The following is a 56,450-nucleotide window of genomic DNA, read 5'->3' on the forward strand; positions in this document are numbered from 1 at the left end:
CCGGGCAACCTCCGCCGCGAGTTCTTGCCGAGCGCTCTTCTCGGCAAGCTGTCTGAGCGCCGGAGGTTGCCCGGGCCGGCGCGGAGCCGGACGCTCTACGTGAAGCGATGCTCGATCTCGGCGAAGAGCTCGTCGACGGCGTCGGCCTCGTCGACGGTGCGGATCTTCTCGCCGGACGCGAAGAGCACGGCCCTGCCGCGCCCGCCGGCAAGGCCGATGTCGGCGCCCCTGGCCTCGCCGGGCCCGTTCACCACGCAGCCCATGACGGCGACGGTGATGGGGGCGCGCACGCCCGCGAGGCGCCGCTCCACCTCGGCGGCCACGCCCATGAGGTCCCACTGGCAGCGGCCGCACGTGGGGCAGCTCACGAGCTCGGGGCGCAGGCGGCGCAGCCCCACGGCCGAGAGCAGGTCCCAGGCCACGTCGACCTCCTCGACGGGGTCGGCGGTGAGCGAGAGGCGCATCGTGTCGCCGATGCCCTCCATGAGCAGCGCGCCGATCGCGGCGGCGTTCTTGACGGTCCCCTGGCGGGCGGTGCCCGCCTCGGTGACGCCGATGTGGAGCGGAACGTCCGGCAGCTCGCGCGAGAGGGCACGGTTGACCTCGACGGTCGTCGGCACGCCGTGCGCCTTGGCGGACAGGACGATGTCGGAGAAGCCGCGTGCGCGGAAGTGCTCGACGAACGAGGTCGCCGACCCCACGAGCTTCTCGACGTGCGTGAGGTCCTCGCGCTCGGCAAAGGCCGGGTCGAGCGAGCCGGCGTTCACGCCGATGCGGATGGGGATGCCGGCCGCGCCCGCCTCGTCGATGACGGCGTCGACGCGCTCCCAGCTGCCGATGTTGCCGGGATTCACGCGCAGGGCCGCCGCCCCGCGACGGCACGCCTCGATGGCGAGCGTGTGGTCGAAGTGGATGTCGGCGACGACGGGAAGAGGCGAGGCGGCGCAGATCTCGGAGAGGCCGTCGAGCGCCGCCGACGAGGGCACCGCCACGCGTATGATCTCGCAGCCGGCCTCGGCGAGCCGCGCGATCTGCGCGAGCGTGGCGGCCGCGTCGGCCGTGTCGGTCGTGCACATGGACTGCACGGACACGGGCGCTCCGCCTCCCACCCGCACGTCCCCCACCATGACGGGGCGCGTGAGCTCGCGCGCCGGACGGTTCTTCTCGCTCATAGTGCCGCACCTACCCAATCACAAAGCGGACGATGTCGTTTCTCAGCACGACGACGAAGACGAAGACGATGAACGCGAGCCCGAGGTAGCTGAGGGCGCTCTGGGCGCGCAGGGAGAGCGGCCGGCGGATGACGAGCTGGATGACCTCGATGAGGATCTTGCCGCCGTCGAAGGGCGGGATGGGCAGGAGGTTCATGAAGCCGAGCGACATGGAGACCGCCGCGGCGACGAGCGCGAGCTCGTAGGCGCCCGACGAGGCCGCCTCGGAGGTCATGACGGCGATGCCCACGACCGAGGAGGACTGGTCGAGCACCTCCATCGTGTGCTGGGGCTGGATGAGCTGCGCGACGTAGCTCGCGACCTGGCCCGTGTAGGCGAGCGTGGCCTGGGCGGCCTCGGGCAGGCTCGGGTGATAGGTCGCCACGCTCGACGTGACACCCAGAAGCTCGCAGGCCTGGCCGTCGGGGAGGTCGACGAGGGCCGTCGCCTCGGCGCCGTCGCGGACGTAGGTGAGCTCGAAGTCCTCTCCCGCGTCGAGATAGGGGCGCATGGCGGAGGAGAGCTCCTCCCAGGTGCCGACGGGCGTGCCGGCCACGGCGGTGACCTCGTCGCCGGCCTCGAGGCCGGCCGCCTCCGCGTAGGAGCCCGCCTCGACCGCGCCGATGACGCTCGCGTCCGAGTAGTAGTCGACGCCGCGCGCCATGAGCGCACAGGTCACGATCACGAAGGCGAGAAGGACGTTCACGAGCGGCCCGGCGACGAGCATCGCGCAGCGCCTGAGGAAGCCGACGCCCTGGTAGGTGTGAGAGCGCTCGAGGGCGAGGAGGTCGTCGGGGGCGAGGCCGGTCGGGTGGGGGCTGCCCGCCTCGGTGGAGCCGGGGAGCGTGAAGTCGTGCCCGCGGTCGTACTCGGTGAGGTGGTTCGCGTCGCGCGCGAGCGTCTCGAAGGCGGCGGGGTAGTCGCGCTGGCCCGGCGTCTCGCCGAGTTCGGGGTCGTAGTAGGGGCGGATCGAGGCCCAGTCGGTGAGGGTGGCCAGAAGCTCGTAGGCCCTGCCCTCGTCGACGTCGAGCTCGCGGGCGACGTCGGCGGCGCGCACGCGGCCCCGCTCCATGACGATCTGGAGCGCGGGGGCGAGCAGGTCGTCGTCCGCCCCCTCCATGCCGCAGATGCGCGTGTAGCCGCCGAGAAGGACCGGCGTGACGCCGAACTCGGTGCCCACCGAGCGGCTCTTGCGCGAGAGCCTCCAGCGGCACGGCAGGCCGAGGAAGAACTCCGTCGCCCTCACGCGCAGCGCGCGGGCGACGAGGTAGTGGCCGCCCTCGTGGACGAAGACGAGAAGCGACAGGACGAGCACGCCCCAGAACACGGCTGAGGCGACGGAAAGCACGGCACTCAAAGGGCGACCTCCGAGAGAACGGCGAGGGCCAGCGCGCGGGCGCGCGCGTCGACCTCCTCGAGCTGACCTAGCGACTCTACCCGCTCGCGGTCGGTCGCGTCCATGACGGCGGAGACCGTCCTCTCGATGTCGAGGAAGGAGCACAAACCTTGGCGGAACCTTTCGTTGGCCACCTCGTTGGCCGCGTTCATGGCGCACGGGAGGGTCCCCCCGGCCCGGCCCGCCGCGCGGGCGAGGGCGAGGCAGCCGAACGCGGCCTCGTCGGCCTCGCCGAACGTGAGCGGGTCGGCGGAGCACCAGTCGATGCGCTCGACGGAGGCCTCCCAGCGCTCGGGGTAGCTGAGCGCGTACTGGATCGGCGCGCGCATGTCGGAGCCGCCGAGCTGCGCCTTCACGACGCCGTCGACGAACTCCACCATGGAGTGGATCTTGCTCTCGCGGTGGACGAGCACGCGGATCGCGTCGATGGGCTGCTGGAAGAGGTGATGCGCCTCGATGACCTCGAGTCCCTTGTTCATGAGGGTCGCCGAGTCGATCGTGATCTTCTCGCCCATCGTCCAAGTGGGGTGCGCGAGGGCGTCGGTAGCGGAGACGGAGGCGAGCCCCTCGCGCGACCGCCCGTAGAACGGCCCGCCCGAGCAGGTGAGCCAGATGCGGGAGACGTCCTCCGGGCGCTCCCCCACCAGGCACTGGAATATGGCGCTGTGCTCGGAGTCGACGGGAAGCAGGCGTCCCGGCCGGGCGAGCGGCATCATGAGGTCGCCGCCGCAGACGATGGACTCCTTGTTGGCGTAGGCGAGCGCCTTGCCCTCCCTGAGGGCGGCGAAGCCCGCGTGGATGCCGGAGAAGCCGACGAGCGCGTTCACGACCATGTCCACGTCGGGCAGGGTCGCGAGCTCGGTCACCGCGCCCGCGCCGAAGGCGGCCTCGCAGCCGGCCGGGAGCTCGGCGAGGGCGGGGTCCGAGGAGCGCTCGGGGTCTGCGACGGCGATGCGCGCGCAGCCGAACTCGCGCGCGGCGGCCACGGCGGCGGCCACCGACGTGTTGACGGAGACGGCCACGACGCGCAGCCTGTCGGCGTGGCGGCGGCAGACGTCGAGCGTCTGGGTGCCGATGGAGCCGGAGCAGCCGAGGACCGCGACCCTCAGGGGCCGCGGTCGCGCCGCGCGCGGCGCGGTGTCCTCGAAGATGGTCACAGGATGCCTCCAAAGAGCAGAAGGAAGAACGCCGCCATGCTGCCGAAGAGCATGGAGTCGGACCGGTCGAGCAGGCCGCCGTGCCCGGGCAGGACGTTGCCGGAGTCCTTGACCCCGACGCCGCGCTTCAGGCGCGACTCGAAGAGGTCCCCGATGACGCCCGCGACGCCCACGACGAGCCCGCACAGGACGGCCATGGCGATGCTCATGTCGCCGACGACGAAGACGGCGAGCACCACCCAGACGATGACGGAGCCGACGATGCCGCCGAAGAAGCCCTCGACGCTCTTGCTCGGCGAGATGCGCGGCGCGAGCTTGTGGCGGCCGAGCGCGGACCCGACGAAGTAGGCGAAGGCGTCGTTGGCCCAGATGGAGAGCATGACGGCGAGGGTGACGAGCGCGCCCGTCAGGCCGGGGTCGAACTTGCGGATCAGGACCACGCTCGAGAACGCGAGCGACGTGTAGAGGGGGCCGAAGGCGGTCACGGCGACGTCGGCGACGCTCGCCCGCGGCGTGAACACGTACCAGCACGCGCAGGCCATCAGCATGACGAAGATGACGAGCGCGCAGGCGAGAAGGCCCGAGACGAGGGCCGCGGGCGGGAACAGGACGGCGGCCGCGAGGCCGATGACCTCGTTGGGCATCCTGCCCCCCATGCGGCAGATGCGGAAGAACTCCGAGCAGCACAGCCACGCCTGCGCGACGACGAGCGCCGTGGTGGTGACCGGCCCGCAGAACAGGCACGCGAGGGTGACGACGGCGTAGATCGCCCCCGAGGTCGAGCGCGTGAGGAGGCGCTCGGCCGAGCTGCGCGCCTTCTGCCCCGTGAGGTCGCCGGCGGCGCGGCGCTCCTCCTTGGAGGCGCGCCGGCCCTCGAGAAACGCTATCTGTCGGTCGAGCCCTGACGCGCGCTCGTCGTCGGTGCGGCGGCTCTCGCTCATGACGTCACGACCCCGCCGAAGCGCCGCGAGCGCGACTGGTACGAGACGACGGCCCGCAGGAAGTCCCAGCGGGAGAAGTCCGGCCAGAAGGTCGGCGTGACGTAGAACTCTGTGTAGGCGAGCTGCCAGAGCAGGTAGTTGGAGAGCCTGAGCTCGCCTGAGGTCCTGATGAGGAGGTCGGGGTCGGGGAGCCCCGCCGTGTAGAGACGGCTCGCCAGCGCGTCCTCGTCGACGTCGCTCGGGTCGAGGGAGCCGGCGGCGACCTCCTGCGCGATCTGGCGCGCCGCGCGCGCGATCTCCGCGCGGGAGCCGTAGTTGACCGCGAGGGCGAAGGTCATGCCGGTGTGGTCTGACGTCTCGTCGAGGCCGCGCTGGAACACCTGCCGGGTCTTCTCCGGAAGCGCGTCGAGGTCGCCGAGGAATCTGAGGCGCACGTTCTCCTGGTGGAAGAGCGGGAGCTCGTTCACGAGCGTCGTGGCGAAGAGGTGCATGAGGAGGTCGACCTCGCGCTGGGGCCGCCTCCAGTTCTCCGTGGAGAAGGCGTAGACGGAGAGCGCGTCCAGACCGAGCCTCACGCTCGTGGTCACCGCCTCGCGCAGGGCGTCGACGCCCGCCACGTGGCCGCGCGAGCGATCGAGCCCGCGGGCCTGCGCCCAGCGGCCGTTGCCGTCCATGATGATCGAGACGTGGCTCGGGACGCGATCGAGGTCGACGTCCGCAAGGCAGATGTCGGCGGGGGCGGCGGCGTAGTACTCCCTCAGCTTGGCTTCGTCGCGCTGCATCTAGATTTCCATGACCTCGGCGGTCTTGGCCTTCAGCAGCTCGTCGACCTTGGCGACGTAGGAGTCCGTGAGCTTCTGGACGGCCTTCTTCTCGCGGGACTGCTGGTCCTCGGGAAGCTCCTCGTCGCGCTCGATCTTGCCGTTGACGTCCCTGCGGACGTTGCGGATGGCGACGCGGCTCTCCTCGGCGAGCTGGCTGCACTCCTTGGCGAGCTCGCGACGGCGCTCCTCGGTCGGGCGCGGGAAGGGCAGGCGGATGCAGACGCCGTCGTTGGACGGCGTGATGCCGAGGTCGGAGCCCTCGATGGCCTTCTCGATGGAGCGCAGCGCGCTCTTGTCCCACGGCTCGACGACGAGCATGGAGGCCTCGGGGACCTTCACGGCCGCGAGCTGGGTGATCGGGGTGGGCTGGCCGTAGTAGTCGACCATGATGGGCGCGAGGATCTGGGCGTTCGCGCGCCCCGTGCGGACGCGGGCGAAGTTGGCCTTGAGGGTGTCGAGGCACTTGCCCATGTTCTTCTCGGCGCGGTCGGTGTACTGACTCATGACTAGTCCTCCTCGACGACGGTCGTTCCAACGCTCTCCCCGCTCACGGCGCTCATGAAGACGCCCGGGGACTTGATGTCGAACACCATGATGGGCATGTGGTTGTCGTGGCACAGCGCGGTGGCCGTGGCATCCATGACCTTGAGGTCGCGGTTGAGGACCTCGCGATACGTGACGGTGTCGTAGCGGCGCGCGTCCGGGTTGGTGCGCGGGTCGGCGTCGTAGATGCCGTCCACGTTGGTGGCCTTCATGAGGACCTCGGCGCCCACCTCGCAGGCGCGCAGCGCGGCGGCGGTGTCGGTCGTGAAGTAGGGGTTGCCGGTCCCCGCGGCGTAGATGGTGATGCGCCCCTTCTCGAGGTGGCGGATCGCGCGGCGCCTGATGTAGGGCTCGGCGATCTGGCGCATCTCGATGGCGCTCATGACGCGGCAGTCCATGCCGTTGCGCTCGAAGCAGTCCTGGAGGGCGAGGGAGTTGATGACGGTGGCGAGCATGCCCATGTTGTCGCCCTGGGCGCGGTCCATGCCCGCGGCGGCGCCGGTGAGCCCGCGGAAGATGTTGCCGCCGCCCACGACGATGGCGACCTGCACGCCGGCCTCCCAGACGGGCTTGATCTCCTCGGCGAGGCGCTGCGGGACCGCGGCGTCGATGCCGAAGGACTGCTCCCCCATCAGGGCCTCGCCGGATAGCTTGAGCAGGACGCGGTGATACTTGATGTCTGACAAGCCAACCTCCACTCAGTCGTGCCGCGCGGGGGCGCGACGCCTTGTTCGAGACGAGATTCTACCAGAGACGCGCGGGGCGGTTCCGGATGCTCGGCGGACCGCCCCCGTATGCACACGAACGGGGCCGGCGAGAAGAACTCGCCGGCCCCGTCTGGCGTGAGAGGAAGCTCGCTACTCGGCGTCGCCGAAGGTGTAGCGGATGAAGCTCATGACCTCGACCTCGTCACCGAGGGACTTGCCGACGTTCTTGGCGAGCTGGCCGATGGTGACGGAGCCGTCCTTGACGAACTCCTGCTCGGTGAGGACGCTCTCCTTGAAGTACTTCTCGAGACGGCCCTGGGCCATCTTCTCCTGGATGGCCTCCGGCTTGCCGGACTCGGCGGCCTGGGCCTTGTAGATGGAGAGCTCGTGCTCGATCACGTCGGCGGGCACGTCGTCGCGGCGGGCGGCGACGGGCGCGGCGGCGGCGACCTGCATGGCGACGTCGTGCGCGAAGGTCTTGAACTCGTCGGCCTCGGCGGTCTCGGGCTTGCCGAGCTTGAAGGTCACGATGTCGGCGAGCTTGCCGCCGAGGTGGACGTAGCTGCCGAGGGCGCCGTCAGCGGCGGTGACGCGCTGGAAGCGGGCGATCTTCATGTTCTCGCCGATGACGTGGATCATCTCGGTGAGCTCGGCCTCGACGGTGGACTCGCCCATCGCGCACGCCTTGAGGGCCTCGACGTCCGCCGGGTCGTTCTCGGCGACGACCTTGGCGAGGTCGAGGGCGAAGCCGCAGAACTTGGGGTTGGTGCCCACGAAGTCGGTCTCGCAGGTGAGCTCAAGGATGGCGCCGAGCTTCTGGTCCTCGGAGACGTAGGTGGCGATGGTGCCCTCGTTGGTGTCGCGGCCGGCGCGCTTGACGGCCTTGGCGATACCCATGGTGCGGAGGATGTCAACGGCCTTGTCGATGTCGCCATCGGCCTCGACGAGGGCCTTCTTGCACTCCATCATCGGGGAGTCGGTCATCTCGCGGAGCTGCTTGACGAGGGCGGCGGTAACCTGTGCCATGGTGTTTCTCCTCTTCGTTCGTGAAGGTCGTTACTCAGCGGCGGGAGCCTCGGCGGCAGGGGCCTCCTCGGCTGCCGGGGCGGCCATCTCCTCGGCCGTGATCTGCTCCTTGCCGGAGCCGGCGAGGACGGCGTCGGCGGCGAGCTCGCACATGAGGGAGACGGAGCGGATGGCGTCGTCGTTGGCGGGGATGCCGTAGTCGACGACGTCGGGGTCGGAGTTGGTGTCGAGCAGGCTCACGACGGGGATGTGGAGGCGGTTGGCCTCGCGGATCGCGATCTCCTCGCGCTTGGAGTCGACGACGAAGATGGCCTGCGGGAGGGCGAGCATGGTGCGGGCGCCGCCGAGGTTGGCCTGGAGCTTGCCGAGCTCCTTGGTCAGCACGGCCTGCTCCTTCTTGGGCAGGAGGCTCATGCGGCCGTCCTCGACCATGGCCTCGAGCTCCTCCATGCGCTGGATGCGGGAGCGGATGGTCACGAAGTTGGTGAGCATGCCGCCGAGCCAGCGCTGGTTGATGTAGGGCATGCCACAGCGCTCGGCCTGGGCGGCGATGGGCTCCTGGGCCTGCTTCTTGGTGCCCACGAACAGCACGGTGCCGCCCTTGGAGGCGGTCTCCTTGAGGAAGGTGTAGGCCTTGTCGGCGCCGAGCATGGTCTGCTTGAGGTCGAGGATGTAGATGCCGTTGCGCTCGCCGAAGATGTAGGACTTCATCTTGGGGTTCCAGCGGCGGGTCTGGTGACCGTAGTGGCAGCCGGCGTCGAGCAGGGTCTGGATAGTGATCTTAGCCATGATAACCTCCTGTGGTTGGTCCTCCGCGCGATGTCATCCCCGAGTCGCCACCCGGGACCTGGCTTGAGCCCCGGGCACCACGGCGGGCGGGTAGTCGCGCGTGCGTGATGGTACCGCGCCTGGCGCGGCATGTCGTGCGGACGCACAACGGACAGAAAGTATAGCGGGACGCCACGCCTTTGTCGAGCGCGACAGATGAAAATGCGCAGGCTCTTCCTGCCTCGCTACGAGCGCGGATGCGCGGCGCGGGCCGCCTCCCGGAGGCGCTCCACGGACAGGTGCGTGTAGACCTGCGTCGTGGAGAGGCTCTCGTGGCCTAGGAGCTCCTGGACGCTCCTGAGGTCAGCGCCCCCCGAGAGGAGCTCGGTGGCAAAGGTGTGGCGCATCGCGTGCGGCGAGAGCGCGGGGTCGAGCCCGGCGAGCGCCACGTGGCGGCCGAAGCAGTCGCGCATGGCCCCCGCCGACAGGGGGTTCCCCCGGGTGGAGAGGAAGAGGGCGTCGGTCGGCCGGCGCGAGCGGGCGGCGAGCTCCGGGCGGCCCTCCCCCACCCAGCGCTCCACCCAGCGCACCGCCTCGTCGTAGAGCGGCACGATCCGCTCCTTCGAGCCCTTGCCGAACAGGCGCGCCTGGCGTCCCGCGAGGTCGACGTCCGCCACGGAGAGCCCGGCGGCCTCCGACACGCGGCAGCCGGTCGCATAGAGCGTCTCGAGGAGCGCGCGGTCGCGCAGGCCCTCGGTCGTGTCGACGTCGCAGGTCGCGAGAAGGGCGCGGACGTCCGCGTCGGACATCGTGCGGGGAAGGGGCCGGCCGGCCTTGGGGCTCGCGAGCGCCGCCGCTGCCGACGCGTCGCAGACTCCCTCGCGCGCGAGCCAGCGATAGAAGCCGCGCAGCGCCGAGAGCCGCCGGTTGATCGTCCGCGGCGAGTAGCGGGCGCGGGAGAGCTCGGCGAGGTACCCCCTCAGCTCGCGGTGCGTCACGCGCAGCGGGTCGACCCCCGCGCGGCGCGCCCACGACGCGAAGGAGGCGAGGTCGCACCCGTATGAGCGCACCGTGTTCGGGGAGAGGTTGCGGAAGCGGCCGAGGTGGTCGCAGAACCGCGCGACGAGCCCCTCGAGGTCGGGCTCGCTCACACTCCCCCGCCCCCGAAGAGGTCGTGGCGCGACCGCACGTAGGCCGCGAGGTCGGACCGCGCCCGCTCGGCGAGCGCCGCGCGGCGCTCGGCCTTCCTTCGCGGCGCGTCCGCAAGCGGCGGGAAGAGGCCGAAGTTCACGTGCATGGGCTGGTAGTCGACCGTGGAGGGGCTCGTCGCGTACGCGACGAGCGACCCGAGGGCGGAGGTGGCGGGAGGGGACGCCGGCGCCGCGCCCGAGAGCCCCGCGTACGTGTTGAGCGCCGCGAGAAGGCCCGAGGCGATGGCCTCGACGTACCCCTCGGTCCCGGTTATCTGCCCCGCGAGCCGACACCGCGTGCCCGGGATCGCGAAGGTGGCGTCGAGCGCGCGGGGCGCGTCGACGAAGGAGTTTCGATGCATGACCCCATAGCGCAGGAACTCGGCCGATCCGAGGCCGGGGATCATCCGGAACACGCGCCGCTGCTCGGGCCACGTGAGGTTGGTCTGGAAGCCGACGAGGTTGTAGGCGGCGCGCGCCTCGTTCTCCGCCCTGAGCTGGACCGCCGCCCAGGGCCGCCTGCCCGTGCGCGGGTCGGTGAGGCCCACCGGCTTGAGCGCGCCGAAGCGCAGCGAGTCGTGCCCGGTCCGGGCGACCTCCTCGACGGGCTGGCAGGCGCAGAAGAGGTCGGCCTGCTCGAAGTCGCGCGCGATGACGCGCTCGGCGGAGAGCAGGGCCTCCATGAAGGCGTCGTACTCGTCGCGGTCGAGCGGGCAGTTGAGGTAGTCGCCCCCGCCCGACTCGCCATAGCGGGACTGCGAGAAGACGACGTCGCGGTCGATGGAGTCGGCGTCGACGATGGGCGCCGCCGCATCGAAGAAGCTCATGCGCTCGCCTCCGACCGCCTTCGCGACGGCGTCGAAGAGCGCGTCGGAGCACAGGGGGCCCGCCGCGACGACGGACGGCCCCTCCGGGATGGACGTCACCTCCTCGCGGACGACCTCGACGAGCGGATGGCCCTCCACGAGCCGCGTCACCTCCGACGAGAAGGCATCGCGGTCGACGGCGAGCGCCCCTCCTGCCGCCACCGAGCACGAGCGGGCGACGCGCAGCAGCTCGCAGCCCATCTGGTCGAGCTCCCACTTGAGAAGCCCCGCGGCGGTCTCCGGCTTGGTCGACTTGAGCGAGTTGGAACACACGAGCTCGGCGAGGCTCGAGGTGCGGTGCGCCGGGGAGGGCCGGGAGGGGCGCTGCTCGCAGAGCCTGACGCGCACGCCCCGGCGCGCGAGCTGCAGCGCGCACTCGCTCCCGGCGAGTCCCCCTCCGACGACCGTCACGATCTCCGACATGCCCGGCTCCCCTCAGTTCACGAGAAACGTTGCGAGACACCATTCTGCCCCATCAGGTAGGCGCGCGTGGGCGAGTATCTCCCGTCGGGCAGCCGCTCCACGATTCCTCTCGCCTCGAGGTCCGTCAGCGTCCTCAGCAGCGTCAGGACGTCCTCGCCGAGGCGCGCCGCGAGCTCGTCCGGCCTCGAAGGGGAGGCGAGCAGGGCGGCCGCGACCGGCCCGCCCGGGCGCTCGGGCGCCGGGCCCGCCATGGGGGCGGAGCCGAAGTCGAGCGAGAGGGCGATCTCGAGCGACCGCTCGTCGGGGATGATCCTCGCCCCCTCGGCTGCCAGGCGGTTGGTCCCCGACGAGGCGGGAGAGAAGATCGAGCCGGGTATGGCATAGACCGCCCTGCCGAGCTCGACCGCGGCCTCGGCGGTCGACATCGTGCCCGAGCGGAGCCCCGCCTCCGTCACGACGAGCACGTGGGAGAGCGCGGCGATGACGGCGTTTCTCTTCGGGAACGCCCACCTCCTCGGACCCGCACCCCAGCGCTCGAGCGAGACCACCGCCCCGCCCGACGAGAGCGTCGCCTCGAAGACGTCCCGGGACGAGCTTGGGTAGACGACGTCCGCCCCGCAGCCCGACACGATGACGGAGCGGCCTCCTGCCGCGACGGCCGCGAGGCCCGCGGCGCGGTCGCACCCCATGGCCCCTCCCGAGACGACGGTGACCCCGTTTCGAGCCGCGACGCGGGCCGCCATCTCCGCCACAGCGAGCCCGTAGGGCGTCGCGCGGCGGGCGCCGATGACGGCGAGGCAGGGCCCGACGAGCGCGCCGGGGTCGCCGAGGCCGCGCAGCTCCTCGGGCGGTCGCTCGAGCTCGAGGAGCGAGCGCGGATACGCCTCGTCGCCCAGGGCGACCTCCCAGCCCGTCTGAGCGCACCCCTCCATGGCAGCCCCCTCACTCCACGGACCGCGAGCGGAAGCCCGCGGCCTCGACGATGTCGTCCGACGTCACGCGGTCGTGCCCCGCGAGGTCCGCGATCGTCCGCGCGACGCGGGCGACGCGGGCGATCGCGCGCCCGCCAAGCCTGAGCCGGTCGGCGAGGCCCTCGAAGGTCCTCTGCGCCCCCAGGTCGAGGAGCGCCGCCGCGACCGGCCCCGCCCGCCCGTCGTCCGCGTGGGCGCGCCGCGCGGCGCGCTCCCGGGCCTGCCCCACGAGAGCGGCCATCTCCTCCGAGCTCTGTCCGCGCTGCTCGCGTATCACCTTCCTCCCCGAGGGGCGCGCGACGTCCACGACCACGTCGATGCGGTCCATGAGGGGGCCGCCGATCCTGCCCTGGTAGGCCGCGACCCGCGCCGGCGTGCACGTGCACTCGGCGTCCGGGTCGCCAAGGTGCCCGCAGGGGCATGGGTTCGCCGCCGCGACGAGCTGGAAGTCGCAGGGGAAGGCGTACACCCCGTCGACGCGCACGATTCGAACCTCGCCGTCCTCGAGCGGCTGGCGCATCGCCTGGAGGGCACCGCGGCCGAACTCCGGGAGCTCGTCCAGGAAGAGCACCCCCTTGTCCGCGAGGGACACCTCGCCGGGGCGCACCGGCCGGCCGCCCCCGACGAGCCCGCCGACGGAGATGGAGTGATGCGGCGCCCTGAACGGCCGCTCCCCGCGCGCGATCCTGTCTATGGGCTCCCCCGCGACCGAGTGGATGAGCAGCGCCTCGTCCGCCTCCTGCTCGTCGAGGGGCGGGAGGATCGTGGGGAGCCTCCTGGCGAGCATGGTCTTCCCGGCGCCCGGCGGGCCCACCATGAGGACGCCGTGGCGCCCCGCGGCCGCGATGGTCATCGCCCGCTTCGCGAGGTCCTGGTCGACGACGTCGGCGTAGTCGAGGGACGGCCGCAGAGGGGCGGGGGCCGGGACGGCGCCCGAGGCGCCCACGGGAGGCAGCGCGGAGATGCCGCCCTTGAGCTGCCCCAGGGAGACGAGCCCGTGCGTCTCCCCGGACCAGCCCGGGGAGATCTCGGCGAACGCCGAGGTGACGAGCGACAGACCCCTTTCCTGCGCGAGCCGGGCGTACGCGACGCCGCCGCGCACCGGGCACACCGACCCGTCGAGGCCGAGCTCCCCCACCATGAGGCACCCGACGGCGACGCGCCGGGGGAGCTGCCCCGTCGCGACGAGGATGGCCGTCGCGATGGGGAGGTCGAAGCCGGTCCCCGTCTTTCTCATCTCGCTCGGAGCGAGGTTGACGGTGACGCGCGCCCGGGGGAGCTCGAACCCGCACGAGCGGAGCGCGCAGCGGACCCGCGAGCGCGCCTCGAGCACCGCGGAGTCGGGCATGCCGACGATGTCGATGCCTGGTATGCCGCCCGACGTGCTCACCTCGACCGTGACGCCCAGCGCCTCGACGCCCCTGAGCTCGGCGGCATCGATGCCGGAAGACCCCCGCGCCATCAGTCGTCGACCTCGTACGCGCCCGAGAGGTGGCGCAGGCGAGCCGCGCCCTCGCCCACGACGTTCAGGGCGATGACGTCAAAGCGAACGGCGTCGGCCTCGGGGTGGTTGACAATGTAGGCGAGGGCGAGCATCTTGTAGCGTCGCCGCTTCCTGGAGTCGACGGCGAGCTCGGGCATCCCCTCCCCGCGCTCTCCGAGGGCGAGTCGGGTCTTGACCTCGACGAGCACGATCGTGTCGTCCTCGTCGTCCTCTCGGGCGACGATGTCGACCTCCCCGAACTCGCAGCGCCAGTTGCGGTCGAGGATGTACCACCCCTTGCGCTCGAGGTAGGCCGCGGCCATCTCCTCGCCCTTCATCCCAAGCTCGCGCGGCGTGAGGTCGCGCACCGTCCTCGGGCGCTCCTGGGCGCGCGCCTCGACCTCGCCGGCCGGTGCCTCAGGCGCCGCGGCGGGATCCTGCTCGGGGTCGTACTCGAACGTGCGCTCCTGCTCCTCGTGCATGCTCTGCCTCCCATCGTCGGACATGGTCAGAAGAGCTTGCCAGAGGGCGCTTTCGCGTCGCGCTCACCGAGGTCCCCGGTCTCTGCCGCGAGCCTGACGGGTCAGACTCGGTCCCGGGGACCCTCCCCGCTCGGGACGCCCCCGTGCCGCCGGGACGAACGGTGGTTCAAAATACGGGAATCAGAAGAGGCGCGGCGTCTCGAGAAAGTTTCCACAGAAGGAGACGCGGTGAATCGGCGTGAGGCCGCGCGCGCGAATGGCGGCGACGTGCTCCGCCGAGCCGTAGCCCTTCGACTCGGCGAGGTGATAGCCCGGGTAGTCGTCCTCGTAGGAGACCATGAGGGCGTCCCTGGTAACCTTGGCGACGATCGAGGCCGCCGATATGCACGCGACGCGCGCGTCCCCCTTGACGACGCAGGTCTCCCTCGGGTGCACGTGCACCGGGTTGCCGTCGATGAGGACGCGGTCCGGCTCGACCCCGGCGTCGGCGATTGCGGAGGCCATGGCCTGCCTGAGCGAGACGGCCATGCCGACCGCGTCGATGGCCTCCGGCTCCACGTGGGCGATCCCGATGGCGAGCGCGACGTCGGCTATGCGGGCGGCGAGCGCCTCGCGCCGTGCCGGGGCGAGCTGCTTGGAGTCGTTGATGCCCCAGACGACAGGGTCGTCGGGAAGGGCGACGGCGGCGACGGTGAGCGGCCCCGCGAGCGCGCCGCGGCCCACCTCGTCGACGCCGAGGACGATGCCCTCTCCCCCGAGCTCGCGCATCAGGCGATAGGACGCCTCGACGCGCTCGCGCTCCGCCCCCTCGCGCTCGAGGCGCCTCCGCGCGACCTCGATCGCGTGCATGACCTGGCGACGAGGGTCCTCGGCGTAGCGCTCGATGAGCCTGGACGCCTCGTCCGCGGGTGCGCTCGCGAGGGCGACCGCGACCTCGCGAGCGGTTGCCGGTCGTGCAGTCGGGGGCATGGTGCTCCAATCTCATGGAAAAAGCCGCCCCCGTGGGGGGCGGCTCGAAGGTGGAACCTGAGGGTGAGCTAGTCGCGCTTCTCGCGAATGCGGGCGGCCTTGCCCACGCGGTCGCGCAGGTAGTAGAGCTTCGCGCGGCGGACGTCGCCGTGACGGACGACCTCGAGCTTGGCGATCTTGGGGCTGTGCAGCGGGAAGGTGCGCTCGACGCCCACGGAGAAGCTGATCTTGCGGACGGTGAAGGTCTCGCGCGCGCCGGCGCCGCTCATGCGGATGACGTCGCCCTCGAAGACCTGCTCGCGGGTGCGGTCGCCCTCGACGATGCGGTAGTGGACCTTGACGTGGTCGCCAACCTTGACCGCGGGGATGTCCTCGCGAATCTGCTGACGCTCGATGGCGCGAATGTAATCCATGATCTGTCCTTGTCTCTCTAGAGGTGCCGCCACGCTTGAACGGCACATAGGCTTACACACAGCGCCTTAGTATACGGCAGCTGGCGTCGCTAGACAAGAAGAACACAACTCAGAGGCAGAGCCCCACGACGACCCCGACCCGCTCGCCCGGGCCGCTCGTCATGCTGGGGTAGCCGGAGGACATGACCTGGTAGACCATGCGCTGCTCCCAGCCCTCGAGCGCATAGGGGTACGAGGTCCGATACCACCAGTTGCACGCCGTCCCGCCATACGCCATGACGAGCGCCGCCGAGGTGCTCGAGCCGTCGACCCCCGCGTCGGAGAAGTACTCGTACTGCTCGCCCTGCGCGGATAGGGCCGCATCGTAGGGCCCGAAGTCGACGTACTCCGAGCTGGCGCTCGGGGTGGTCCCGTACTCCCGCGCGAACCAGTCCACCTCGCCGCACACCTCCGAGACGGAGGGGGCCCAGAGCGCGTCGGCGGTCGTCGTGAGCGAGCCCACGGCATCCGAGTCGCCATAGCGCACGGCGACGTTGTCGGTGACCTTCAGCACGGGAACGACGCACGAGACGAGCTCGTCGGGCAGCAGGCTCGCCCCCTCCCCCGCGAGCCAGGACCTGAGGTCGGACGTCTCCCAGCCCCCCGCGTTCTTGTCGTCGGAGAACGGTCGCAGGGCGATGGGCGAGGTCATGAGGGTGAGGCCGGCCACGCCGCCCCCGTCCGCGCGCTCGTCGGCGCGAATCCCCACGACGCGCAGCTCGACGACGCTGCCGTCTCCGAGGGTCAGCGTCCGCGTGGCACCGACCTCGATTCCGTGCTGGGAGGCGATGGCCCTCCCCTCCTCGTCGGAGGGCGCAGCGGCTATGAGGCCGGCGATGTCGGAGAGCTCCTGCCAGGAGTACTCGTCGAAGGAGTCCGCGACGACGCGCTCGGACGTGCGCTCGGCCTCGGGGGAACCGGGGGCGCCGCCGTTCGCGACGAGCATGAGCAGCGTCGCCGCAAGGGCGACGAACGCGATCGAGAGAACGAGGGCGAGCGCCGTGAGGCACCCGCTGCCGCGACGAGACATCTCTCCCCCTTCTTCTGCGAGCGAGCGCGGCGAGAGGTCCTTCTCGCCATCCATCGTATGTCAGTGTAGGGGAAGCGCGCCCCGTAGCGGAGGGCTCAGCGCCTTCTCCATGACCTCGGTATCTTGAGGCCCTCGTAGACGCGGATGGCATATCGGTCGGTCATGCCGGAGACGAAGTCGGCCACCTGCACGTCGAGCGGGTCGTCGTGGAGACGGTACTCGGCGGGAACCTCGTCAGGGTGCCCGACGAAGTACCCGAAGAGGTCAACGAGCATCGCGTATGCCTTGGGCTCCTCCCACTTTGCGTCTCCGCGCGAGTAGAGCCGCTCGAAGAGAAACGCGCGCAGGGACATCATCGCCCCCCACACCCCCTCGGACATCAGGATGTCGCCGCTTCTGGAGCTCATGGACACCACGTCGTGGACCATCGTCTCGATTCGCTCCGACGAGCTCGAGCCGAGCCTCTCGCATGACTCCGGAGGGAGGTCCGACTCCCTGAGCATCCCCGCCCGCTCGGCGTCGTCGATGTCATGGCAGACATAGGCGATGCGGTCGGCGAGCGCGACGACGCGGCCCTCGAGCGTGCCCGCCCGGAGCGAGCCCGTGTGGCAGCGGATGCCATCGACCACCTCGCGGGAGAGGTTGAGCCCGCGGCCGTTGCGCTCGAGAACGTCCACGATGCGCGCGCCCTGCTCGTTGTGCGCGAAGAGCCGACCCGCGCCCTCGGGCTGCCCGCGGTGCCGCGCGAGGGCGTGGCTGAGCGCGCGCTCGCCCACATGGCCGAAGGGGGTGTGCCCGAGGTCGTGCCCGAGGGCGATGGCCTCGGTCAGGTCCTCGTTCAGGCCGAGCGGCCGCGCGATTGAGCGGGCCACCTGGGAGACCTCGAGGGTGTGGATGAGTCGGGTGCGGTAGTGGTCTCCCTCGGGGGCGAGAAACACCTGGGTCTTGTGCGCGAGCCGCCTGAAGCTCTTCGAGTGCAGGATGCGGTCGCGGTCGCACTGGAAGCACGTCCTGAGGGCATCTGGCTCCTCGGGAACGCGCCGCCCCCGGGAGTCGCTCGCGAACGTGGCGTCCGGGGAGAGCCGCTCGTGCTCGGCGATCTCGAGCTCGGCGCGCGTCAGGACCCTCATCCGATCTCCTCTGTCATTTGGGGACGTGTTATTTCTCTCAGAAAAAATGGGACAGGTCAAGCACGCAAGCGACGAAGTCACCCGCACGCAATACCGCGCATGCACGGGAAGGTCTGTCCCAAAAACTCTGAGAGAAATAACACGTCCCCAAATGACGGGAGGGGGCACGTGGCCCCCTCCCGTTTGAGAGACGCAGATGACGCTCAGGCGCTACTTGGCGACCTTCTCGGCGCCACCGTTGGCCTCGATCTTGGCCTGGGCAGCCGCGAGGCGCGCGATGGGCACGCGGTACGGCGAGCAGGACACGTAGTCGAGACCGAGGTCGTAGTACATGTGGATGGACTCGGAATCGCCGCCGGTCTCGCCGCAGACGCCGCAGACGATGTCCGGGTTGCCGGCGTGGCCGCCCTCGACGCCCATCTTGACGAGCTTGGCAACGCCCTTGTCGAGCGTGGCGAACGGGTTCGTCTTGCAGATCTTCTTGTCGAGGTAGAGCGGCATGAAGGCAGCCTCAACGTCGTCACGGGAGAAGCCGAGGCCCATCTGCGTGAGGTCGTTGGTGCCGAAGGAGAAGAAGTCGGCGTGCTTGGCGATGTCCTCGGAGGTGATGGCAGCGCGCGGAATCTCGATCATGGTGCCGACCGGGATGTCGAGCTCGACGCCGTACTCCTCGGCGACGGCCTTGATGTTCTCCTCGACGACCTCGCGGACGAGGGCGAGCTCCTCCTCGAAGGCCACGAGCGGGATCATGATCTCCGGCTTGGGGCTGAGGCCCTGCTTCTGGAGTTCGGCGGTGGCGGAGGCGATGGCCTTCACCTGCATGACGTTGAGCTCGGGGTAGACCAGGCCGAGGCGGCAGCCGCGAAGGCCGAGCATCGGGTTGGCCTCCTGGAAGGAGTCGAGCTTGGCGAGAAGCGCCTTCTTCTCGGAGACGTCCTTGCCGGCGGCCTCCTCCTTGGCGATCTCGACGTCGAGGTCGCGCGGGTCCTCGAGGAACTCGTGCAGGGGCGGGTCGAGCAGGCGCACGATGACGGGCATGCCGTCCATGGCCTTGAACATCTCGAGGAAGTCGCCCTTCTGGGCGGCGCCGAGCTTCTCGACGGCGTCGGCCTTGACGGCCTCGTCGTCGGCGAGGATGAAGTTCTGGATGAGCTGCTTGCGCTCGCCGAGGAACATGTGCTCGGTGCGGCACAGGCCGATGCCGGAGGCGCCGTTGTCCTTGGAGAGCTGCGCGTCGGCCGGGTTGTCGGCGTTGGCGCGGACGCCGATCACGCGGCCGCGGTCGGCGTTGAGACGGACCTCGTCGGCCCAGTCGAGGATGGTCTGGAGGTCGCCGCCGAGCTCCGGACGGACGAGGGCGACCTCGCCGAGGATGACGTCGCCGGTGGTGCCGTCGATGGAGATGACGTCGCCCTCGTGGAGGGTGATGTCGGTGCCGGCGACGGTGCAGACCTTGTTGACCGCGTCGATCTGGAGGGCGTCGACGCCGCAGACGCACGGGGCGCCCATGCCGCGGGCGATGACGGCCGCGTGGGAGGTCTTGCCGCCGTGGGAGGTCAGGATGCCCTCGGCAGCGACCATGCCGTGGAGGTCATCCGGGGTGGTCTCCCAGCGCACGAGGATGCAGGGCTTGCCGGCCTCGGCGTAGGCCTCGGCGTCAGCGGAGGAGAACACGACGGCGCCGACGGCGGCACCCGGGGAGGCGTTGAGGCCCTTGGCGATGACCTTGTAGTCTGCCTTGGGGTCGAACTGCGGGTGGAGGAGCTGGTCGAGCTGCTCGGGGGCAACGCGCATGACCGCCTCCTCCTTGGAGATGCGGCCCTCCTCGTACATCTGGATGGCGACCTTGAGTGCGGAGAGGGCGGTGCGCTTGCCCACGCGGGTCTGGAGCATCCACAGCTTGCCCTGCTCGATGGTGAACTCGAGGTCCATCATGTCGGCGTAGTGGTCTTCGAGGATCTCGAAGACGTGGAAGAGCTCCTTGCCAGCCTCCTCGAGGCCCGGGACCTTGGGCAGGTCGGCGATCGGCTCGGTGTTGCGGATGCCGGCCACGACGTCCTCGCCCTGGGCGTTGACCAGGAAGTCGCCGTAGCGCTCGTTGGTGCCGTCAGCGGGGTTGCGGGTGAACGCGACGCCGGTGGCGGAGGTGTTGCCCTTGTTGCCGAACGCCATCACCTGAACGTTGACGGCGGTGCCGAGCTCGTCGGGGATCTTGTTCTGCTTGCGGTAGAGGATGGCGCGGTCAGTGTTCCAGGAGCCGAAGACGGCCTGCTCGGCGAGACGGAGCTGCACCAGCGGGTCGTGCGGGAACTCGATCTTGCCGTCCACGAGGACCTCGGGGTACTTCTCGGCGTCGACGTTCTCGGCGAAGATCTGCTTGAACGTGGCGACGAGGTCCTTGAGGTCGTCGGCGTCGAGCTCGGTGTCGAGCTTGACGCCCTTCTCGGCCTTCTTGGCGGCGATGGCGTCCTCGAAGAGCTGGCCGGAGACGCCCATGACGACGTCCGAGAACATCTGGACGAAGCGGCGGTAGGAGTCGTAGGCGAAGCGGGGGTTCTCGGTCTGCTTGATGAGGCCCTGGACGGAGTCATCGTTGAGGCCGAGGTTGAGGACGGTGTCCATCATGCCCGGCATGGAGAAGGGGGCGCCGGAACGGACGGAGACGAGCAGCGGGTCGTCGGAGTCGCCGAGCTTCTTGCCCATGCGCTCCTCGAGGTCCTTGCGGTACTCGTCGATCTCGTCGAGGACGCCCTCAGGCCACACGTTGCCGGCGCTGGAGTAGGCGACGCAGGTCTGGCAGGTGATCGTGAATCCGGGAGGGACGGGCAGGCCGATGTTGGCCATCTCGGCGAGGTTGGCGCCCTTGCCGCCGGTGATCCACTTGGCCTCGGCAACGGACTCTCCCGCGACCTCGGTCACGTTGTTGCCGTTGGCGTCGAAGCCGAAGCGGTATACATGCTTTTCTGCCATGTTTTCCCCTTGCTTTCCTAGGGTTCCTGACGCGTCCCGCCAAGGACGCGCCCTTACAGCTCGGTCGCGCACCGCCATCGCGCGGCCATAGGTCATGGTAACAATCGCGGGACCCCTCGCAACCGATTTTCTGCATCTGGTCCCGCTGAGTAGGTAAGCGGCGCGACGGCGAGAAAAACGGGGCCGCGCCCTGCGGCGCGGCCCCAAAGGTAGTAACATGGAATGCGATTTGGCCGTTTAGTTGGCCGAGCTCTCATCCTTGTAGATTGCGCCGATCTCACGCGTTGGCTCCTCGCCCGTCAGCGTGGAGATGACCGTGACGGCCGGACCGAGCAGGTCGATGGAGGGGATGCCGCGGCGGTCGAGCTCGCGGCGGATCTCGCGGCGCAGCGTGCCGTTGGCGAACGTGTGGAACACGGCGCACGGGCGGCTCTCGTCGTAGTTCTCGTCGAGGAACGCGCGGACGGTGTCGACGTCCTTGACGTTGGAGAGGCGCTCGATGTCGACGGACCCGTCGCCGAACTGTGCGGCGGCGGCCATGACGACGGTGTTGGCCGTCTCGCCACGAGCGTCGGAAAGAACGAAGATGAGGGGGACGACCTGACCGAAGATGTCGTCATCCAGATCGAGCTTAGTCACCACGAGTCCTCCTGTACCTATCAGGCTTCACGGGGCATACCCCGTCCCACCGTAGCCTACTTCTTCCGAGAGAGCGCGCCGATGTCGGCAATCCCCACGAAGACTTCAACGAAGCGATTGAGGAGGCGCAGGCGGTTCTCCCTTACCTCAGTATCCTCGTCCATGACAAGGACGTCGTCGAAGAATCGGTCGATGGGCGTCTTGAGTTCGGCAAGGGCGTCGATCGCCGCGCGGAAGTTCTTCTCGGCGAGCGCGGACGCGACCCTGCCCTCGCCCTCGTCGCAGGCAGCGAGCAGGGCGCGCTCGGCGTCGCCGAGAAGCGAGGCGTCGACGTCGGAGCCGAGGCTCGCGTCGGCGAGGTGGGCGGCGCGGGCGTACGCCGTGGCGAGGTCGTCGAAGACCTCGGGGCTCTGCGAGCGTGCGTCCTCGAGGGCGCGGGCGCGGGCCATGAACTCGACGGGGTCGATGACGCCCACCGCGGAGACGGCCTCGATCGTGTCGGGGCGCAGGCCCTCGTCGCGCGCGATGGCGACGAGGCGCGCCTGGAAGAACCTCACGACGGCGGCGGCCACCGCCTCGAGGTCGAACTCGAGGCCCTGGGCCTGGTAGGCGCCGAGCGCAAGGCCGATGAGCCGACGAAGGTCGCAGCCCGGGAGCGCGCGGAGCATGGCGATGACGCCGATGGTCGCTCGGCGGACCGCATAGGGGTCGGAGGACCCGGTGGGCGGCTCGTCGATCGCGAAGATGCCGCAGATGGTGTCGAGCTTGTCGGCGATGGCGACGCAGCGGCCGCAGGTGCCGGACGGGAGCTCGTCGCCGGCGAAGCGCGGGCGGTAGTGCTCGCGGATGGCGTCGCAGACCTCGGGGGCCTCGCCGGCGGCGGCGGCGTAGTAGCCTCCCATGACGCCCTGCTGGTTGGTGAACTCGACGACGGCCTGGGAGACGAGGTCGGCCTTGGCGAGGTGAGCGGCGCGCGCGGCGGCCGCGACCCCCGCCTCGTCCTCCCCCGCCTGCGTGGCGACGGCGGCGGCGAGCCCCTCCATGCGCTCGACCTTCTGGCGCATCGTGCCGAGCCGCTCCTGGAAGGTCACCGAGCCGAGGCGCTCAACGAACTCCTCCATCGGGCGCTTGAGGTCCTCGTCGTAGAAGAACTTGGCGTCGTCGAGGCGGGCGCGCACGACCTTCTCGTTGCCGGCGACGACGGTCTTGGAGACCGCGGGGTCGGCGTTCGAGACCACGACGAACTCGCGCGTGAGCTCTCCCGAGGCGTCGTAGATCGGGAAGTAGCGCTGGTTGGAGAGCATGGACTCGCAGATGATCTCATGCGGGACCTCGAGGAATGCCTCGTCGAAGGTGCCCACGAGGACCGTGGGCCACTCGCAGAGGTTCACGACCTCGTCGAAGATGCGCTTGGGGGTGTCCACGCGAGCGCCCCCGCGCTCGGCCTCGATGCGCGCGATGCCCTCGCGGATGGCCTCAGCCCGGCGCTCGGCCGAGAGCACGAAGGCCCGCTCGAGCGTGGCCTCGTAGTCGGCGGGAGACGCGACGACGTGCTCGCCCGGCGCCAGCACGCGGTGGCCGCGCGTGACGTTGGACGAGGTGACGTCGGCATAGGACACGGGGACGACGTCGGTGCCGAGAAGCGCGCAGATCCAGCGGATGGGGCGCACGAACGTGGCGTGCTCGGAGCCCCAGCGCTGGCTGCGGTAGTTGGGCCACTGCAGGCCGCCGATGACCTCGGCGGAGAGCCGGGAGAGGATGGGGGCGGCGGGCTCGGAGGGGACGCTCCTCTCGGCGAAGACGTACTCGTTGCCATCGGCGTCGACGCGGCGGACGAGGTCGGCGGCCTTGGCGCCGCACTTGCGGGCGAAGCCGAGGGCGGCCTTGGTGGGCGCGCCGGAGTCGTCGAACGCGATGGCGGCCTTCGGACCGCGCTTCACCTCGTGGATCTCCTCGGTCGCGACGGCGACGTCCGCGACGAGGGCGGCCAGGCGGCGCGGCGTGGAGATCACGCGCACCTCACCGTGGGAGAGCCCGGCGGCGTCAAGCCCCTTGGCGACGAGCCCGCCGAGCTGGCCGGCGGCGTTCATGAGCGGCGCGGACGGCATCTCCTCGGTGCCGATCTCAAGCAGGAAGTCTCGGGTCTCGGCCATCTAGGCCACCTCCCCCTTCTGTGCGTCTCCGTCGGTCTTTCCCGCCACCTCCGCGATGTAGCTCTCGCAGCAGAGCTTCGCGATCGTGCGGACGCGCAGGATGTAGTTGGCGCGCTCCGTCGCCGAGATGGCGCCGCGGGCGTCGAGCAGGTTGAAGGCGTGGGAGCACTTCATCACGCAGTCGTACGCCGGCAGCGGGAGGCGCCGCTCGAGGCACGAGTGGCACTCGGCCTCGTAGTCGTCGAACTTCTGCCGCATCATCTCGACGTTTGCCACCTCGAAGTTGTAGGTGGAGAACTCGTACTCGTTCTCGTGGAACACGTCGCCGTAGGTCATGGGCGTGCCGTCGGGCAGATACGACCAGACGACGTCGTAGACGGAGTCCACGCCCTGGATGTACATGGCGATGCGCTCGAGGCCGTAGGTGATCTCCACGGGCACGGGGTCGCACTCGATGCCGCCCACCTGCTGGAAGTAGGTGTACTGGGTGACCTCCATGCCGTCCATCCAGACCTCCCAGCCGAGGCCCCAGGCGCCCAGCGTCGGGCTCTCCCAGTCGTCCTCGACGAAGCGGACGTCGTGCTCGGCCGGGTCGAGCCCGATGGCCTTGAGGGAGCCGAGGTAGAGGTCCTGCGAGTCGACGGGGCAGGGCTTCAGGATCACCTGGAACTGGTAGTAGTGCTGCATGCGGTTGGGGTTCTCGCCGTAGCGCCCGTCCGCCGGGCGGCGGCACGGCTGCGGGTAGCAGGTCCGCCAGGGCTTGGGCCCGAGCGAGCGGAGCGTCGTGGCGGTGTGGAAGGTGCCCGCGCCCACCTCCGAGTCGTAGGGCTGCATGACGGTGCAGCCCTGGGCGGCCCAGTAGCGCTCGAGCGCGAGAATCATGTCTTGGAACGTCAGCGCGGAGTCTCTCATATCAGTCCTTCCCTAGGTCAGGGGCTAGAGCGCCCCGATGCGAGAGAGCGGCCAGTAGATGAACAGTGCCCTCGATGTTACGTCATCGACGCTCACGGGGCCGAAGTAGCGCGAGTCCTTGGAGTTGGTTCGGTTGTCCCCCATGACCCAGACGCAGCCGTCGGGGACGACGTAGGGGTACTCGATGCCCGCGGAGCCCTCGAGGTCCGAGAGCGAGTAGGTCGGCCTCCCGCCGACGTAGGGCTCATCGAGCGCCTCCCCGTCGACGTAGACGGCGCCGTCGACGAGGTCGATGGTCTGGCCGCCCACCGCGACGACGCGCTTGATGAGGGTCTCCCCGTCGAGCGGGCTCTCGAAGGTGACGATGTCGCCCTGGGCGGGCGCCTCGAAGCGCAGGCTCACCTTCTCGCCGAGCAGCATGTCGCCCTCGAGGATCGTGTCGCGCATCGACCCAGAGGGGACGTAGTAGGGCATCCCGACGAAGGTCCTGAGCAGGAACGCCACGCCGACCGCGAAGGCGACGCTCCCGATGATCCAGCCGTGGCGGGCGAGGAATCCCTCGCGCCCCGGGGCCTCATGACTCGCCATGAGCGCCGTCCCCCCTCGTCTCGCGCGCGACCCGCTCGGCGAAGTCGCGCTCCTCCGTCGTGAGCTCGGCCGCCCCCAGCAGGTCGGGCCGCCAGCGGGCGGTGCGCTCGATCGCGCTGCGCCTCCGCCAGGCGTCGACCCGGGCGTGGTCGCCCGAGAGGAGCACCTCGGGCACCTCCATGCCGCGATAGCTCGCGGGGCGGGTGTACTGGGCGTACTCGAGCAGGCCGGCGGAGGAGAACGACTCGTCCTCCGCGCTCCTCTCGTCGCCCAGGGCGCCCGGCAGCAGGCGGACCGTCGCGTCGATGACCACGAGCGCCGCCAGCTCGCCGCCCGTGAGGACGTAGTCGCCGAGCGATATGACCTCGTCGGCGAGCGAGTAGGCGCGCTCGTCCATGCCCTCGTACCGTCCGCAGACGAGCAGCACGCGCTCGCGCCGCGAGAGCTCCTCGGCGCGCGCCTCGTCGAAGCGGGCGCCGCAGGGCGAGAAGAACACGACGTGGGGCGCGGGGCCGTGCGACGAGAGGTCGTCGATCGCCTCGAAGATGGGGGCGGGCTTCATGAGCATCCCCTGCCCCCCGCCGAACGGCGCGTCGTCCACCGTGCGGTGGCGGTCGTGCGTCCAGTCGCGCAGGTCGTGCGCGCGGAACTCGAAGACGCCCGCGCGCTGGGCGCGGCCCATGATGGACGCGTCGAGATAGGGGGCGAAGACGTCGGGGAAGACGGAGAGGGTCTCGAATATCACAGCGACCCCCCCTCCCCCGGCCAGCCGAGCCCGCGCGGGACGCGGATGGGGATGGGCCCCTCGTCGGGCACCGTCGAGACGACCTCGTCGACCACCGGGACGAGGACCTCGCCGCCGCCGTCGACGTCGAGGACCCACACGTCGTTCGCGGGGCCGCTCATGACCTCGCGTATCCGCGCGCGGCGGCCGTCCCCCTCGCCCACGACCTCCCGGCCCACGAGGCGCTCCGGGTCGTGCAGGGCGAGGTCCTCCGGCAGGTCGCGCTCGCGGGCGAGCAGGAACCGGCCGACGAGGCGCTCGGCCGACGAGACGTCGCCGACGCCCGAGAGCGCGACGAGTCTCCCCGCGCGCCCCTCTCCCGAGGCCGAGACGACGGTGCGCCAGCGCGGCCCCTTGAGCTCGGGCGGCAGCACGGCGACCTCGAGCCCCTCGCGCACAAGTGAGGGAAGGCCGTGGACGGGCTCCGTCACGACCTCCCCTCTTCTCCCGCGCGCCTTGGCGACGCGGGCTATGGTCCTGTAGCGCTCGCGCATGCGCCCCTAGCCTACGACCTCGACCTCGACCATCGTGCCCACGCGCTGCCCGAGGGCGCGCGCGAGAGTGCGGATGGCCTTGATGGTGCGGCCCTTGCGGCCGATGACGCGTCCGGCGTCGTCCTCGGAGCACGTGACCTCGATGAGGGACGAGCCCTCGCTGTCCGTCACGTCGAGCGACACGGCCTCCTGGTCGTCGACGAGCCCGCACACGATGTACTCGACGAGGTCGGCGACCCGGTCGGACGGGAGCTCGCGCCCCTGCGCCCCGTCGAGCGCGCTGTCCGTGGCCTCCATGGGGCGCGCCTACTCGGCGTCGGCCTCGGCGGCAGCCTCGGCGGCGGCAGCGGCCTTGGCGGCGGCCTTCTTGGAGAGCTTCGCCTTCTTCTCGACGACGGGCTCGCCGGTGCGGGCGATGTCGATCAGGTGGGCGACGGCGTTGGTCGGCTGGGCGCCCTTGGCGACCCACTCGTCGACCTTCTCGAGGTTGATGTCGATGACCTTCGGGGTGGTCAGCGGGTTGTAGCGGCCGACCTCCTCGATGTAGCGGCCGTCGCGCGGCATGCGGCCGTCGGCGACGACGACGCGGTAGTACGGGCGCTTCTTGGCACCGTGGCGGGCCAGGCGAATCTTAACTGCCAATGAAAACTCCTCCGATACGTGCGGTGCGCGTGGTTGGTAGGTAGGCCGCACCGCATAGCCACATAGCAGTTAGACATCATACCGCTCCTCAATGTGGTCGCAAGGTGCAGTTTTTGTGAACGGCTGGCGTCGAGTCCGTGCGCGCCCGGGCGAGTTCAGGAGAAATTAAGGCTCGGTGGGTAGGATAGCAGCGACAAGTGCAGCCGAGGCCGACAGGGGGCACCTATGAACATACTGGTCGTCGAGGACGAGAGAAACCTCGCGGACGCCATCGTCCGCATCCTGGAGGGGGCCTCCTACAACGCCGAGGCGGTCTACGACGGCACCTCCGGGCTCAGGTCGGCCCTCTCGGGGGCCTACGACGCCGTGGTGCTCGACGTGATGCTGCCCGGCATGAGCGGCTACGACGTGGTGCACGAGATGCGGCGCGAGGGCTCCGCGACGCCCGTGCTGCTCCTCACCGCCCGCTCCTCGACCGCCGACAAGGTCGAGGGCCTCGACTCCGGCGCGGACGACTACATGACGAAGCCCTTCGAGGCGGCCGAGCTCCTCGCCCGCCTGCGGGCCCTCACGCGCCGCCGCGGCGACGTCATGCTCGACGAGCTGACCTTCGGCGACATCCGCCTCGACCTCGAGACGCACGACCTCTCCTGCGGCGAGTCCTCCGTCCACCTCTCCGGCAAGGAGTTCGAGGTCATGAGCGTCCTCATGAGCTCCTCGGCACGCGTCGTCTCCAAGCAGGACCTCCTCCTCAAGGTCTGGGGGGCCGACGCCGAGGCGTCCGAGAACTCCGTCGAGGCCTACGTCTCGTTCCTGCGCAAGAAGCTCGCCCACGTGGGGTCCGCCGTCCAGATCACGACCCTCAGGATGCTCGGCTACCGCCTTGAGACGTTCGAGCGATAGCGCCCGGCGCGAGCCGATGCTCGCGCGGCTGCGCCGCAACTTCATCGCCGTCGCGATGTCGATCGCCGGCGCCGTCCTTCTCGCCTCGCTCGGCTCCTCGTTCTTCTCGTCCTACACCACGCAGCAGGCCCTGACCGACGACCTGCTCACGCGCGCGCTCTCCGCAGAGAGCTGGGCCGCCGCCAGAATCGGCGACGGCGACGGGCGTGGCGCGGACGTCATGCTCGCCGTCGCGGTCGACGTGGGGTTCGACGGCACGGTCAGCCTGAGCAGCGCCACCCCCCTCACGATCTCCGACCCCGCGCTCGAGGAGCTTCTCGCCGAGGCGCTCTCGAGCGAGTCGGCGTCCGGGAGGAACTCCTCCTATCACGTTGCCTGGATGCGGGCCTCGACGCCCAGCGGCTGGCGCGTGGCCCTCGCCGACACCTACTCGAGGGACGCCGCCCTGCGCGCGCAGGCGACGATGGACGCGGCCATCTTCCTCGTGGCCATGGCCGCGCTCCTGCTCGTCGTGAGGCGCCTCGCCCGCTGGATCCTGCGCCCCGTCGAGGAGGCGTGGGACCAGCAGAGGCGCTTCGTCTCCGACGCCTCGCACGAGCTCAAGACCCCGCTCGCCGTGATACTCGCCAACGCGCAGATCCTCGAGACGGCCGAGGGCGTGCCCGAGGACGCCCGACGCTGGGCGAGAAGCACGGCGGAGGAGGCCAAGCACATGAAGGGCCTGGTCGAGGACCTGCTCACCCTCGCGCGCGCCGACGAGCAGCGGGCCTCCGGGGAGCGCGCCGCCGCCGAGCGCGTGGACCTCAGCGCGCTCGTCGACGGCTGCGCGCTCGAGTTCGACGCCGTCGCCTTCGAGCGGGGCTGCTCGATCGAGAGCTCCCTCGAGCCCGGCCTCTCCGTCGTCGGGGACCCCTCGCAGCTCGGGAGGCTCGTGCGGACGCTGCTCGACAACGCGACGAAGTACGCCGCGCGCGGCACCGAGGTGCGCGTCGCGCTCGCCCGGGAGGGTCGGCGCTGCCGCCTTGCGGTCACCAACCTCGGCGACGTCATCGCGCCAGAGGACCTCGAGCACCTCTTCGAGCGGTTCTACCGCACCGACCGCGCGCGCGAGCGCCAGCCGCAGGGGGGCTTCGGGCTCGGCCTCGCGATCGCACGCAGCATCGCCGAGGCGCATGGCGGCACGATCGGGGCCGCCTCGAGCCCCGAGGAGGGGACGACCTTCACCGTCCTTCTCCCCCTCGCCTGACGAGGACGACCTGGCCGAGCGATGGGTCGCCGCCGTCAGAAGTCCGACTTGTTCAGCGGGGCCGTGTCAGAGGTCCTCTGCCTGAAGCGCAGGTCGCGCCCGTAGCCCACCGCCGCGTCCCCGAAGCGGTCGCGGACGGCGTCCGTCACGCGGCCGAGCGCCGAGAGGTCTCGCGTCACGCCCGCGTCGCTTCCGGCGGAATCGCCGAAGAGCGCGAGCTGCTCCGCGCCCGGCCCGTCGAACCCCGACACGCCCACCCCCACGAGCCGCGCCGGCATCCCCGGCGCCCACACCTCGTCGAGCAGCGCCGCGGCCGCCCTCCCGAAGACGCGCTCGTCGTCGGTCGGCGCGGGGAGCGCGCGCTGGGCGGTGTGCCCGTGCCCGACGTCGTACTTCAGCTTGAGCGTCACCGTGCGCCCCTTGAGGCCCTTGCGGCGCAGGCGGCGCCCCACGACGGCGGCGACGTGCAGTATCGCGGCCTCGATCTCGTCACGCTCCGTCAGGTCGGACGAGAAGGTGCGCTCGTTGGAGACCGACTTGACGTCGTCGGGCGCGGCGGCCTCGGCGACGCGGCTCCGCTCGCGCCCGGCGGCCCGCACCGCCATCCTGGGGCCGAGGACGCCGAACTCCCGCTCGAGCGCGCGCACGTCGGCGCGTGAGAGCTCGCCGAGCGTGCGGATGCCCATGCGCCTCAGGCGCTCCTCGGTCGCGGGGCCGACGCCGCTCATGGCGCCCACCGGCAGCGGGGCGAGAAACGCCCGCTCGGTGCCGGGCGGGACCACGGTGAGGCCGCGGGGCTTCTCGCGCTCGGAGGCGATCTTGGCGACGGTCTTGTTGGCCCCGAGCCCGATGGAGCAGGTGACGCCGAGCTCGGCCACCCTCCTCTGGACGCGGCGGCAGATGGCGACGGGGCTCTCGCGCGAGAAGCGCCCCGGGGTGACGTCGAAGAACGCCTCGTCGATGGAGACCTGCTCGACGAGGGGCGTCTCCTCTCCGAGGATTCCCATCACCCGGGCGCTCATCTCGCGGTAGCGGTCGAATCGCCCCTGCGTCCATATTGCGTCGGGGCACAGGCGACGCGCGGTGGCCGAGGGCATGGCCGAGCGCACGCCGAAGCGCCGCGCCTCGTATGACGCCGTGGAGACCACCCCGCGGCGATCCGCCGAGCCGCCCACGATGACGGGCCTCCCCCGCCACTCGGGATGGTCGAGCTGCTCGACGGACGCAAAGAAGGCGTCGAGGTCAAGCAGGCCCACGGCCGGGCCCTCCCACTCCAGGGGCACGATGTTCGAAGCTCCGTCCATGGGACGATTATACGTTGCCTAAAGGGGGACAGGCCCCATTTAGGCATTCCTGCGACGATGGGTCGCGTGCGAGATCGTGCTTCTCCCTATGCCCGTGAGGCGCTCGACCTGCCGGATGGTGAGGCCCGCATCGCGCATCAGCTGAAGGAGCCGGTCTCTCTCGGCGCGGCCCATCGCCTTCAGGGCGGAGGGCTCGACGTCCCCGAGGGTCTCGCGCGCCACGGCGAGCGCCTCGTCGTCTGACACGCGTGCCCCCAGCCGCTCAACGTAGCCGAGGTAGTCGGCGCCTGCGCTGAAGTCGACGAACCCCTCTGGCCCGCCGAGCATGTCGAGGACGGTCCCCGTGCGTGCCAGAATCGTGGCGCCGCCGGCATACTCGGCGTAGCTGCTCCACGGATACTCCTCCGCGCGGCATATGCCGGCGCGCGCCGGGTTGTCGTGGATGTAGCGCACGACCTGAAGGAGCTGGCGGTCCGAGGTGACGGGGACGCTCTTGAACCTCCCGTCGAAGACGTGGCCGACATGCCCGGTAAGCCGGTTGAAGTGCGCGACATAGCGTCCGGCGAGCCGATGCATGGCATGGCTGAGCTCGTCTGCCGAATCCTCGAGGAGCAGGTGGACGTGGTTGCTCATGAGGCACCACGCGAGCACGTTGATCCCGGCGTCGCCCAGGCATTCCCGCGCGAGCAGAAGGAAGAGCCTCCTGTCGCCGTCGCACTCGAATATGATCTGACGTCCGCTGCCGCGCAGGACGACATGGTAGAAGCCCTGCTCGGCACGAACCCTGGGGCTTCGCGCCATGATTGCCTCCTCACCGCGTGGCAAGAAGGCTAGCACGATGCGGACGAGATAGCTTGCCTAAAAGGGGCCTGTCCCCTTTTAGGCAAGGTCGAGGCGAGGGGCGTCGCCCCAGAGGGTCTCGAGGCGGTAGAAGTCGCGCGACTCGGGGCGGAAGACGTGGACGACGACCGAGCCGTAGTCGACGAGCACCCAGGAGAGCGCCTCCCTCCCCTCGCAGGAGAGGGGCGAGACGCCGCAGTTCTTGGAGACGCGTTCCCGGACCTCGTCGACGATGGCGTCGACCTGGCGGGCGTTCGCCCCGGTGCAGATGACGAAGTAGTCGCAGACGTCGGTGAGCGACGTGAGGTCGAGGCAGACGAGGTCCTCCGCCTTCTTGTCGTCCGCTGCATGGGCGGCGACGCGGGCGATCTCGAGCGGGGTGAGGGGCATGTTCTTCTCCTTACGGGCGACCCTCGGCGCGGCGCGCGGCGAGGGCGTTGTAGACTTCGATGGTGCCGGGATAGAGGTAGCGTCCTCCCTCGAGGACGTAGACGATGCCGCCGACGAAGGACTCCCAGAAGAGGTCGTCAAGCGACGCCACGCCCACGAGCGAGCGGCTCCGCTCGATGCCGGGCGTGTCAGGCCGGAGCGGCTCGATCCCGTCCGCGACGAAGAGCACCTCGTCGAGCGGGGACATGTCAGGCGCGGCGGAGGTGTGGACGGATATGGCGTGCCACACCTCGGAGGGCAGCTCGGGGTAGCGCGCCGGCAGCGTCCGGGCGGCGATCACGCCATGGAGCAGCGGAAGGACGAGCTCGAGGTCGACCCCGAAGTCGAGGCCGAGCCCGCGCGCGGCCTCGAGCTGCTCAGAGGCGGAGGACGCCTTGGCCCAGTCGTGGAGCAGCCCCGCGGCGCGCGCGAGGAAGGGGTCCACCCTGTAGGCCACCGCGAGCCGCTCGGCGGTCCGGGCGACCGAGAGCGAGTGCGCGAGGCGTCGCTGCTTCCTCGCGAGGTGCCCGGAGACGTCGGACTCGATCCTCGCGAGGAGCGCGCGCTCCTCGGGCGCGTACGCGACGGCCCCGGCGCGACTCCTGCCGCCCACTAGGAGACCACCTCCCCGGTCTGGCCGTACCTTCCCCTGCTGGCGCCATAGAGGCCGTGCTTGTGGAGGTATCCCGTGACCTGGTCCGGCGTGAGGTAGCGCAGGCTCTGCCCGGCACGCACGCGCTCGCGGAGGTAGCTCGACGAGATGGCGAGCGCGGGGACGGAGAGGTACGTCACGTCGAAGTCGAGCCCCGAGGCGGCGATGACGTCCCAGGCGCGGTCGAGGTCATAGCCCGGGCGCGTCGCGCCCACGAGGTGCGCGAGCCGGGCGATGTCCGCGGCGTCGCGCCAGGTGACGATCTCGGTGATGGCGTCGGCGCCCGTGATGAAATAAAACTCGACGTTAGGCGGGTAGAGCCCGCGGAGCAGCCGGAGCGTGTCGGCCGTGTAGGTAACGCCGTCACGGTCTATCTCGAAGCGCGAGGCGACGAAGTGGGGGTTGTCGGCCGTCGCGAGCAGCGTCATGGCGAAGCGCTCCTCGCCCGAGGTGACGTCCTGGTCGAGCTTGAAGGCCGGGCGTCCGGCCGGCATGAACACCACGAGGTCGAGCCCGAGGTCGTCGAAGGCCTGCTCCGCCGCGACGAGGTGGCCGTGGTGGATGGGGTCGAAGGTACCGCCCATGATGCCGAGGCGATAGGTGCGCCCCTCGTCCGCCCCGAGGACGGGCAGGTCGGCGGCGCGCAGCGCGGAGACGTCGACGCTCATCGCACCTGCCCGTCCCCGCGGGCGAGGTACTTCGTCGTGGTGAGCGCCGCGGCGCCCATGGGCCCGCGCGCGTGGAGCTTCTGGGTCGAGATGCCGATCTCGCCGCCGAGCCCGAAGACCCCTCCGTCGGTGAAGCGGGTCGAGGCGTTGGCGTAGACGGCTGCGGCGTCGACCCCGGCGAGAAACGCCTCGCAGGCGCCGTAGGACTCGCTCACGATGGCCTCGGAGTGCCCGGTCCCGTAGCGGTTGACGTGCTCGATGGCCTCCTCGACGCCCTCGACGCAGCAGACGGACATCTTGAGGTCCAGGTACTCGGTCCCCCAGTCCTCCTCGGTGGCGGCCCCCATCTCGACGCCGCACGACGCGGCGACGGAGCGGGCCGCATCGTCGCCCACGAGCTCGACCCCCCGCTCGGAGAGGGCGAGAAGGACGGGCGGCAGGAGCCGCGCCGCGGCGCACGAGTCGACGAGGAGGGACTCCGCGGCGTTGCAGACCCCGGGGCGGGAGCACTTGGCGTTCGTGACGATCCGCACGGCCTTCTCGGCGTCGGCCTCGCGATTGAGGTAGATGTGGCAGTTGCCGGTGCCCGTCTCGATGACAGGGACGGTCGCGCGCTCCACGCAGCGGCGGATCAGCGCGGCGCCGCCCCGCGGTATGAGGGCGTCGACGAGGTCGTTGGCGCGAATGAGCTCGTCGGTCTCCGTGTGGGCGGCGTCGTCGGAGACGTACTGCAGGGCGTCTGCGGGCAGCCCCGCCTCCGAGAGCGCGTCGCGGCATGCGGCGGCGATCGCCTCGCAGGACTCGCGGGCCGCGGAGCCGCCCTTCAGGACGCAGGCGTTCCCGGAGCGCACGCAGAGCGCGAACGCGTCCGCCGTGACGTTGGGCCGCGCCTCGTAGACGATGGCGACGACGCCGAGCGGGACGCTGACCTGCTCGATGCGGACCCCGCACTCGAGGGTGCGCCCGCCGACGACGCGGCCGAGCGGGTCGTCCTGGCGCGCGATGTCCTCGAGGGCCGAGGCGATGGAGCGAAGGCGCCCGTCGTCGAGCAGCAGGCGGTCCTGGAGGGGCGCCGGCATGCCGGCCTCCCTCCCCCGCGCGAGGTCCCGCGCGTTCGCCGCGCAGATGTCGGCGGAGCGCTCGAGGATGAGCCGCGCGGCGGCGCGTATGGCGCTCGATCTGTCGGCCGCGCTCGAGCGACCGAGCCGTATGGACGCCTCGCGAGCGAGCGAGGCCTTGGTGCGAGCCTCTGACATGGGCCGCTCCTTTCGCAGGGTCTGACCCCGATTATATAGCGTCCGCCGCGCCGCGGCCCCGCGGGCAGGGGGCTAGAAGACGAGGAGGTCGTCGCGGTGGACGGCCGGCTGGGCGCGGTCCTGGCCGAGGAACCGCGCGATGACGTCCAGCTTGATGCCGCGGACGCGGCCCATGTCCTCCGACGAGTAGCGCGCCACGCCGCGGCCGATGACGTCGCCCTCGGGCGAGCGGACGTTCACGACGTCCCCCGCGGCGTAGCCGCCCGTCGTCGAGACGACGCCGACGGGCAGGATCGAGGCGCCGTTCTCGAGGACGGCGCGCGCGGCGCCCTCGTCGAGGGTGATCGTGCCGCGCGGGACCTCCGCGAGACCGATCCAGAGCTTCCTGCCGCCCTCGTGGGGGGAGCCTGCGGGCGCCTCGAAGCGCGTGCCGACGGCCTCGCCGGAGACGACCTGCTCGAGCACCCGCTCGCGCCGGCCGCGGCAGACGACCATGGGGATGCCCGCGGCGAGCATCGCGCGGGCTGCGCGGAGCTTGGAGGCCATCCCGCCCGTCCCGAACGAGGTCCCCGCGCCCCCCGCGACGGACATGAGCTCGTGGGTGACCTCGCTCACGCGGCCGATCAGCTCGGCCCCCGGGTCCTCCTGGGGGTTGGCGGTGTAGAGGCCCTCGACGTCCGAGCAGATGACGTAGAGGTCGGCCCCCACGAGCGCGGCGACCAGCGCGCCGAGCATGTCATTGTCGCCGAAGGCGAACTCGGCGGTCGAGACGGTGTCGTTCTCGTTGACGACGGGGACCGCGCCGAGCTCGAGCAGGCGAGTGAGCGTGCTCCTTGCGTTGAGGAAGCCGTCCCGGTCCATGACGTCCCGTCGGGTGAGCAGGACCTGACCGCAGGGGATGCCCCGCTCGGCGAGGACGTCGGCGTACGCCTGCGTGAGGTTCGCCTGCCCCGCGGCGGCGCACGCCTGCAGCGTGGCGATGTCGTCCGGGCGCTCGGCGAAGCCGAGGACGTCACGGCCGGCGGCCGCGGCGCCCGAGGACACGACGACGACCCGCGTCCCCCGCGCGACGAGGGCGGCGACCTGGTCGCAGAGCGAGCGGATGAAGGCGCGGTCGAGCGCCCCGCCCCCGTCGACGAGGGTGGAGGACCCGACCTTGACGACCAGCAGCCTCGGGACGCCCATCTAGGCCTCGCCCTCCCCCGCCAGGACCTCGTCGTCCCCGTCCGCGACCTCGTCGAAGTCGGGGGCCTCGTCGGCGCCCTCGAAGGTGAAGGCGAGCTCGAGGATGCGGACCTCGTCGCCGCTGACGGCGCCCGCCTTCGCGAGCGCGTCGTCGAGCCCGCACCGGGAGAAGCGGTGCTGGAGGTAGGCGACGGCCTCGTCGTTGTCCCAGTCGGTCTGGACGACCATGCGCTCCACCTGCGAGCCGGTGACGCGCCAGGCGTGGCGCTCCTCGCGGGAGACGCGGATCTGGCGGTCGCGGCGCTGCCGCTCGAGCTCCCAGCGATCGCTGAGGTCGGGGGCGGGCCCGGACTCCACCGCGGCGGCGCGCAGGCGCGCGACGTCGGCCGCGCAGGCGCTCACGAGGGCGTCGAGCCCGACGCCCGTGGCGGCAGAGACCGAGAAGAACGCCCGCCCGTCGGCCTCAGCGGCGGCGCGCAGGCGCTCAACCTGGTCATCGACGCCCGGAAGGTCGCACTTGTTGGCCACGACGATCTGCGGGCGCTCGGCGAGCTCGGCGGCATAGGCCGAGAGCTCGGCGTTGATGGCGTGGTAGTCCTCGACCGCGTCGCGGCCCTCGTAGCCGCCCGTCACGTCGACAACGTGGAGAATGAGCGCGGTGCGCTCGATGTGCCGCAGGAACTGGTGGCCGAGGCCCCTGCCCTCGCTCGCGCCCTCGATGAGCCCGGGCACGTCGGCGACGACGAAGGACTGGCCGCTGGCGGCGCGGGCGACGCCCAGGTTGGGGACCAGCGTCGTGAACGGGTAGTCGGCGATCTTGGGGCGCGCGGCGCTGATGCGCGCGATGATGGAGCTCTTGCCCACCGACGGCATGCCCACGAGCGCGACGTCGGCCATGAGCTTCATCTCGAGCTCGATCCAGTGCTCGCGCGCGGGCTCGCCCTTCTCGGCGAAGGCCGGGGCGCGGCGGACGGAGGTGACGAAGTGGATGTTGCCTCGCCCCCCGGCGCCGCCGGGCGCGACGACCACGCGCTCCCCGGGGCGCGTGAGGTCGGCGATGTCGTAGGCGGGCGTCTGGGTCTCGGGGTCGAGCTCGCGGACGACCGTCCCGACCGGCACGCGCAGCACGAGGTCCGCCCCGTCGCGCCCGTGCCGGCGGGCGCCCTGGCCGTGCGTCCCGCGCTCCGCGCGGAAGTGGTGCTTGTAGCGGAAGTCGATGAGCGAGGAGAGCTGGGGGTCGGCCTCGACGATGACGTCGCCGCCGCGCCCTCCGTCCCCGCCGTCGGGGCCTCCCTTGGGCACATAGGCCTCGCGCCGGAACGACATGCAGCCCGCGCCGCCGTCGCCGCCCTTGACGTTGATGTGGGAAAGATCGGTAAACGTGTTCTCCACGCGCTTCTCCTTTGGTCGGAACCCCATGGTACGGCAACCGCCCGGCAGCGTCCAACCTGCGGGCACGCACCCCGGCGGGGCGAGCCCCGCGTCCCCCGGGCATCCGCGCACCCCAGCTCCCCGCTCGTCGGGGCCAGCGTGTTCAGCCCGCGTCTGGCGAGGCGACGGGCCCCGCCGCGAGTTCTGCAGCCACGCGCCCCCCGCGTGGCGAAGCTGTCCGAGCGCCGGGGTCCGTCGCCTCGCCAGACGCGGCCCGGGATACGAAAAGGGCCCCGACGAGCGGGGCCCTGGGGTGCGATATGACCGAGACTTACGCCTCGCGGACGTGCACGCGGTGCTTGACGCCCTTGGTGAACTCGACGGTGCCGGCGGTGAGGGCGAACAGGGTGTCGTCCTTGCCGATGCCGACGTTGTCACCGGGGTGGATGTGGGTGCCGCGCTGACGGACGAGAATCTCGCCGGCCTTCACGAACTGGCCGCCGTAGCGCTTGGTGCCCAGACGCTGGGCGTTGGAATCGCGGCCGTTGCGGGACGAGCCGAGACCTTTCTTGTGAGCCATGGTGTGACCTGCCTTCTACTCAGATACGAAACTACGCGGGAATCTCGACGACCTGGAGCTTCGTCAGGTTCTGACGGTGGCCCTTGGTGCGGTGATAGCGCTTGCGCTTCTTGAGCTTGAAGACGAGGACCTTCTCGCCCTTGAACTGGTCGACGACCTCGGCGGTGACCTTCTTGCCCTGGAGGGAGGCGGGGTCGACGATGGTCGTGGTGCCGTCGTTCAGGAGAAGGACGTCAAGCTCGACCTTGTCGCCAGGCTGCGCGTCGAGCTTCTCGACGTCGATGACGTCGCCCTTGGCAACCTTATACTGCTTGCCACCAGTTGCTACGATTGCGTACATGTGCGAAACCCTTCATTGCTGGCGTGAATGCAACAGTTGCTTATATTACTAGCAGCGCCCTCGCGCGTCAACGAGGAGTTGCCGTGACCTGCGGGTCCGTAAGGGAAAAGACGGCGCCCGAGCTCATGCGGGGACGATGCGGCCTTGCTCAGGATAGCGGCGCGCGCGGCTCGCTCGCAAAAAACTAGAGAGGCTCCACAAGACGCCCATCTTCCTCATGGCGCTGCGCGACCCTGCGAACGCGCACGGCGTCGGGCATGCCGCGCCCGACCTCGGCGAGCGCCGCGTCGATGAGGGCGCACGGGCGGAGCGAGGCGCGCTCGCCCGAGCGCGTCTCCACGCGGACCCGCACCGAGCCGCGGGGGCCGTCCTCGGCCGAGAGGCCCACGAGCGTCGAGCGCAGATCGACGGTCTTCTCGCGCTCCCCGCGCAGGTAGGTGAGGGTCCCACGCGCCCGCAGGGACTCCACGGCGCGCTCGATCAGGCCGGCGTCGGCGGGCGACGCCACGAGCTCGACCTCCCAGCTCGAGCGGTCCAGCCACGCCTCGAGGGCAGGGGCGGAGCCGGGCGCGTAGGCGGCGCGCGTCGGGGCGAGCGCCGGCGGCGTGGCGGCGCGCAGGAGGCCCAGCGCCTCCTCGGCGTCGACGCGCTCGGTGAGCCGGACGTCGTAGTACTCGCACGCCGAGCTCGCCCCGACGGGCAGGGCGCCCGAGAACTGGAGACGCATGCGCCGGGCGAACCCGTTGCCGATCGAGAACGGCAGCCCGGCGCGCCTGACGCAGCGCTCCACGGTGGCGATCACCTCGAGGTGGCCGAGGTAGGCGAGTCGCTCGTCCTTTCCGTACTCCACGCGCAGGCGCGCGAGCTCGGCCTTGGTCGGAAGGTCCTGCGGGCGCCCCGAGAAGGGCTGCTGCCTCGTCATGAGCGCACCCCCTGAATGACGTTGCCGACGCCGAGCGCGGGGCACACCCCGCAGCCGGTGCAGCTCTCCCGCGTGCAGTCGGGCGTGGTGACCCCCTCCACGGCGCGCAGCCACTCGCGCTGCAGGTAGCCCTTGGCAACGCCGGGCGACGTGTGGTCCCAGGGCAGCGCCGCGGAGAGCGGGAACTCCTCGCACGCCACCTCGGCGAGGCCGAGGCCGCACTCGCTCGCGGCGCGCTCCCAGAGGTCGAACCTGAACTCGCTCGTCCACGCGTCGAAGGCGCAGCCGAGCTCCCAGGCGCGCCGGACGAGCGCGAAGCCGGCGCGCCCCATCTTGGAGAGCGCGCCCTCGACGAGCGACACGTCGGCGTCGTGGTACGAGACGCGAATGGCTCGGTCGCGGACCTCGTGCAGCAGGAGCTGCTGGCGGCGGCGGACCTCGTCGGGGTCGAGCTGGCCCACCCACTGGAAGGCGGTGTAGGCCTTGGGCACGAGCACGGCCACGGATATCGAGACCGACACGCCGCTCTTGGGGCCTCGCCCCACGACCTCGCGTCCGATCTCGAGCACGCGCTCGGCCATCCGCGCGATCCCGACGACGTCCTCGTCCGTCTCTGTCGGCAGCCCGATCATGAAGTAGAGCTTCATGCGCCGCCACCCCTGGGCGAAGGCGTTGCGCGCGGCGCGCTCGAGGTCATCCTCGGTCACGTTCTTGTTGATGACGTCTCTCAAGCGCTGGCTCCCGGCCTCGGGGGCGAAGGTGAGCCCCCCGCGCTTCCCTCCCGCCACAGCCGCCGCCATGTCGACCCCGAACGAGTCGAGGCGCTGCGAGGGGATGGAGACGCGGATGCCCCTCCCCGCGAGCCCCTCGTTCATGCCGCCCAGGATCTCCTCGCACTGGGAGTGGTCGGTCGTGGAGAGCGACGTGAGCGAGATCTCGTTGTGGCCGCTGGCGAGAAGCCCCTCCACGCCGCACGAGACGACCTGCTCCGCCGGGCGCTCGCGCACGGGGCGATACGTCATGCCGGCCTGGCAGAAGCGGCAGCCGCGCGCGCAGCCGCGCAGCACCTCGAGCGAGAGCCGGTCCTGGACGATGCCCATGTAGGGGACGATCCTCTGGGCGACGGCGGGAGTCCCCGCGAAGTCCTGGAGGCAGCGCTTGAGGACGACCTCGGGGACGTCCTCCCCCGCCCTCGGCACCGCGCGGCCCCAGCGCGTGGTCGTCTCGTCCACCGCCACGTCGTAGAGCGACGGTACGTAGGTGCCGGGGACGCGCGCCAGGCGGCGCAGGACCTCGGCGCGGGGGACGCCCTGCGCCCGGGCGTCGCGAATGCACGCGCACGCCTCGACGATTGACTCCTCCCCGTCGCCGAGCAGGACGGCGTCGAGCGCGGGGGCGATAGGCTCGCAGTTCCAGGCGGACGGGCCGCCCGCCAGGATGATGGGGTCGTCCTCGTCGCGCTCGGCGGACGTGAGCGCGATGCCGGCGAGGTCGAGCGTCTCGAGGACGTTGGTGGCGATGAGCTCGTGCGCGAGCGTGAACCCGATGGCGTCGAACGAGGCGAGCGGCGCGGAGCCCTCGAGGGAGAGCAGCGGAACGCCGCGCTCGCGCATGAGCGCCGCCATGTCCCTCCAGGGGAGGTAGCAGCGCTCGCAGCTCATGTCCGGCTGGGCGTTCACGGCGTTGTAGAGGATGGCCACGCCGAGGTTGGGCTGCCCCACCTCGTAGACGTCGGCATAGACCATGCAGAGGTGGAAGGGCCCCTCCTGCTCCTCGCACGCGCCCCACTCGTGGTCAAGGTAGCGGGAGGGATGCTCGACCTGCGAGAGGAGCGGCTCGACGAGGTGGAAGAGGTTCTCGCGCCGCGCCCTCATGCCGCTCCCCCGCCGATCGTGACGTAGTCGTCCGCGCGAGGGGTCGCGGGGAGGGCCTGCGAGGCCGGGGCCGGGGCCGCGGGTGCCGCGCCCTCGGCGGGGCGGCCCGCGCGACCGTCGTCCTCGAGCTCGAGCCGCAGCCTGATGGCGCGCGCCGTGGCGACGGTCCCCCCGTAGCCGACGCAGGCCTTGAGGATGGCGCCCAGCCCCGGGACGAGCCCCACGAGGGCGCGGGCGAGCGAGCGGTACGCGACGCCGCCGCCCATGACGCCGGCGAGCTCGGCCAGCCGCTCGAGGTCGACGTCTCGCCCGTACGCGGCGGCGATGTCGAGCGCGAGGGAGCACTGGCTCGCGCACATGATGGGAAAGTCGGAGCCCGGGATGAGGCTCACCGCGCCCACCGCCGCGTTCTCGAGCGCCCTGCGCGCCACGAGCGCGTCGGTCACCGCACGGCGGCAGAAGGGGAAGTTGGCCGCGAGCGCGAGCGGCTTGTCCGCGGATCGGGCGAGCCAGGCGGCGAGGCCGTCGAGGAGCGCGGCCTCGCTCGAGCCGGCGATGATGCCCACGAGCGGGGCGGTCTGCTCGCCGAGCCCGAGCGGCGGAACGTCGAGCGCCCCCTCGGCGACCATGGCGACGGGCACCCCGGCCCCGGCGTAGGCGCGCGCGAGCGCCGCGCAGGGGCCCTCGCCCACGAGGACGAGCGCGACGTCGGCCGGCTCCGAGCCCTCGGGCGCGGCGGCGAGGCCGCGCACGTCGACGATGCCTCCGGGCCGCTCCGCGACGAGCGCGCCCCGCACGGCGGCGACGACCGCGCGCGGGCAGGTCGCGTCCACGTGGATGCGCACGACCACCCGCTCGTCACGCTGGGCGAACGAGCTCCTCCCCGAGGAGAGCACCTCGAGCGCCCTGCCCAGGGTGACCCTTCGCGTTGCCATGCCTTCCTCCCCTCCTTCCGGGGCGGCGCCCCGGGAACTGCCTCATGCCACCTTCTGGCGGTGCCTCCACACCGACTGCACGACCCCGACCGCCGCCATCTGCACGATCATGGACGACGACCCGTAGCTGATGAACGGGAGCGGGATTCCCGTGATCGGCATGATCCCGATGCACATGCCCACGTTCTCGAGGACCTGGAAGGTCCAGAGCGCCGCGCACCCCACGAGCACGAGCTTGGAGAACGGCGACTCCACGCGCATGGCCAGCAGAATCGTGGCGAAGATCATCCAGGCGAAGAGGCCGAGAAGGACGACCGACCCCACGAATCCGAACTGCTCGGCGAAGGTCGCGAAGATGAAGTCCGTGTGCGCCTCCGGGAGAAAGCCCGACAGCGCCTGCGAGGCGTTGCCCACGCCCTTGCCGAGAAGCCCCCCCGAGCCGATGGCGATCTTGGCCTGGAGGAGGTTGTAGCCGTCCTCCGACGCCGTACCCTCGGGGTCCATGAAGACCGTGAGGCGCTTGAGCTGGTACTCCTTGAGGATGTGCGGAATCCCCTCGATGGAGGAGGTTATCACCACGAAGGCCGCCGCGGCCACGATGAGCGCGATCGTGGCGAGGACCCAGCTGCGCGGCGCGCCGCTGCAGATGATGATCGTCGCCCCGGCGAAGAAGATCATGAGGCCGGTGCCGAGGTCGGTCACCATGATGAGCAGGAGCGGCACGAGAAGCGTCCCGCACATCTTGGCGTAGTCGCGGAAGGAGTCGATCTTCCCGTTGTACTGCGCGCACGTCGCGGCCATGAGGAAGATGACGACGAGCTTGGCGGGCTCGGATGGCTGGAACCTCAGGGGGCCGATCCGTACCCAGCCGACCATGCCTCCGCCCTCGACGCCGAGCCCCGGCACCTTGGGCAGCACCATGAGGACGCACGCGAGGACGAAGAGCACGGTCGTCATGTTCGCGAGGTTCCGGTAGTCGTAGCGCCAGACCACGAACGCGGCCGTCGCGCCGAGCGCGATGCCGGCGAGATGGCTCGTGAAGTTGGCGTCCGGCAGCGCGAGCGAGCACGACCACATGGTGACCACGCTGATGATGAGGATGAGCAGGGTCGGGATGAGCTGCGAGAGGTAGAGCTTCTCGAGCGGGCCGCCGCGCTTCCCCACGCGCGCGCCGCCGGACCCCCCTCGCCCCGCGCGCTGCGCGATCGAGGAGAGGCCCCCGCCCGCGGTGCCCGGTCCGGTGAATTCGCGTGCCATGCTCCCCTCCTAGTCCGTGCCGCCGACTTCGGCGGTCGAGGTGTCGGGCTGCCCGTAGATCGTGCCGAAGATGTCGCGGACGACGAGCATGGCGCTCGACGAGCCCCAGTCTGCGCCGTCGATGTTGGCGAAGACGACGTACTTGGGGTCGTCGGCTGGGGCGTAGGCGCCGAACCAGCCGACGTTTCGGTTGGCGGAGGTCTGCTCGGCGGTGCCGGTCTTGCTGCAGACGCGCACGTCGAGGTTCGTCCAGTGGGCCGCCTGCGTCGGGCTCTCCTCGTAGGTGACCCCGAGCATGCCCTGCTTCACGAGGTCGCGATAGGCGTCCTCCTCGTGGACGTCGTTGATCTGCTCGCAGCGGTAGCGCGAGATGAACCCGTCGCCGATGCGGGCGCGCACGCCGTGCATGACGTGCGGCCGCCAGATGGGGCCGCCGTTGGCGAGCCCGCAGTAGACGCAGGCCATCTGGAGGCAGGTGACGAGCATGTCGCCCTGGCCGATGGCGAGGTTGCAGTTCTCGCCTCCCTGCCAGGTGCTGTCGTTGTCGGAGTAGCCGAGGGACTTGAAGTAGTCCCACTTCCACGCCGCGTCCGGGACGCGGCCGGCCGCCTCGCCGGATATGTCGATGCCCGTCGTCGACCCGAGCCCGTACTCCCGGAAGGTCTCCTGCATGCCCTCGGGGCTGTCGGAGTTCCAGAAGCCCTTGCCGATCTCGTAGAAGACGACGTCGCACGAGTAGGTTATGCCGTCGACGAGCCCCACGCCGCCGTGGCCGCTCTCGCTCCAGCACTTCATGCCGTTGGGGTCGCTCTGGTCCCCCGACCACGTCCACCACCCGGTGCAGTAGTAGCCGGAGTCGGGCGACGCGATCCCGTGGTCGAGCGCCGCGAAGGTGGTGAGCGGCTTGATGACCGAGCCGGGAGGGTACTGGCCGGCGATCGCGCGGTTGAGCATGGGGTTGTGCGCGCCCTCGTCCTGGAGCGCGTCCCAGTCGGCGGTGGAGATGCCGCCCACGAACACGCTCGGCGAGAAGGTCGGGTTGCTCGCCATGGCGAGGATCTCGCCGTTGGTGCAGTCCATGACGACGGCGGACCCGCCGACCGAGTCGATTCCGGTGTCGCGCATCTCGCCCACGATGCGCTCGAGGGACTCCTCGGCCGTGCGCTGGACGTCGACGTCGAGCGTGAGCACGAGGTCGGAGCCGCTCTGCGGCTCGATGCTGGTGGAGAGGCCCAGGACGTCGCCATAGGCGTCGATGTAGACGACCTGCTCGCCGCGCACGCCCTGGAGCACGCTCTCGTAGGCGAGCTCGACGCCGGTCTGCCCCACAACGTCGCCGGAGCGATACGTGATGCCGTCGCCGTCGGACCCCTCGCTCGCCTTGAGCTGCTCGGAGGTCACGGTGCCGGTGTAGCCGACGACGTGGGCGGCGAGCGAGCCGAGCGGGTAGGAGCGCTGGGTGCGCTGCTCGACCTTGACTCCCGGGAAGACGTCCGGGTGCTCGCCTATGTAGGCGACGACGCGCCGGGAGACGTCGACGGAGACGGTGCGGAGGTTCTGATAGCCCTCGGAGCTGTCCTGCAGGCGGCGGCGGACGGCCTGGGCGGGCATGCCGATGAGGTTGGCGAGCAGCTGCACCTCGACCTCGTCGTCGAGGACGTCCGCGCTCGCCGCCACGGTGAGGCTCGCGCGGTTGCCCACGATCTCGCGCCCGTTGCGGTCCAGGATGCGACCGCGCGGGGCCTGCGTGTAGACGGTGCTCGTGCGGTTTGACTCGGCCTGCTCCGAGTACTCCTCGCTCGAGACGAGCTGCATGGACCAGAGGCGCGCGAGCAGCGTGGCGAAGACGGCCCCGGCCGCCACGGCGAAGCCGGTGAGCCTGCCGGAGATGGTCTTCTCGGCCGAGGAGTCGGAGCCCCCCGACGCGCGCGGGGACGCGCCGCCGATGTCGAACGTGAAGGCTGCCTCCGAGCGGCCGTACACCACGAAGACGACGATCAGCGCGACGGCGAGGACCGCGCACACGATGACGATCACGAGGGAGAGGTCCATGGCAGCCCCCTACACGCCCCGCCTGGAGAAGTGCCCGCCGCCGAGGCTCGGCCCCGAGGGGACGTGGACGCGGGAGAAGTAGTAGGCGAAGGGGAGGAAGAAGACGAAGGTGAGCGCCGCCGTGGGAAGCGTGCGGAACACGAGGACGTCGAGCAGCGAGTCGGCCTGTCCCACGAGAAGCATCGCCAGGTGGTAGACGAGCGACACGACGAGCGACGCCGCGGCGAAGTGGGCCGTAGCCGAGGCGAGGTCCCCCGCCATGCGGTTGCGCTCCTCCATCCCGAGCGCGAAGGAGGAGGCGGAGAGGCAGAAGGCCATGAGGCCGATCGGGCCGGTCGTCGAGAGGTCGAAGAAGAGGCCGGCGAGAAAGCCCGCCACGACGCCGCGCCTGCCACCCGTCTGGAGGGCGACGCAGGCGGAGAACACGAGCGCGAAGTTGGCGCGGCCGTTGCCGAGCCCCACGTTGGGCGCGAGGGCGAGCTGCAGCACCGCGCAGACGAGCGCGAGCACGGCGATGCTGCGCGACTCCCTGTTCCTGTCGGAGACCTGCATGGGCACCCCCTACTCCCCTGTCGTCCCGGCGTCGGCGCCGTCCTGCGCCGAGCCGTCCTGACCCGATTCGCCCGACTGGCCGTCGGCTCCCGACCCGTCCTCCCCCTCGTCCGAGGAGCCCTGGGAGGCGGTGGAGGAGCTGTCCTGGGCGTCCGCGGCGGCGATGTCCTCCGCGGTGGCCCGCTGCTCCTCGGTGAGCGAGGTGATGACGAGCACCTCCTCGTAGTTCTCCGCGTGCGCGAAGGGCTCGACGACGATGGTGAGGTAGGCCGCGCCCGGGCTGCTCTCGACGCTCGTGACCTCGCCGAGGGGGAGGCCCTTGGGGAAGACGCCCCCGAGGCCGCTCGTGACGACGACGTCGCCCTGCGAGACGGTCTGGTCCGCACCGATCAGCGTGAGCTCGAGCTGCCCCGTCACCGTTCCGACGAGCATCCCCTGCGCGCGGCTCGACTGGATCATGGCGGAGACGGATGAGTTGTCGTCGGTCACGAGGCGCACCGTCGAGGTGGCGGGCCCGCACTCGACGATCTGGCCGATGACGCCGGTCGAGGTCGCGACCGGCATGCCGACGGAGAGCCCCGAGGACGTGCCCTTGTCGATGGTGACCGTGGTCCCCCACGAGTCGCCCGAGCCGGAGATGATGCGCGCGGCCGTGGACTGGAGGTTGTTGGCGTCGCGCAGGTCGAGCAGGCCCTGCAGGCGCTCGGCGGACTGAGCGGCCTCCTCGAGCTCGACGTTTCTCGCCTTGAGCTCCTCGTTCTCGGCGCGGAGCTCGGAGAGGGTGGCCTGGTCGGCGGTGAGGTTGGTGACGATGTTGCCGAGCCCCTGGAAGGGGGCGGCGACGGTCGCGCCGAGATAGCGGACCGGCAGCGTCACCGTCTGGAAGGCGCCGCGCACCGCGGCGAGCGGGCCCTCGTCGCCGAAGCGGCAGCTCACGGTGAAGAGCGCGATCGAGACGAGCAGGCACGCGACGAGCGTGCGCCCGCTGCCGCCCTTTCGGTTGTTGCCTATGGTCGGACCCGCCTGCCGCCCCCGCGTAGAGAGAGGCACGCGACTACCCGGCGCTCTGGACGAAGCCGCCCGAGAGCGCGTTGGCCTCGAGCACCTTTGCGCACCCGTTCACCACGTTCTCGAGCGCGGTCGGGCTCACGTTGACGGGGACGCCCGTCTCCTCGCGCAGGCGCTGGTCGAGCCCGCGGAGCAGGCCGCCGCCGCCCGTGAGGAGGATGCCGTAGTACATGAGGTCCGAGGCGAGGTCGGGCGGCGTCACGTCGAGGGCGTCCTTGACGGCCTTGGTCACCTCGTCGAGCGGGCGGTCGAGCGCGCGGCGGATCTCCTCGCTCTCGATGCGCACCGACTTGGGCAGGCCGCTCATGACGTCGCGGCCGTTGACCTCGACGTCGAGCTCCTCGGCGAGCGGGGCGGCGGAGCCGACCTTGATCTTGATGTCCTCGGCGGTGCGCTCGCCGATGGAGAGGTTGTACACGTCGCGGACGTGCTGGAGGATGGTCTGGTCGAACTCGTCCCCGGCGGTCCTGATGGACTGCGAGACGACGATGCCGCCCATCGAGATGACGGCGACCTCGGTGGTGCCGCCGCCGATGTCGACGACCATCGAGCCCGTCGGGTCCTCGATGGGCAGGTCCGCGCCGATGGCGGCCGCCATCGGCTCCTCGATGAGGTAGGCCTGGCGGGCGCCCGCGGAGATGGTCGCCTCGAAGACGGCTCGCTTCTCGACGGACGTGACGCCCGACGGGACGCAGACGACGACGCGCGGGCGCGGGGACCACGGGTAGTGGTTGCCGCGCGCCTTCTCGATGAAGTAGCGGAGCATGACCTCGGTGACGTCGAAGTCCGCGATGACGCCGTCCTTGAGGGGTCGCTCGGCGATGATGGAGCCCGGCGTGCGGCCGATCATGCGCTTGGCGTCGGCGCCCACCGCGAGCACGCGGCTCTCGCTCTTGTCGATGGCGACCACGGAGGGCTCGTTGATCACGATACCCTGGCCGCGGACGGCCACGAGCGTGTTGGCCGTGCCGAGGTCGATGGCGAGGTCGCCGCCGTACTCCCCGAAGAGGGTGTCGAAAAGTGACATGGTCCCTGCCCTGTTCGCTGGCTCTTAGTCGTTGGCCGTCGTGTCGCCGGCGGAGGCGTACTCGGGCGTGACCGAGACGACCTTCCAGCTGATGCCGTCGCGGCGGAGCTCGACGGTGTAGTCCTGCTCCCCGCCGGCCGCGAGCGCGGCGGTGAGGTAGACGGTGGAGTCGGTCATGCTGCGGTCGCAGCCGCCCACGGTGACGGTGACGTCGCCGGTGGGCAGCGAGTCGCTCATGGCCTCGATCTGGCTTGCGGAGGTGCCGGCCACGACGTACTGCGCGATGTCCTCGCCGGAGGACTTGGCCTCGAAGAGCTCCTCGGCGACGGCCTCCTGGGTGGGCCAGCCGTAGCCGCGCACGTACGCGAAGACCGCGGCGCCGACGGCGAGGACGAGCAGCACGAGGAGGAAGACGAGGACCTTGAGGCCCGTGTGGCGGTGCTTGCGGCGGACCTTGCGCTCCTGCTTGTCGGCGGCCATGAGGTCCTCCTCGGTGACCGAGAAGAAGCCCGTGTCCTCGGGGGACGGCATGAGCTCGCCGGACTCGCCCATCGGGTCGAGCGGGTCGTAGCCGCCGCCGTAGCCCGCGGCGGCGAGGAACGCGTCGGTGTCGGACTGGCGGCGCTCGCCGATGGAGGCGACCGCCTTGCGCGCGGCGTCGTAGGAGGCCTGCGCCTCGGGGGTGAGCGAGTAGGTGCCGTCGGCGGTGGCGTGCGCGAAGGCGTCGACGGCCTCGTTCATGCGGTTCGCGGCGACGTAGGCGAGGCCGAGGTCGCACCATATCTGGTTCTGGCTCTCGAGGGGCGTCGTGAAGTCGAGCGCGGTGCGGTAGGCCTCGACGGCGTCGACGGCGCGCCCGAGGCGCATGAAGCAGCTGCCGAGCTTGGAGAGGGCCGCGGCGGGGGCGGGGTTGGCCTCGTCGATGGCGGCGTTGCGATACGCCATGCCGGCGCCGCGGACGTCACCGACCTGCTCGTACGCCGCGCCAAGCGCGAGATAGGCCTTGTAGGGGGTCGCGTAGGAGGCGTCGGAGACGGCCTCGCTGAGCGCGGGGATGGCCTCGTCCGCACGGCCGGCCGCGAGCAGCGCGCGGCCGAGGTTGCACTGGAGCGCGCCGCGCTTCCCGTACGACGCGTCGCGGAGCGCGCCCTCGTAGGCGCGCGCCGCGGAGTCGAACTGGCCGAGCTTCATGTACGCGTTGCCGCGGAGGTGGTCGACCTCGCCGGACGGCTCCCCCGGGGCCGCGGCGTCGGCGAGGCGGGTCACCGCCCCGAACCAGTCGCCGCTCTTGTAGGCGAGCTTGCCGGATTCATAAGCCTGCTGGTTCACTGTGCCCTCCAACGTGTGCTCCGCCCGCGCCTAGGCGCCGGCGTGCTCGATCCTGACCGAGTTGATGACGTCGCCCTGGCGAAGGGCGGCGATGACTTCGAGCCCCTCGAGCGTCTGGCCGAAGACGGTGTAGCCCGAGTCGAGGCCGTGCTGGGGCCCGAGGCAGAAGTAGAACTGGGACCCGGCGGAGTTGGGGTCCATGGAGCGCGCCATGGCGAGCGCGCCGTCGTCGTGGGAGTTGCGGGGGTTGACCGTGTACTCCTCGCGGATGCGGTAGCCCGGGCCGCCGGTCCCGGGACGGCCCGTGGGGCCGACGCGGCCGGCGGCGACGTCGGCGGGAGACATGTCGCGGGTGTTGGGGCAGCCGCCCTGGATGACGAAGCCGGGGACGTAGCGGTGGAACTTCAGCCCGTCGTAGAAGCCCGAGGTGGCAAGCTCGCAGAAGTTGGCCACGTGAACGGGCGCGCCCGCGCCGTCGAGGCGTGCCCGGATGGTGCCCCTCGACGTGTCGAAGACGGCCACCTCGTCGCCCACGACCTGATAGACGGGCGTATAGAGCGGGTCTTGGATGAATCCCATGTCCCTCTCCCCTCTCGGGGCGCGTTGCGTACGCGCGCACTATGCTTCCAACTAGATGATTCTAGCAGGAGGCGCCAGGTTTCACATATTCGGCAGAGAGGCGGCGTGCGGGACGCCCCCTCAGGCGGCGGGGTCCCACGCGTCGTAGTTCTGCGAGAAGAGCCTCTGGAACGCGGAGCCGGCGGCCATGGCGCGGGTGATCGCCTCGGCGTCCGCGGACGGGTCGGAGGAGTCCGCGGAGATCTGCCAGGCCTCGGTGAGGGCGTCGCAGCGGTTCCTGAGCCAGTTGCCGAGCGTCTCGAGGTGGTCGACCGCCTCCGAGACCTCCTCGCTGCCGTCGTCGAGCGCGCCGATGTCGTTGATGAGGTTGGAGACCTCGATCGAGATGCCCCGCGCGGCGTCGAGCCCCGCCGCCCGGTCCTCTGACGAGGTGGACGACAGGACGCCGTCCGACCGCAGGAGCCGCTCGGACTCGTCCACGCGCGCCGAGAGCGAGCCGAGCGACTCGTGGGCGTCGGAGAGCGTCTCCTCGATGGTCCGCGTCTCCCCGGCCCGGTTCCCGTCCTGCCCGACGAGCGTCTCGAGGAAGCCGGGGAAGCCCGACATCGAGGTGTCGGCGGGCGTCGTCGCGGAGATGCGCGTGGCGCTCGGGTCCCAGGGGTGGGTGATGAGGACGGTGGCCCCGCCCACCACGAGGACGGCGAGCAGGCCGGCGAGCAGGAACGCCCGCGTGCGGGGCATGCGGTCGCTGCGCGACACGGGCGACGAGGCGTCGTCGACGGAGGGCAGCGCGCTCTCGATGCGCGTGATCACGCCCGTCTCGTCGGCGTCCGCGGCCCCTCCGAGCTCGCCCGTCGCGCCGATGTCGGGGAGGTCGAGGTCGCGGGTCGGCCGCGCGGGGGCGGCCTCGGGCCCCTCGGGCCGGACCGACGAGCCGCACTTGGGGCACACGTCGGCCCCCGGCGGCAGCAGGGCGCCGCAGCCGGGGCACCAGGCCGCGTCGCTCAGCGAGATGCGCTGGGTCGCGTCTATGGTCTCATGGCAGCGGGGGCAGGTGAGCGAGCCGTCGGGCACGCGGCCCCCGCAGGCGGGGCAGATCACGGGGCGGCGCCCCCCTCTCTCTCGGTCCGCTAGCGGAGCTCGTCCAGGACGAACGGAAGGATACCACCCTTCGCGAGGAACGCGCCCTCCATGGGCGTGTCCACGCGCACAACGCACTCGAAGCTGAAGGAGGAGCCGTCCGGCCGCGTCGCGCGGACGGTCGCCCTCGGCGAGGCCGGCAGCCCGCCCGAGAGGTCGACCGGGGAGACGTCGAAGGTCTCGTCTCCGCGGATGCCGAGGGCCTCGGCGCCCTCGCCCTCGAGGAACTGGAGCGGGAGGACGCCCATCTGGACGAGGTTGGAGCGGTGGATGCGCTCGAAGCTCTCGGCTATGACGGCGCGCACGCCGAGCAGCAGCGGGCCCTTGCCCGCCCAGTCGCGGCTCGAGCCGGAGCCGTAGAGCTTGCCGGCCACCACGACGAGCGGGACCCCCGCGGCGCGATACGACTCCGCGGCGTCGAATATGGGTACGACGTCGCCGCTGAGCAGGTCCTTGGTCCAGCCGCCCACGCGACCCTCGGCGAGCTCGTTTCTGAGCTTCACGTTGGCGAAGGTGCCGCGAGCCATGACCTCGTGGTTGCCGCGCCGTGCGCCGTAGGTGTTGAAGTCGGCGGGCTCGACGCCGTGCTCTATGAGATAGCGGGCCGCGGGAGAGTCCTTGGCGATGGATCCGGCGGGCGAGATGTGGTCGGTCGTGACGAAGTCGCCGAGCAGGGCGAGCGCCCGGGCCCCGCGCACCTCGACGACGTCCTGAGGGCGGGCGATCTCGAAGTAGGGGGCGCGACGCACATAGGTGGACTCGGGGTCCCAGGGGAAGGTTGCGGACTGGTCGGAGGGGATGGAGCGCCAGGTCTCGGAGCCCTCGAGCAGGCCCCGCGAGCCCTCCTCGAAGAGCGAGGCGTCGCAGTGGGCCGCGAGCTCGGCGGCGACCTCCTCGTCGGTGGGCATGATGTCGGAGAGCATGACGGGGGTCCCGTCGGGGGCGACGCCCACCGGCTCGGTCGAGAGGTCCACGTCCATCGTGCCGGCGAGCGAGTAGGCGACCACGAGCGCGGGCTGGCACAGGTAGTTCTGGCTCACGTCCGGGGAGATGCGCCCCTCGAAGTTACGGTTGCCCGACAGGACGCTCGTGAGCTCGAGCTCAGCGGCGTGGGGCTTCAGGCAGGCCTTGATCTCCCCGGAGTTGCCGATGCAGCTCATGCAGCCTAAGCCGCAGGTGAAGAAGCCGAGCCTCCGGAGCGGCTCGGCCAGGCCACACCGCTCGAGGAGCAGCTCGGTGGCATGGCTGCCGGGCGCGAGGACCTTCTTGACCCAGGGGCGGGGCGCAAGCCCGCGCTCGACGGCGTGCCGGGCGAGCAGGCCCGCGGCGACCATCATCGCCGGGTCCGTCGCGGTGGTGCAGCTCGTGATGGCGGCGATGGCGATGGCGCCGTGCTCGAGCTCCCCTGCGCCCTCGACGGCGACGCGCTCGGAGAGGTCGCGGCCGTTCTCGCGGGCGGACGACTCGAAGCGGGCCTTGAGCCCCGAGACGGACACGCGGTCGTGCGGGCGCGACGGGCCGGCGAGCGAGGGCTCGACGGAGGAGAGGTCGAGCTCGAGGGTGCGCGCGTAGACACGACCCTCGCGCGTGCCGTAGACGCCCTGGGCCTCGAGGTAGGCGCGCGCGAAGGCCATCTCGCCCGAGTCGCGCCCGGCGGTCTCGAGGTAGTCGAAGGTGACGTCGTCCGCGGGGAAGAGCGTCGCCGTCGCCCCGTACTCGGGCGTCATGTTGGAGACGCACGCGCGCTGGGTGGCGGAAAGCGACGCCACGCCCTCGCCCGTGACCTCGACGATCGAGCCCACGACCCCCTCGGCGCGGAGCAGCTGCGCCACGGAGAGGGCGACGTCCATGCCCGAGACGCCCTCCGAGGTGGCTCCCGACAGGCGCAGCTCGACGACGGGCGGCACGAGCATCGAGATGGGCTGACCGAGCGCCGCCGCCTCCGCCTCGATGCCGCCGACGCCCCAGCCGAGCACGCCGACGCCGTTGGCCGTCGTGGTGTGGGAGTCGGTGCCGACGAGGGTGTCGAAGCACGCCACGTCCTTCTCGCCCGCGGCGAGCGCGTCGGTCGTGACCACGCCGCAGAAGCGCTCGATGTTGAGCTGGTGGCAGATGCCGCCTCCCGGCGGGACGATCTCGACGTTCTGGAAGGAGCGGCTCGCCCACTTGAGGAAGGCGAAGCGCTCGCGGTTGCGCTCGGCCTCGAGGCGCTGGTTCTCCCCCACCGCCCCCGGGCACTCGGCGACGTCGGCGATGACGGAGTGGTCGACGACGAGCGTGCAGGGGATGCGCGGGTTCACGAGCAGCGGGTCGCCGCCGCGCTCGACCATGGCGTCGCGCATGGCGGCGAAGTCGACGAACACCGGGACGCCCGTGAAGTCCTGGAAGAGCACGCGGGCGGGCATGAACTCGATCTCGGCGCCCGCCGCCCCGGCCGTCCCGGCCTCGACGACGGCGGAGGCCATGCGCACGGCGTCCTCGTCGGTCGCGGCGCGTCGGACGACGTTCTCGAGAAGGACGAGAAGCGCCCTCGGGAGGCGCTCGGCGCCCGGGATCCCCGAGACCACGTGGGCGAGGCGCGAGACGCCCCCGCCCTTAAGGGTCACCGGCCGGCGCGCGGAGAGGACCGCCTCGCGGAAATCAGTCGTTGCTGCCATGTCTGCCCTCCACCTTCCTCACGAGACGCGCGAAGCGCTCGTCAGTCTCGTAGCTCGCGAGCGAGCGGTTGTACATCCAGTTGAAGAACGCGACCGCGATAAGGCCCGCGGCGGCGATCACCACCCCCATGCTACCCGTCATGTCCTCCATCTCGAAGAACGAGGCGAAGACCGTACACCCACACGCAACAATGGCGACGATCACGACGAGCAGCGCGGCCCTGAGCGGGGTGAGCGGCTGGGAGATGCGCCAGACGAGCGCGATGCCCACGAAGGCGACCAGCACGGTGCAGACCGTCGAGATCTCGCCGAACGAGTGGGAGAGCGCGCGCCCCACGACGAGCTCGGCGAAAAGCGCCGCAACGATGGCGGCCGAGGCCGGCAGCGACCGAGCGAGCACGTTGGCGAGAAAGCTCCCGCGCACGAGCTCGTGGTTGGGCTCGAGGGCGAGCACGAACGAGGGTATGCCGATGACCGCCGTCGAGAGCAGCGACATCTGGATGGGGATGAAGGGGTACGGCGGCATGACGATGCAGATGAGCGCCAGGGCGGCCGTGAAGACGGTCTTCACGAGGAAGAGCGACGCTGAGCGCTGCAGGTTGTTGATCGACCGCCTGCCCTCGGCGACGACCTCGGGCATGTGCGAGAAGTCGTTGTCCGCGAGGACGATCTCGGAGACGTTGCGCGCCGCGGCGGACCCCGAGGCCATGGCGACGGAGCAGTCGGCCTCCCGCAGGGCGAGGACGTCGTTCACGCCGTCGCCGGTCATGGCCACCGTGCGCCCGCGCCGGTGAAGGGCGCGCACGAGGTCGCGCTTCTGCTGCGGGGTGACGCGCCCGAACACGCGCGCCTCGTCGACGGCGGCGTCGAGCTTCTCGGGGGTGTCGAGCGTCGCGGCGTCGACGTACCTCTCGGCGTGCGGGACGCCGGCGCGCGCGGCGATGGCCGAGACCGTGCGCGGGTCGTCCCCGGAGATGACCCTGAGCTCGACCCCCTGGTCGAGGAAGAACCGCATGGTCTCGGGGGCGGTGGCGCGGATCTCGTCGCGAATGGCGACGCACCCCATCAGGCGCACCTCGCCGACGAGCGCGTTCCCCTCGTCGAACCCGTCGGACTGGCCCACCACGAGCACGCGCTCCGTGGCGTCGAAGGCCCGCGCGACCCGGTCAGCCTCCCCCGCGCGGTCGCGGCCGAGCACGAACGCGGCGGCGCCCATCACGAGCGCGCGGCCGTCCGCGGTCACGCAGCCCGAGTACTTGCGCGCCGAGTCGAAGGGGACGGCCCGGGCCGCCCCCGCCGCGCGGATGCCGAGCGCGTCGGCGTGGCGCAGGAGGGCGAGCGCGGTCTCGTTGGCGTCCTCCGCGTTGGCGGAGGCTATCGCGGCCATGGCGGACTCGACCTCGGCCTCGGAGAACCCGGTCGCGGGGCGCACGGAGGAGACCTCCATCTCCCCCGAGGTGATCGTGCCCGTCTTGTCGAGGCAGAGCGTGTCCACGCGCGCGAGCGTCTCCACGCAGTACGCCTGCTGGACGAGGACCATCCGCCGGCCGAGCCGGAAGGTGGCGATGGCGAGGACGGAGGAGGTGAGCAGGACGAGGCCCTGCGGGATCATGCCGATGACGGCGGCGACCGAGGTGAGGATCGCGTCGTCCAGGCTGCCGCCGTCCATGAGGACCGACCTCAGGAAGAGGCCGAGGCCGAGCGGCACGAGCGCGACCGTGCCGAGTCGTATGATGGCGCGCAGCGTCTCCTGGATCTCCGACCGGACCGCCTTGACGTACTTCGCCTCGGCGTTGATGCGCGCGGCGTAGCCCTGCGCCCCCACGCGCGTCACCCGCGCGACGAGGCTCCCTGCGTCCACGAAGCTGCCGGAGAGCAGCTCGTCGCCCGGCCCCTTGGAGACGGGCTTGGCCTCGCCGGTGAGCAGGCTCTCGTTCATGGAGACGTTGCCGGAGACGATGACGCCGTCGGCGGGCACCTGGTCTCCGTGGGAGAGCCGCACGAGGTCGTCGAGGACGAGCTCGGAGGCGGGCAGCGAGCGCTCGCCGGAGGCGCGGACGACGGTGACCTCCTTCTGCGTGAGGATCGTGAGCCGGTCCACCATGCGCTTGGCGCGGACCTCCTGGGCGACGCCGATGAGCAGGTTGGCCCCCACGACGCACATGAAGAGGAGGTTGCGGTACTGGCCCGTGAGCAGCACGAGGACGGCGAGCGCGAGGTTCACGCCGTTGAACAGCGTGAGCGCGTGCTCCGCCACGATCTGGCGCACGGACTTGGTCTTGACGTCGGTGTTCGCGTTGGTGAGGCCCCTGGCCGCGCGGTCGGCGACCTCCGCGTCGGTGAGCCCGGCGGGCACCGCGTCCCTCTCGTCTGGCGTCATCGCTCCCCTCTCGTCCGGTGCGTGACCCATTGTGCCACGGGGCGGGCGCGGCTCGGCGAACCTTACGAAAAAGAGAGACTTTCGGGCGAGGCCCCGACGCGCGCAGAACAGAAACGAACCCGCGAGGCCGAGGGTCTCGCGGGTCCGCGCGTCTTGCGGATGGTGCGCCCAGGGGGATTCGAACCCACGACCTTCTGCTCCGGAGGCAGACGCTCTCATCCACTGAGCTATGGGCGCGTGCGAGGGCAGTATAGCTCAATCCCCCGCCCGTCACAATCCAGACGCGCGGCGCGCCGTAACCTCGCGGTCACACGCGCGTGGTATCATCGCGCAGCATTTCACGCACCCAACACAGGAGAAGCGAATGATCGCAGTAGTGAGGGACAGCGCCACAGCCGAGCAGCTCGACCACTTCGTCAGGTGGATCGAGGACCGAGGCTTCAGGACGAACGTCTCCCAGGGAGACAACGAGACCCTGGTCGGCATCATCGGCGACACGACCCGCATCGACCCGTTCCTGCTCGAGAGCATGGACATCGTCGAGCGCGTCCAGCGCGTCTCCGAGCCGTTCAAGCTCGCCAACCGCAAGTTCCACCCCGAGGACACCGTCGTCGACTGCGGGCACGGCGTGCTCGTAGGCGGCGGCCACTTCCAGGTGATCGCCGGGCCGTGCTCGGTCGAGGGCGACAACCTCATGGCCATCGCCCGCGCCGTGCGCGCGGCGGGCGCCACGATGCTGCGCGGTGGCGCGTTCAAGCCGAGGACCTCCCCCTACACGTCCCAGGGCATGGGCGCGCGCGGCCTCGACCTGCTCATGGAGGCGGGCTCCGAGCTCGACATGCCCGTCGTGACCGAGATCATGGACCCGCGCGACGTCGGGCTCTTCCTCGACAGGGGCGTGGACGTCCTCCAGATCGGGGCGAGAAACGCGCAGAACTTCCCGCTCCTGCGCGAGGCCGGCAAGTCCGGCATCCCGGTCCTGCTCAAGCGCGGCATGTCCGAGACCATCGACGAGTTCGTCATGAGCGCCGAGTACGTCATGAGCGAGGGCAACGCCAACGTCATGCTCTGCGAGCGCGGCGTCCGCACCTTCGAGACGCGCACGAGGAACACCTTCGACGTGAACGCTATCCCCGTCCTGCACCACCTCACC

General features: G+C 70.9%; 53 protein-coding genes and 1 tRNA gene (1 of these 54 running past the window's edge). 3 read left to right on the forward strand and 51 right to left on the reverse strand.

Annotated elements, in window-relative coordinates; all coding sequences use genetic code 11:
- Positions 1-95 precede the first annotated feature (95 nt).
- The 27 genes from ispG to rpsP form a co-directional block, all read right to left on the reverse strand.
- Entirely contained in the window at positions 96-1,172 is a 1,077-nt protein-coding gene (gene ispG, locus ACULPM_RS04540) for a flavodoxin-dependent (E)-4-hydroxy-3-methylbut-2-enyl-diphosphate synthase (protein ID WP_445331409.1), read from the reverse strand.
- A gap of 10 nt (positions 1,173-1,182) precedes the next feature.
- On the reverse strand, positions 1,183-2,559 hold the full coding sequence (locus ACULPM_RS04545; RefSeq protein WP_445331476.1) for a site-2 protease family protein: 1,377 nt from the start codon (positions 2,557-2,559) through the stop codon (positions 1,183-1,185).
- A gap of 5 nt (positions 2,560-2,564) precedes the next feature.
- Positions 2,565-3,764, reverse strand: a complete 1,200-nt coding sequence (gene dxr / locus ACULPM_RS04550; RefSeq protein WP_445331410.1) for a 1-deoxy-D-xylulose-5-phosphate reductoisomerase — start codon at positions 3,762-3,764, stop codon at positions 2,565-2,567.
- On the reverse strand, positions 3,761-4,705 hold the full coding sequence (locus ACULPM_RS04555) for a phosphatidate cytidylyltransferase (protein ID WP_445331411.1): 945 nt from the start codon (positions 4,703-4,705) through the stop codon (positions 3,761-3,763). Before ACULPM_RS04555 ends, dxr begins: the two co-directional genes overlap by 4 nt.
- Complete coding sequence (locus ACULPM_RS04560) at positions 4,702-5,487, reverse strand: isoprenyl transferase (protein ID WP_445331412.1); 786 nt, start codon at positions 5,485-5,487, stop codon at positions 4,702-4,704. Before ACULPM_RS04560 ends, ACULPM_RS04555 begins: the two co-directional genes overlap by 4 nt.
- On the reverse strand, positions 5,488-6,033 hold the full coding sequence (gene frr / locus ACULPM_RS04565; RefSeq protein WP_075280188.1) for a ribosome recycling factor: 546 nt from the start codon (positions 6,031-6,033) through the stop codon (positions 5,488-5,490).
- A 2-nt stretch (positions 6,034-6,035) separates the two neighbouring features.
- A complete protein-coding gene (gene pyrH / locus ACULPM_RS04570) occupies positions 6,036-6,758 on the reverse strand; it encodes a UMP kinase (protein ID WP_167929393.1) in 723 nt (240 codons plus the stop codon).
- 171 nt (positions 6,759-6,929) lie between these two features.
- A complete protein-coding gene (gene tsf / locus ACULPM_RS04575; protein WP_167929394.1) occupies positions 6,930-7,805 on the reverse strand; it encodes a translation elongation factor Ts in 876 nt (291 codons plus the stop codon).
- 30 nt (positions 7,806-7,835) lie between these two features.
- Positions 7,836-8,597 carry a 30S ribosomal protein S2 gene (gene rpsB, locus ACULPM_RS04580; protein WP_167929460.1) on the reverse strand — a complete coding sequence of 254 codons (762 nt, stop codon included), beginning with the start codon at positions 8,595-8,597 and terminating at the stop codon, positions 7,836-7,838.
- Between the two features lie 221 nt (positions 8,598-8,818).
- The gene (locus ACULPM_RS04585) at positions 8,819-9,724 is read right to left on the reverse strand and encodes a tyrosine recombinase (protein ID WP_167929395.1); all 906 of its coding nucleotides are present in this window, start codon (positions 9,722-9,724) and stop codon (positions 8,819-8,821) included.
- Positions 9,721-11,052: a methylenetetrahydrofolate--tRNA-(uracil(54)-C(5))-methyltransferase (FADH(2)-oxidizing) TrmFO gene (gene trmFO, locus ACULPM_RS04590; RefSeq protein ID WP_445331413.1), complete on the reverse strand. Its 1,332-nt coding sequence runs from the start codon at positions 11,050-11,052 to the stop codon at positions 9,721-9,723. The genes ACULPM_RS04585 and trmFO overlap by 4 nt, the downstream gene beginning before the upstream one ends.
- A 17-nt stretch (positions 11,053-11,069) precedes the next feature.
- Positions 11,070-11,984, reverse strand: coding sequence for a DNA-processing protein DprA (locus tag ACULPM_RS04595; RefSeq protein ID WP_445331414.1), 915 nt, complete (start codon positions 11,982-11,984; stop codon positions 11,070-11,072).
- 10 nt (positions 11,985-11,994) lie between these two features.
- Entirely contained in the window at positions 11,995-13,485 is a 1,491-nt protein-coding gene (locus ACULPM_RS04600) for a YifB family Mg chelatase-like AAA ATPase (protein WP_445332319.1), read from the reverse strand.
- Complete coding sequence (locus ACULPM_RS04605) at positions 13,485-13,988, reverse strand: YraN family protein (RefSeq protein WP_167929461.1); 504 nt, start codon at positions 13,986-13,988, stop codon at positions 13,485-13,487. Before ACULPM_RS04605 ends, ACULPM_RS04600 begins: the two co-directional genes overlap by 1 nt.
- Before the next feature lie 180 nt (positions 13,989-14,168).
- A complete protein-coding gene (locus ACULPM_RS04610) occupies positions 14,169-14,957 on the reverse strand; it encodes a ribonuclease HII (RefSeq protein WP_445332320.1) in 789 nt (262 codons plus the stop codon).
- Between the two features lie 68 nt (positions 14,958-15,025).
- Positions 15,026-15,370: a 50S ribosomal protein L19 gene (gene rplS / locus ACULPM_RS04615; RefSeq protein WP_075280197.1), complete on the reverse strand. Its 345-nt coding sequence runs from the start codon at positions 15,368-15,370 to the stop codon at positions 15,026-15,028.
- Positions 15,371-15,479: 109 nt separating this feature from the next.
- Complete coding sequence (locus ACULPM_RS04620) at positions 15,480-16,493, reverse strand: DUF6273 domain-containing protein (protein WP_445331417.1); 1,014 nt, start codon at positions 16,491-16,493, stop codon at positions 15,480-15,482.
- Between the two features lie 41 nt (positions 16,494-16,534).
- Complete coding sequence (locus tag ACULPM_RS04625; protein WP_445331418.1) at positions 16,535-17,569, reverse strand: deoxyguanosinetriphosphate triphosphohydrolase; 1,035 nt, start codon at positions 17,567-17,569, stop codon at positions 16,535-16,537.
- Positions 17,570-17,779: 210 nt separating this feature from the next.
- Positions 17,780-20,539, reverse strand: coding sequence for a pyruvate, phosphate dikinase (gene ppdK, locus ACULPM_RS04630; RefSeq protein ID WP_445331419.1), 2,760 nt, complete (start codon positions 20,537-20,539; stop codon positions 17,780-17,782).
- A 237-nt stretch (positions 20,540-20,776) separates the two neighbouring features.
- The gene (locus ACULPM_RS04635; protein WP_167929403.1) at positions 20,777-21,178 is read right to left on the reverse strand and encodes a kinase/pyrophosphorylase; all 402 of its coding nucleotides are present in this window, start codon (positions 21,176-21,178) and stop codon (positions 20,777-20,779) included.
- Positions 21,179-21,234: 56 nt separating this feature from the next.
- Positions 21,235-23,331, reverse strand: a complete 2,097-nt coding sequence (gene glyS, locus ACULPM_RS04640; RefSeq protein WP_445331420.1) for a glycine--tRNA ligase subunit beta — start codon at positions 23,329-23,331, stop codon at positions 21,235-21,237.
- Positions 23,332-24,243 (reverse strand): glycine--tRNA ligase subunit alpha, encoded by a 912-nt coding sequence (locus tag ACULPM_RS04645; RefSeq protein WP_445331421.1) that lies wholly within the window; start codon positions 24,241-24,243, stop codon positions 23,332-23,334.
- Between the two features lie 24 nt (positions 24,244-24,267).
- Positions 24,268-24,831: a signal peptidase I gene (gene lepB, locus ACULPM_RS04650; RefSeq protein ID WP_167929405.1), complete on the reverse strand. Its 564-nt coding sequence runs from the start codon at positions 24,829-24,831 to the stop codon at positions 24,268-24,270.
- Positions 24,818-25,576 carry a tRNA (guanosine(37)-N1)-methyltransferase TrmD gene (gene trmD / locus ACULPM_RS04655; RefSeq protein WP_167929406.1) on the reverse strand — a complete coding sequence of 253 codons (759 nt, stop codon included), beginning with the start codon at positions 25,574-25,576 and terminating at the stop codon, positions 24,818-24,820. The genes lepB and trmD overlap by 14 nt, the downstream gene beginning before the upstream one ends.
- The gene (locus ACULPM_RS04660) at positions 25,573-26,109 is read right to left on the reverse strand and encodes a 16S rRNA processing protein RimM (protein WP_167929407.1); all 537 of its coding nucleotides are present in this window, start codon (positions 26,107-26,109) and stop codon (positions 25,573-25,575) included. Before ACULPM_RS04660 ends, trmD begins: the two co-directional genes overlap by 4 nt.
- Before the next feature lie 6 nt (positions 26,110-26,115).
- On the reverse strand, positions 26,116-26,406 hold the full coding sequence (locus tag ACULPM_RS04665) for a KH domain-containing protein (protein ID WP_167929408.1): 291 nt from the start codon (positions 26,404-26,406) through the stop codon (positions 26,116-26,118).
- A 9-nt stretch (positions 26,407-26,415) separates the two neighbouring features.
- Entirely contained in the window at positions 26,416-26,751 is a 336-nt protein-coding gene (rpsP, locus tag ACULPM_RS04670; protein ID WP_075280206.1) for a 30S ribosomal protein S16, read from the reverse strand.
- A 225-nt stretch (positions 26,752-26,976) separates the two neighbouring features.
- On the opposite strand from rpsP, the gene ACULPM_RS04675 reads away from it, so the two are divergent.
- Together ACULPM_RS04675 and ACULPM_RS04680 are read left to right on the forward strand one after the other, a co-directional pair.
- The gene (locus ACULPM_RS04675; RefSeq protein WP_167929409.1) at positions 26,977-27,654 is read left to right on the forward strand and encodes a response regulator transcription factor; all 678 of its coding nucleotides are present in this window, start codon (positions 26,977-26,979) and stop codon (positions 27,652-27,654) included.
- Positions 27,635-28,900: a sensor histidine kinase gene (locus ACULPM_RS04680; RefSeq protein WP_167929410.1), complete on the forward strand. Its 1,266-nt coding sequence runs from the start codon at positions 27,635-27,637 to the stop codon at positions 28,898-28,900. Before ACULPM_RS04675 ends, ACULPM_RS04680 begins: the two co-directional genes overlap by 20 nt.
- A 35-nt stretch (positions 28,901-28,935) precedes the next feature.
- Here ACULPM_RS04680 and dinB read toward each other — a convergent pair whose 3' ends face one another.
- From dinB to ACULPM_RS04800, 24 genes are all read right to left on the reverse strand, one after another.
- On the reverse strand, positions 28,936-30,204 hold the full coding sequence (gene dinB / locus ACULPM_RS04685) for a DNA polymerase IV (protein WP_445331422.1): 1,269 nt from the start codon (positions 30,202-30,204) through the stop codon (positions 28,936-28,938).
- A 39-nt stretch (positions 30,205-30,243) separates the two neighbouring features.
- Positions 30,244-31,005 (reverse strand): transposase, encoded by a 762-nt coding sequence (locus ACULPM_RS04690; protein ID WP_445331423.1) that lies wholly within the window; start codon positions 31,003-31,005, stop codon positions 30,244-30,246.
- A 78-nt stretch (positions 31,006-31,083) separates the two neighbouring features.
- Positions 31,084-31,434: a ribosome silencing factor gene (rsfS, locus tag ACULPM_RS04695; protein ID WP_445331424.1), complete on the reverse strand. Its 351-nt coding sequence runs from the start codon at positions 31,432-31,434 to the stop codon at positions 31,084-31,086.
- Between the two features lie 10 nt (positions 31,435-31,444).
- Positions 31,445-32,086 (reverse strand): bis(5'-nucleosyl)-tetraphosphatase (symmetrical) YqeK, encoded by a 642-nt coding sequence (gene yqeK, locus ACULPM_RS04700; protein ID WP_445331425.1) that lies wholly within the window; start codon positions 32,084-32,086, stop codon positions 31,445-31,447.
- The gene (gene nadD, locus ACULPM_RS04705) at positions 32,086-32,793 is read right to left on the reverse strand and encodes a nicotinate-nucleotide adenylyltransferase (protein WP_445331426.1); all 708 of its coding nucleotides are present in this window, start codon (positions 32,791-32,793) and stop codon (positions 32,086-32,088) included. Before nadD ends, yqeK begins: the two co-directional genes overlap by 1 nt.
- Complete coding sequence (locus ACULPM_RS04710; RefSeq protein ID WP_445331427.1) at positions 32,790-34,049, reverse strand: glutamate-5-semialdehyde dehydrogenase; 1,260 nt, start codon at positions 34,047-34,049, stop codon at positions 32,790-32,792. Before ACULPM_RS04710 ends, nadD begins: the two co-directional genes overlap by 4 nt.
- Positions 34,050-34,121: 72 nt before the next feature.
- Entirely contained in the window at positions 34,122-35,234 is a 1,113-nt protein-coding gene (gene proB / locus ACULPM_RS04715) for a glutamate 5-kinase (protein ID WP_445331428.1), read from the reverse strand.
- On the reverse strand, positions 35,235-36,626 hold the full coding sequence (obgE, locus tag ACULPM_RS04720; protein ID WP_445331429.1) for a GTPase ObgE: 1,392 nt from the start codon (positions 36,624-36,626) through the stop codon (positions 35,235-35,237).
- Between the two features lie 310 nt (positions 36,627-36,936).
- Positions 36,937-37,185 (reverse strand): 50S ribosomal protein L27, encoded by a 249-nt coding sequence (rpmA, locus tag ACULPM_RS04725; protein WP_075576640.1) that lies wholly within the window; start codon positions 37,183-37,185, stop codon positions 36,937-36,939.
- A 31-nt stretch (positions 37,186-37,216) separates the two neighbouring features.
- Positions 37,217-37,525: a 50S ribosomal protein L21 gene (gene rplU, locus ACULPM_RS04730; protein ID WP_167929419.1), complete on the reverse strand. Its 309-nt coding sequence runs from the start codon at positions 37,523-37,525 to the stop codon at positions 37,217-37,219.
- A gap of 184 nt (positions 37,526-37,709) precedes the next feature.
- Complete coding sequence (locus tag ACULPM_RS04735; RefSeq protein ID WP_445331430.1) at positions 37,710-38,447, reverse strand: TIGR03936 family radical SAM-associated protein; 738 nt, start codon at positions 38,445-38,447, stop codon at positions 37,710-37,712.
- Positions 38,444-40,321 (reverse strand): TIGR03960 family B12-binding radical SAM protein, encoded by a 1,878-nt coding sequence (locus ACULPM_RS04740; protein WP_445331431.1) that lies wholly within the window; start codon positions 40,319-40,321, stop codon positions 38,444-38,446. Before ACULPM_RS04740 ends, ACULPM_RS04735 begins: the two co-directional genes overlap by 4 nt.
- A complete protein-coding gene (locus ACULPM_RS04745; RefSeq protein ID WP_445331432.1) occupies positions 40,318-41,256 on the reverse strand; it encodes a hypothetical protein in 939 nt (312 codons plus the stop codon). Before ACULPM_RS04745 ends, ACULPM_RS04740 begins: the two co-directional genes overlap by 4 nt.
- A gap of 42 nt (positions 41,257-41,298) precedes the next feature.
- On the reverse strand, positions 41,299-42,513 hold the full coding sequence (locus tag ACULPM_RS04750) for an FtsW/RodA/SpoVE family cell cycle protein (protein WP_445331433.1): 1,215 nt from the start codon (positions 42,511-42,513) through the stop codon (positions 41,299-41,301).
- A gap of 9 nt (positions 42,514-42,522) precedes the next feature.
- A complete protein-coding gene (gene mrdA, locus ACULPM_RS04755) occupies positions 42,523-44,565 on the reverse strand; it encodes a penicillin-binding protein 2 (RefSeq protein ID WP_445331434.1) in 2,043 nt (680 codons plus the stop codon).
- A gap of 9 nt (positions 44,566-44,574) precedes the next feature.
- On the reverse strand, positions 44,575-45,117 hold the full coding sequence (gene mreD, locus ACULPM_RS04760) for a rod shape-determining protein MreD (protein WP_167929424.1): 543 nt from the start codon (positions 45,115-45,117) through the stop codon (positions 44,575-44,577).
- A 9-nt stretch (positions 45,118-45,126) separates the two neighbouring features.
- On the reverse strand, positions 45,127-46,167 hold the full coding sequence (mreC, locus tag ACULPM_RS04765; protein ID WP_445331435.1) for a rod shape-determining protein MreC: 1,041 nt from the start codon (positions 46,165-46,167) through the stop codon (positions 45,127-45,129).
- A 4-nt stretch (positions 46,168-46,171) separates the two neighbouring features.
- A complete protein-coding gene (locus ACULPM_RS04770) occupies positions 46,172-47,212 on the reverse strand; it encodes a rod shape-determining protein (protein WP_167929426.1) in 1,041 nt (346 codons plus the stop codon).
- A gap of 24 nt (positions 47,213-47,236) precedes the next feature.
- Entirely contained in the window at positions 47,237-48,541 is a 1,305-nt protein-coding gene (locus ACULPM_RS04775) for a tetratricopeptide repeat protein (RefSeq protein ID WP_167929427.1), read from the reverse strand.
- 30 nt (positions 48,542-48,571) lie between these two features.
- Positions 48,572-49,120 (reverse strand): peptidylprolyl isomerase, encoded by a 549-nt coding sequence (locus ACULPM_RS04780; protein ID WP_445331436.1) that lies wholly within the window; start codon positions 49,118-49,120, stop codon positions 48,572-48,574.
- Between the two features lie 120 nt (positions 49,121-49,240).
- Entirely contained in the window at positions 49,241-50,221 is a 981-nt protein-coding gene (locus ACULPM_RS04785) for a zinc ribbon domain-containing protein (protein WP_445331437.1), read from the reverse strand.
- A 29-nt stretch (positions 50,222-50,250) separates the two neighbouring features.
- Positions 50,251-52,917: an aconitate hydratase AcnA gene (gene acnA, locus ACULPM_RS04790; RefSeq protein ID WP_445331438.1), complete on the reverse strand. Its 2,667-nt coding sequence runs from the start codon at positions 52,915-52,917 to the stop codon at positions 50,251-50,253.
- Positions 52,901-55,297 (reverse strand): HAD-IC family P-type ATPase, encoded by a 2,397-nt coding sequence (locus ACULPM_RS04795; protein WP_445331439.1) that lies wholly within the window; start codon positions 55,295-55,297, stop codon positions 52,901-52,903. Before ACULPM_RS04795 ends, acnA begins: the two co-directional genes overlap by 17 nt.
- A gap of 160 nt (positions 55,298-55,457) precedes the next feature.
- Positions 55,458-55,534: transfer RNA gene (locus ACULPM_RS04800), tRNA-Arg, on the reverse strand.
- Positions 55,535-55,661: 127 nt separating this feature from the next.
- On the opposite strand from ACULPM_RS04800, the gene aroF reads away from it, so the two are divergent.
- Positions 55,662-56,450, forward strand: the 5' portion of a protein-coding gene (gene aroF / locus ACULPM_RS04805; RefSeq protein ID WP_167929432.1) for a 3-deoxy-7-phosphoheptulonate synthase. Its footprint extends 237 nt past the window's final position; 789 of the gene's 1,026 nt are visible here — the first part of the coding sequence; its start codon is at positions 55,662-55,664; its stop codon lies off the right edge, out of view.

It is taken from the genome of Thermophilibacter sp. ZX-H3, assembly GCF_052599055.1.

Excerpts from the sequence above, each read along its gene's own strand:
- ispG (WP_445331409.1), bottom strand. The coding sequence starts at position 1,172 with ATGAGCGAGAAGAACCGTCCGGCGCGCGAGCTCACGCGCCCCGTCATG.
- ACULPM_RS04555 (WP_445331411.1), bottom strand. The coding sequence starts at position 4,705 with ATGAGCGAGAGCCGCCGCACCGACGACGAGCGCGCGTCAGGGCTCGAC.
- ACULPM_RS04560 (WP_445331412.1), bottom strand. The coding sequence starts at position 5,487 with ATGCAGCGCGACGAAGCCAAGCTGAGGGAGTACTACGCCGCCGCCCCC.
- frr (WP_075280188.1), bottom strand. The coding sequence starts at position 6,033 with ATGAGTCAGTACACCGACCGCGCCGAGAAGAACATGGGCAAGTGCCTC.
- tsf (WP_167929394.1), bottom strand. The coding sequence starts at position 7,805 with ATGGCACAGGTTACCGCCGCCCTCGTCAAGCAGCTCCGCGAGATGACC.
- trmFO (WP_445331413.1), bottom strand. The coding sequence starts at position 11,052 with ATGTCGGAGATCGTGACGGTCGTCGGAGGGGGACTCGCCGGGAGCGAG.
- ACULPM_RS04595 (WP_445331414.1), bottom strand. The coding sequence starts at position 11,984 with ATGGAGGGGTGCGCTCAGACGGGCTGGGAGGTCGCCCTGGGCGACGAG.
- ACULPM_RS04600 (WP_445332319.1), bottom strand. The coding sequence starts at position 13,485 with ATGGCGCGGGGGTCTTCCGGCATCGATGCCGCCGAGCTCAGGGGCGTC.
- ACULPM_RS04605 (WP_167929461.1), bottom strand. The coding sequence starts at position 13,988 with ATGCACGAGGAGCAGGAGCGCACGTTCGAGTACGACCCCGAGCAGGAT.
- ACULPM_RS04610 (WP_445332320.1), bottom strand. The coding sequence starts at position 14,957 with ATGCCCCCGACTGCACGACCGGCAACCGCTCGCGAGGTCGCGGTCGCC.
- rplS (WP_075280197.1), bottom strand. The coding sequence starts at position 15,370 with ATGGATTACATTCGCGCCATCGAGCGTCAGCAGATTCGCGAGGACATC.
- ACULPM_RS04620 (WP_445331417.1), bottom strand. The coding sequence starts at position 16,493 with ATGGATGGCGAGAAGGACCTCTCGCCGCGCTCGCTCGCAGAAGAAGGG.
- ACULPM_RS04625 (WP_445331418.1), bottom strand. The coding sequence starts at position 17,569 with ATGAGGGTCCTGACGCGCGCCGAGCTCGAGATCGCCGAGCACGAGCGG.
- ppdK (WP_445331419.1), bottom strand. The coding sequence starts at position 20,539 with ATGGCAGAAAAGCATGTATACCGCTTCGGCTTCGACGCCAACGGCAAC.
- glyS (WP_445331420.1), bottom strand. The coding sequence starts at position 23,331 with ATGGCCGAGACCCGAGACTTCCTGCTTGAGATCGGCACCGAGGAGATG.
- ACULPM_RS04645 (WP_445331421.1), bottom strand. The coding sequence starts at position 24,243 with ATGAGAGACTCCGCGCTGACGTTCCAAGACATGATTCTCGCGCTCGAG.
- lepB (WP_167929405.1), bottom strand. The coding sequence starts at position 24,831 with ATGGCGAGTCATGAGGCCCCGGGGCGCGAGGGATTCCTCGCCCGCCAC.
- ACULPM_RS04660 (WP_167929407.1), bottom strand. The coding sequence starts at position 26,109 with ATGCGCGAGCGCTACAGGACCATAGCCCGCGTCGCCAAGGCGCGCGGG.
- ACULPM_RS04665 (WP_167929408.1), bottom strand. The coding sequence starts at position 26,406 with ATGGAGGCCACGGACAGCGCGCTCGACGGGGCGCAGGGGCGCGAGCTC.
- ACULPM_RS04675 (WP_167929409.1), top strand. The coding sequence starts at position 26,977 with ATGAACATACTGGTCGTCGAGGACGAGAGAAACCTCGCGGACGCCATC.
- dinB (WP_445331422.1), bottom strand. The coding sequence starts at position 30,204 with ATGGACGGAGCTTCGAACATCGTGCCCCTGGAGTGGGAGGGCCCGGCC.
- ACULPM_RS04690 (WP_445331423.1), bottom strand. The coding sequence starts at position 31,005 with ATGGCGCGAAGCCCCAGGGTTCGTGCCGAGCAGGGCTTCTACCATGTC.
- rsfS (WP_445331424.1), bottom strand. The coding sequence starts at position 31,434 with ATGCCCCTCACCCCGCTCGAGATCGCCCGCGTCGCCGCCCATGCAGCG.
- nadD (WP_445331426.1), bottom strand. The coding sequence starts at position 32,793 with ATGAGCGTCGACGTCTCCGCGCTGCGCGCCGCCGACCTGCCCGTCCTC.
- ACULPM_RS04710 (WP_445331427.1), bottom strand. The coding sequence starts at position 34,049 with ATGTCAGAGGCTCGCACCAAGGCCTCGCTCGCTCGCGAGGCGTCCATA.
- proB (WP_445331428.1), bottom strand. The coding sequence starts at position 35,234 with ATGGGCGTCCCGAGGCTGCTGGTCGTCAAGGTCGGGTCCTCCACCCTC.
- rpmA (WP_075576640.1), bottom strand. The coding sequence starts at position 37,185 with ATGGCTCACAAGAAAGGTCTCGGCTCGTCCCGCAACGGCCGCGATTCC.
- rplU (WP_167929419.1), bottom strand. The coding sequence starts at position 37,525 with ATGTACGCAATCGTAGCAACTGGTGGCAAGCAGTATAAGGTTGCCAAG.
- ACULPM_RS04735 (WP_445331430.1), bottom strand. The coding sequence starts at position 38,447 with ATGACGAGGCAGCAGCCCTTCTCGGGGCGCCCGCAGGACCTTCCGACC.
- ACULPM_RS04740 (WP_445331431.1), bottom strand. The coding sequence starts at position 40,321 with ATGAGGGCGCGGCGCGAGAACCTCTTCCACCTCGTCGAGCCGCTCCTC.
- ACULPM_RS04745 (WP_445331432.1), bottom strand. The coding sequence starts at position 41,256 with ATGGCAACGCGAAGGGTCACCCTGGGCAGGGCGCTCGAGGTGCTCTCC.
- ACULPM_RS04750 (WP_445331433.1), bottom strand. The coding sequence starts at position 42,513 with ATGGCACGCGAATTCACCGGACCGGGCACCGCGGGCGGGGGCCTCTCC.
- mrdA (WP_445331434.1), bottom strand. The coding sequence starts at position 44,565 with ATGGACCTCTCCCTCGTGATCGTCATCGTGTGCGCGGTCCTCGCCGTC.
- mreD (WP_167929424.1), bottom strand. The coding sequence starts at position 45,117 with ATGCAGGTCTCCGACAGGAACAGGGAGTCGCGCAGCATCGCCGTGCTC.
- ACULPM_RS04770 (WP_167929426.1), bottom strand. The coding sequence starts at position 47,212 with ATGTCACTTTTCGACACCCTCTTCGGGGAGTACGGCGGCGACCTCGCC.
- ACULPM_RS04780 (WP_445331436.1), bottom strand. The coding sequence starts at position 49,120 with ATGGGATTCATCCAAGACCCGCTCTATACGCCCGTCTATCAGGTCGTG.
- acnA (WP_445331438.1), bottom strand. The coding sequence starts at position 52,917 with ATGGCAGCAACGACTGATTTCCGCGAGGCGGTCCTCTCCGCGCGCCGG.
- ACULPM_RS04795 (WP_445331439.1), bottom strand. The coding sequence starts at position 55,297 with ATGACGCCAGACGAGAGGGACGCGGTGCCCGCCGGGCTCACCGACGCG.